Source organism: Pedobacter agri PB92, from assembly GCF_000258495.1.
Lineage (GTDB): Bacteria > Bacteroidota > Bacteroidia > Sphingobacteriales > Sphingobacteriaceae > Pedobacter > Pedobacter agri.
Window position 1 is genome coordinate 1 of sequence record NZ_AJLG01000015.1, and the last position, 42276, is coordinate 42276.

Annotated in this window: 28 protein-coding genes; 23 read left to right on the forward strand and 5 right to left on the reverse strand. The window is 38.4% G+C overall.

Features of this window, described 5'->3' with window-relative positions; genetic code table 11:
• Positions 1-288: 288 nt before the first annotated feature.
• From ON09_RS03780 to ON09_RS03855, 16 genes are all read left to right on the forward strand, one after another.
• On the forward strand, positions 289-855 hold the full coding sequence (locus ON09_RS03780; protein ID WP_010599731.1) for a cytochrome c oxidase subunit 3: 567 nt from the start codon (positions 289-291) through the stop codon (positions 853-855).
• A 31-nt stretch (positions 856-886) separates the two neighbouring features.
• Entirely contained in the window at positions 887-1594 is a 708-nt protein-coding gene (locus tag ON09_RS03785; RefSeq protein WP_010599732.1) for a cytochrome c oxidase subunit 3, read from the forward strand.
• A 24-nt stretch (positions 1595-1618) separates the two neighbouring features.
• Positions 1619-1975 (forward strand): cytochrome C oxidase subunit IV family protein, encoded by a 357-nt coding sequence (locus tag ON09_RS03790; RefSeq protein ID WP_010599733.1) that lies wholly within the window; start codon positions 1619-1621, stop codon positions 1973-1975.
• A complete protein-coding gene (locus tag ON09_RS03795) occupies positions 1975-2670 on the forward strand; it encodes an SCO family protein (protein ID WP_010599734.1) in 696 nt (231 codons plus the stop codon). The genes ON09_RS03790 and ON09_RS03795 overlap by 1 nt, the downstream gene beginning before the upstream one ends.
• 90 nt (positions 2671-2760) lie before the next feature.
• Positions 2761-3300, forward strand: a complete 540-nt coding sequence (locus tag ON09_RS03800; protein ID WP_029204092.1) for a DUF420 domain-containing protein — start codon at positions 2761-2763, stop codon at positions 3298-3300.
• Between the two features lie 106 nt (positions 3301-3406).
• Positions 3407-4009: an RNA polymerase sigma-70 factor gene (locus ON09_RS03805; RefSeq protein ID WP_010599736.1), complete on the forward strand. Its 603-nt coding sequence runs from the start codon at positions 3407-3409 to the stop codon at positions 4007-4009.
• A gap of 118 nt (positions 4010-4127) precedes the next feature.
• Positions 4128-5090, forward strand: coding sequence for a FecR family protein (locus tag ON09_RS03810; RefSeq protein ID WP_010599737.1), 963 nt, complete (start codon positions 4128-4130; stop codon positions 5088-5090).
• A 27-nt stretch (positions 5091-5117) separates the two neighbouring features.
• Complete coding sequence (locus tag ON09_RS03815; protein WP_010599738.1) at positions 5118-8753, forward strand: SusC/RagA family TonB-linked outer membrane protein; 3636 nt, start codon at positions 5118-5120, stop codon at positions 8751-8753.
• 10 nt (positions 8754-8763) lie between these two features.
• Entirely contained in the window at positions 8764-10224 is a 1461-nt protein-coding gene (locus ON09_RS03820; RefSeq protein ID WP_010599739.1) for a RagB/SusD family nutrient uptake outer membrane protein, read from the forward strand.
• A 14-nt stretch (positions 10225-10238) separates the two neighbouring features.
• On the forward strand, positions 10239-11618 hold the full coding sequence (locus ON09_RS24050) for a zinc-binding metallopeptidase (protein WP_157258825.1): 1380 nt from the start codon (positions 10239-10241) through the stop codon (positions 11616-11618).
• Positions 11619-11635: 17 nt separating this feature from the next.
• Complete coding sequence (locus ON09_RS24055; RefSeq protein ID WP_010599741.1) at positions 11636-12958, forward strand: DUF4302 domain-containing protein; 1323 nt, start codon at positions 11636-11638, stop codon at positions 12956-12958.
• A 94-nt stretch (positions 12959-13052) separates the two neighbouring features.
• Positions 13053-13328, forward strand: a complete 276-nt coding sequence (locus tag ON09_RS03835; protein ID WP_238533595.1) for a hypothetical protein — start codon at positions 13053-13055, stop codon at positions 13326-13328.
• A gap of 2 nt (positions 13329-13330) precedes the next feature.
• Positions 13331-13726 carry a hypothetical protein gene (locus ON09_RS03840; RefSeq protein ID WP_010599743.1) on the forward strand — a complete coding sequence of 132 codons (396 nt, stop codon included), beginning with the start codon at positions 13331-13333 and terminating at the stop codon, positions 13724-13726.
• A 21-nt stretch (positions 13727-13747) separates the two neighbouring features.
• The gene (locus ON09_RS03845; RefSeq protein ID WP_010599744.1) at positions 13748-14035 is read left to right on the forward strand and encodes a hypothetical protein; all 288 of its coding nucleotides are present in this window, start codon (positions 13748-13750) and stop codon (positions 14033-14035) included.
• 28 nt (positions 14036-14063) lie between these two features.
• Positions 14064-14726: a DUF2461 domain-containing protein gene (locus ON09_RS03850; protein WP_010599745.1), complete on the forward strand. Its 663-nt coding sequence runs from the start codon at positions 14064-14066 to the stop codon at positions 14724-14726.
• 57 nt (positions 14727-14783) lie between these two features.
• Positions 14784-15623, forward strand: coding sequence for an OmpA/MotB family protein (locus ON09_RS03855; protein ID WP_010599746.1), 840 nt, complete (start codon positions 14784-14786; stop codon positions 15621-15623).
• A gap of 48 nt (positions 15624-15671) precedes the next feature.
• On the opposite strand, the gene ON09_RS03860 is transcribed toward ON09_RS03855, so the two are convergent.
• Both ON09_RS03860 and ON09_RS03865 read right to left on the reverse strand, forming a co-directional pair.
• The gene (locus ON09_RS03860; RefSeq protein WP_029204093.1) at positions 15672-17699 is read right to left on the reverse strand and encodes a tetratricopeptide repeat protein; all 2028 of its coding nucleotides are present in this window, start codon (positions 17697-17699) and stop codon (positions 15672-15674) included.
• Positions 17700-17739: 40 nt separating this feature from the next.
• On the reverse strand, positions 17740-18252 hold the full coding sequence (locus ON09_RS03865; protein WP_029204094.1) for a hypothetical protein: 513 nt from the start codon (positions 18250-18252) through the stop codon (positions 17740-17742).
• Positions 18253-18479: 227 nt separating this feature from the next.
• On the opposite strand from ON09_RS03865, the gene ON09_RS03870 reads away from it, so the two are divergent.
• From ON09_RS03870 to ON09_RS03885, 5 genes are all read left to right on the forward strand, one after another.
• Entirely contained in the window at positions 18480-31160 is a 12681-nt protein-coding gene (locus ON09_RS03870) for an Ig-like domain-containing protein (RefSeq protein ID WP_010599747.1), read from the forward strand.
• Between the two features lie 41 nt (positions 31161-31201).
• Positions 31202-32203 carry a PorP/SprF family type IX secretion system membrane protein gene (locus ON09_RS03875; RefSeq protein WP_039841815.1) on the forward strand — a complete coding sequence of 334 codons (1002 nt, stop codon included), beginning with the start codon at positions 31202-31204 and terminating at the stop codon, positions 32201-32203.
• Between the two features lie 12 nt (positions 32204-32215).
• Positions 32216-33688 carry a PD40 domain-containing protein gene (locus ON09_RS03880; protein ID WP_086003382.1) on the forward strand — a complete coding sequence of 491 codons (1473 nt, stop codon included), beginning with the start codon at positions 32216-32218 and terminating at the stop codon, positions 33686-33688.
• Positions 33651-34217 carry an OmpA family protein gene (locus ON09_RS24995; protein ID WP_086003383.1) on the forward strand — a complete coding sequence of 189 codons (567 nt, stop codon included), beginning with the start codon at positions 33651-33653 and terminating at the stop codon, positions 34215-34217. Before ON09_RS03880 ends, ON09_RS24995 begins: the two co-directional genes overlap by 38 nt.
• 117 nt (positions 34218-34334) lie before the next feature.
• The gene (locus ON09_RS03885; RefSeq protein WP_010599749.1) at positions 34335-37124 is read left to right on the forward strand and encodes a lantibiotic dehydratase; all 2790 of its coding nucleotides are present in this window, start codon (positions 34335-34337) and stop codon (positions 37122-37124) included.
• Here ON09_RS03885 and ON09_RS03890 read toward each other — a convergent pair.
• Positions 37114-38232, reverse strand: coding sequence for a sensor histidine kinase (locus ON09_RS03890; protein ID WP_010599750.1), 1119 nt, complete (start codon positions 38230-38232; stop codon positions 37114-37116). The two genes, ON09_RS03885 and ON09_RS03890, sit on opposite strands and share 11 nt — an antisense overlap.
• Positions 38233-38372: 140 nt before the next feature.
• On the opposite strand from ON09_RS03890, the gene ON09_RS25080 reads away from it, so the two are divergent.
• A complete protein-coding gene (locus ON09_RS25080; RefSeq protein ID WP_157258826.1) occupies positions 38373-38513 on the forward strand; it encodes a hypothetical protein in 141 nt (46 codons plus the stop codon).
• Between the two features lie 324 nt (positions 38514-38837).
• Here the strand turns inward: ON09_RS25080 and ON09_RS03895 are convergent, their stop codons facing one another.
• Positions 38838-39581 (reverse strand): LytR/AlgR family response regulator transcription factor, encoded by a 744-nt coding sequence (locus ON09_RS03895; RefSeq protein WP_010599751.1) that lies wholly within the window; start codon positions 39579-39581, stop codon positions 38838-38840.
• 424 nt (positions 39582-40005) lie between these two features.
• Between ON09_RS03895 and ON09_RS03900 the strand changes: the two genes are divergently transcribed.
• Positions 40006-40494 carry a type I restriction enzyme HsdR N-terminal domain-containing protein gene (locus ON09_RS03900; protein WP_010599752.1) on the forward strand — a complete coding sequence of 163 codons (489 nt, stop codon included), beginning with the start codon at positions 40006-40008 and terminating at the stop codon, positions 40492-40494.
• Between the two features lie 157 nt (positions 40495-40651).
• On the opposite strand, the gene htpG is transcribed toward ON09_RS03900, so the two are convergent.
• Positions 40652-42276 (reverse strand): molecular chaperone HtpG (htpG, locus tag ON09_RS03905; protein WP_010599753.1); only part of this gene is annotated, 1625 nt, incomplete at its 5' end.

Sequence of the window (42276 nt, forward strand, 5' to 3'; positions counted from 1 at the left end):
GTTACCTACTAAAAACGTGATAAAGCAACTGCGTTGATTACTTTCATCAGTACATTAATTTTGATTCCTGTGAGCCTAATGCCTACTATCTATGGTTTCGGAGGCTATTACATTGCAGGTTTATCACTGATAGCTGGGATTATATTTAGCTGGTTGGCTTTAAAACTTTTGTTAAACAGAGAGTTGATTGATGCAAAACGAGTGATGTTTTGCTCGTTTTTTTACATTCCTGCTGTACAGTTGGGATTATTATTAAATTTTATCGCAAAATAATTTATGGTTCTAACAATGGAAAATATCCAAGATACATTTGATCCAAAACCAAGGAAGTTCATCGTTTGGTTATTCGTGGTTTCATCAACCATTATGTTTGGTGGATTTACCAGCTATTATCTGGTTTTTTCGGCATCGAAAGGAAAAGGCCATGGCTTGGTATTACCTGATGCATTTATTTACTCAAGCTTGGTGATTATAGCAAGCAGTATCACGCTTTTCCTGGCTTCGAAAGCATTACGCAAACTGAAGTTTGATATGCAACGAAATCTGCTTTTAATTACTGTAATTTTGGCCATAGCGTTTGGCGTGATGCAGTTTAGTGCATGGGGAAGTATGGTGAATACAGGTGCAACATTAGTGGGTAATAATGCGGCAATATCATTTATTTACGTAGTAAGCTTTATTCACCTATTGCACATTATTGCAGGTGTTTTCTTAATAATCAGCGCCTTAGTAGGTAGCTATAGAAATATTCCGTTAGCGAAAAGCCAGTATCGCATGGAAATCGCATCTATTTTCTGGCATTTTATAGATATATTATGGATATATCTGTATGTTTTTTTACTTTTGAACCGTTAAATTTGTTAACAAACTATTATACTATTTCCAAATGAATTCAGTATCACAATTAGATCAAGTTAAAACCGGACCATGGAATGGTGGTCGTTCTCCGTGGTCGGTAGAATATGGTAAAATCATGATGTGGTTTTTCCTTTTGTCAGATGCTTTTACTTTTTCATCGCTATTGATCTATTATGGCGCTCAGCGTTTTTCAAAATTAACATGGCCAGATCCTGATTTGGTTTTCCAGTCAATTCCTGGTATCATGGATCATGGTGCACCATTGGTTTTCGTGGGTATCATGACTTTCATCTTAATCATGAGTTCGGTTACAATGGTATTAGCCGTAGAAGCCGGACACAGACGTTCGAAGAAAGAAGTAATCTGGTGGATGATTGCCACAATCATTGGTGGTTTTATGTTCTTAGGCTGCCAGGCTTTAGAATGGACACACTTATTCCATGAAGGATTTGGATGGGGAGAAATTCCTTCCGCTGAAGAATTAAAACACTTATTCTCTGGTGATGTATCATTAGTGGCTGCACAACAGTTTTCTAACTTATTTTTTACCATTACAGGTTTCCACGGTTTCCACGTATTCAGTGGTGTGGTAATTAACATCATCATCTTAATCATGACGATTAATGGAACTTTCGAAAAAAGAGGTCACTATTTAATGGTTGAAAAAGTTGGTTTATACTGGCACTTTGTAGATTTAGTGTGGGTGTTTGTATTTACATTCTTCTATTTGGTTTAATTTATCATATCTAAAAATATTATCATGTCAGAACATCATTCACATACAACAGAAGGACACGAGCACGAAGAGCATGCTGGTTTAACCAAAAGTAAAATTTGGCAGGTTTTCGGTATTCTATTGTTGATAACAGTTATCGAATTTATCATTGCTTTGGTGGTTTTACCTAAAGGGTATATGTCACACGGGGTCGGGAACTTCGTTTATATCGCATTAACATTGGTTAAAGCTTTTTATATCGTTGCCTATTTCATGCACTTGAAATACGAAAAGTTAGGTTTACAACTTTCATTAACAGTTTCATTCATTTTCATTATTTACTTTATTGTTTTGATGTTAATTGAAGGCGGTTTCTTAAACCTCCATATGTTAAGCCATTAATGAAAAGAAACCCCATAAAAAAGGTAATAATCCTGGTAAGCATTTTAGCTATACCAGGATTTTTGTTTTTTTACTTATTGCCACAGTTCGCTAAAAACCGGTATAAGAGCTTACCAATCTTTGGCGAGAAAATAGTGGCTTCAACTTTCCATTCGGTAAAAGGAAAAAAAATACCCGATACCATTTATCACCAGATTCCAGATTTTAGGTTAAGCAATCAAAACGGCGATTCAATCAATTGGTTATCCCTTAAAGATAAAATTGTTGTGATGAACCTTTTCTATGCTGATGCCAGCAGTAATAACGTCATTCAGTATATCAAGCAATTATCTGAAGGCTACGAGAAAAAACCATTAGTACGATTTTTAAGCTTATCAGTAAATCCTGATGACAAAAGTAAGGTAGATGGTGTTGCAGCAAAGCTTAATGCCAAACCGGGGAAATGGGATTTGCTTACAGGTGATACCGCATCTACATATCCACTCATTCGAAAAGGTCTGATGCTCGACGTGATTCTGGATGATACAAAAGATAAACCGAACTTTATTTTTGGTAATAAGATTTTGCTGATTGATGTGCAACATCGCATCAGAGGCATTTATGAAATTGATAATCCCGAGGCAAGAGGCAGGCTGGAAGATGAAATTAAGGTATTAATTGCCGAATACCTTCGAACAGTAAAAGACGGCAGGTAATTTAGTTGTAAAGTACAAAGCTGAAAGTTTAAAATAAAACATAAGGTTGAAAGGTAATTGGAGCCAATTGACATAGCGATTAGAATCAGAATGAAATCATCAGTTGAACAAAAATATAATAAATGGATTGTTGTTTTATCCATTGCTATTCCATTGGTTGTCGCATTATTATTTGGCGTTAATTTAAGAAAGCTAGGCTATGACGTTAAACCATTATCTTTTTTACCGCCAATATATGCTGCCATTAACGGAATTACAGCTATTGTGTTGGTTATAGCTGTTTGGGCAATTAAAAACGGTAAACAAAAGTTGCATGAAAACCTCATGAAATTTGCTATTTGCCTCTCTGTTGCTTTCCTGGCCATGTATGTGGCTTATCATATGACATCAGATTCTACTAAGTTTGGCGGAGAGGGTATAATCAAATACGTTTATTACGTAATTTTGATTACGCACATCTGCCTGTCTGTGATTATTATTCCGTTTGTATTGGTTACCTATGTTAGGGCATTGGCGCAACGGTTTGACAAACATAGAAAAATTGCCAGGATCACTTTTCCAATGTGGCTCTACGTTGCTGTAACTGGCGTAATCGTTTATCTGATGATTTCTCCATATTATCACTACTAAACCTGTAAACCTACTGCTTTACAAAAAAGCAAATACTTTCTGTCACTTTTTTGAGCATTAATTTGTATTATTGATTTGATATTAGCAGATCAACGCGTGACAATTAATGGATGTAGCAGAAATAGAAACGGGAAGTGATTTAATTACTTTAATTGAGAAAGGTCAAACCTCGATCTTTACCCGTTTTTATACGTCGTACTTTCAAAAACTGCTATTGGCAAGCGATAAGTATTTAAAGGATGTTTATGCAGCAGAGGAACTTGTACAGGATGTTTTCTTGAAAATATGGGAAAATCCCTATCAATTAGTTGAGGTTAAGTCGCTTAAATCATATCTCTATAGAGCGGTAATAAACGCTTCCATCAATCACCTCAATCGCCAAAAAAATATTGAGCAGCATCATTTAAAACTTGCTTCTACATTAACAGATGAATATTTAACTGAATTAGACGAAGAGAACGAAATTATCGTGTTGCTTAGAATAGAAATCGAAAAACTACCCGCTCAATGCAAAAAAATCTTCAAACTGAATAGGTTTGAAAATTTAAAATACAAGGAAATTGCTCAGCAACTCAATATTTCTGAAAAAACTGTAGAAAATCATATTGGTAATGCATTAAAGATTTTAAGAGAGCGGTTTCTAAAAGATTCACACTTAAATAAACGGGCTAAATCATATTTGATGCTGATAAATACATTTTTATATTAGAATTAGTTGTGCTGAACGGCATTTTCCATAATAATCTTCTTTTTTTTAATTTTTTTTAGGATCGACTAGGGGTTTTGTAAAAGTTATTTGTCTATATGATACAAACCCAAACTAACTAATGCTTAACCAACCTGAATACCTGGACTTAATTGTTCGGTATTTAAACAATCCGCAGGATGAAAAACTTCATGCTGAAATAATTTCTTTTTGCGCTGAATCTAAAAGCAATGAATCCTACTTTAAGGATATCGAACGTGTATGGAAGTTATCTTCGAAGTCTGCCCGTTTAGATCATTTAAAAGAAGAAGAAGCAGTTGCCAGTTTCCAAAAGGCTTTAAAGAGAATTTCAGGTCGCCCGGCAAGTTTTGCTAAATGGATGAGTGCTGTGGCTGCTACAATTTTGCTTGCTGCAACATGTTATTGGTGGTTTGATAAAAGGAACGATGTAGAGTTACTGAGCTTGAAAACGGATAGCAATATCGATTCAGTTAAGCTTGCAGATGGATCAACCGTAATACTGGCTGAAAATACCATCGTAAGTTATCCTAAAGTATTTAGTGGGGCATCGAGAGAAATATTTTTACGCAAGGGAAGGGCTTTCTTTAACGTAACTAAAGATCCTCACCATCCTTTCAGTATCGCCATGGGTGAATCGAAGGTAAGCGTTTTAGGTACTTCCTTTAATATCGACTATTCTCCAGGCAAGATTGATCTTGATGTAAAGACAGGTAAGGTGATATTTTCGCCATATTCTAATGGTGCATCTTCAATTTTAACAGCAGGACAAGCGTTAACGTATAGTATTCAGAAACGGGAGTTTACTACCCGCTTATCGCAAAATGCAGATTCATGGTTAACTCACGAACTGATTTTTGTTGATACGCCACTTGGAGAAGTTTGTAAACAGTTAAGCCATTACTATCATAAAAATATTAAACTCGAAGCCAACCACCAGGTTATCGAAAAATTCAATGCAAAGTTCCAAAATAACAGTTTAGATGAAGTTTTGGACGTGCTAAAAGCCACTTACAATGTAAAAATCAAAGAAACCAAAGATCATATCACCCTAACTACCTTTTAACTAATCAAACAAACAAACAATTAAACTATGGAGAGAAATTTCTACCAAAGAAATGCGGCAATGGGTTTGCGCCGAATGGCACTGCTTCTGTGTGCAATCTTTTGGACGGTTTTAGCCAGTGCTGATGCGCAGCAAGGCAAAGCCAGGCCCGAAAGATTAGACAGCTATTTAAAGAAAATTGAACAAACTTACAGTGTAAGTTTTGTTTATGATGCCGCTGAAATTAACAAAACAATGATTTTAGATGTTCCAACCAAATTAACATCGATCACTGAATCATTAGACCAGTTGAAGCAAAAAAATATTGCTTACAAATTGGTTGGCAAACAGGTTATTCTGAAAGTTCAGGAATCGCCAAAATCTAATCAAAAAGACGTAATCATCAAAGGCCGTGTAAAAGATAAAAAAGATGGCTCGTCAATGCCGGGTGTGAGCGTTCGCGAAAAAGGAGCTTCTAATGCAGTTTCTACCAATGGAAATGGAGAATACCAAATTCGCGTTAAAGATGGCGCAACTTTATCTTTTGCTTCTGTAGGTTACAAAACCATTGAGGTTGCTGTGAATGGCAGAACCACTATCGATGTTTCTATCGAAGAAGATGCTGCTCAACTTAAAGAGGTGAATGTGGTTTCTACAGGTTATCAGGAACTAAACAAGAAATTATTTACGGGTTCGGCAACAGCGTTAAAAGCATCTGATGTAAAGCGTGATGGTATCACGGATGTGAGTCGTATGCTAGAGGGTCGTGTGGCCGGTGTGTCTGTACAAAACGTTTCAGGAACTTTTGGTGCTGCTCCTAAAATCCGTGTTCGTGGAGCTACTTCAATTTCTGGCGATAATAAACCGCTTTGGGTGGTTGATGGAATTATCCTGGAAGATGTGGTGAATATCTCTAACGAACAATTATCGACAGGAGATCCATCTACTTTGGTAGGTTCATCTGTTGCAGGCTTAAACCCTGATGATATCGAAAGTTTCAATATCTTAAAAGATGCTGCTGCAACTGCACAATATGGCGCAAGAGCAATGAATGGTGTGGTAATCATCACGACTAAAAAAGGAAGAAATACTGATGGAAAACCATTAATTTCTTACACAGGAAACTTCTCGAGTTACATGAAACCATCATATAATAATTTCGATATCTTAAATTCAGCTGACCAGATGAATGTTTATATTGAAATGCAAAATAAAGGTTGGTTAAATCATTCAAGCTCATCCAGAAGCGCAAACGGTGGTGTTTTTACGAAGATGTATAATCAAATGTATATCTATGACCCCGCTACCAATAGTTATGCTCTGAGAAATGATGCCCAAAGCCAAAAACAATTTTTACAGCGTTATGCTGATGCCAATACCGATTGGTTTGATGTATTGTTCAAACAATCATTAATGCAGGAGCACTCTCTAAGTGTGGCTACAGGTACGCAAAAATCTAAAATATATGCATCAACCAGTTTCCTTCAGGATAACGGATGGACGGTTGGTGACAACGTAAAAAGATTTACCGGAAACTTTCGTGGTAACTTCGAAATCAGCGATAGGTTGAGTTTTGAGTTAATCACACAAGGTTCAATCCGTGATCAAAAAGCGCCTGGTACCTTAGGCAGAAACGGGAATCCGGTTTATGGAACATACGACCGAGATTTTGATATCAACCCGTTCAGTTATGCTTTAAACACCAGCCGTACCTTAACACCGTATGATGCAAATGGTAACCGTGAATTTTTTAGCCAAAATTATGCACCTTTTAATATCTTAAATGAGCTGGAAAATAATACCTTGGAATTAGGTCTTATCGATTTTAAAGTTCAGGGTGGTTTAAAGTATAAAATCACCAATAACTTAAAGTATTCATTTGATGGTGCATATCGTTTCGCAAAGACGACTCAAGAGCATAAAATCACTGAAAACTCAAACATGGCACAGGCTTACCGTGCTGGTATAAGTCCAGATGATGCAACCATTAGAAGGAGTAATAAATTTTTATATCGCAATCCTGATGATCCCAATGCACTGCCTGTTTCGGTTTTACCTTACGGAGGTTTCTATAAAACTAATGATGATAACATTGTTAACTACTATGTTCGTAACAGTTTAGAATACGATAAAACTTTCAACGAAGATCATCTTTTTAACGTATTCGCTACTCAGGAGATGCGTTATATTAATCGTCAAAACAAAATTTTTGATGGCTATGGATATCAGTATGACAAAGGAGGTGTTCCATTCATAGATCCAAACATCGTTAAACAAAATGTGGAGGGTGGTTTTAACTATTACAGTATGAACTATCGTTATGAGCGTTATTTAAATTACTCTTTAAGAGCAGCTTATTCATATAAAGGAAAATATAGCCTTAATGCGACTGGTCGTTACGATGGATCTAACTTACTGGGTGAATCGCCTACAGCAAGATGGTTACCAACCTGGAATGTATCAGGTGCCTGGAATATTGATACCGAGAATTTCATGCAAAATGAAAGACTTAGAAGCATCATCAGCCGTGCTACTTTAAGAGCAACCTATGGTTTAGTTGCAAGTATGGGTTCGGCAACTAACTCTAGCCTAGTGGTACAAAGTATGGGTACCCGCCGTCCTTATCTTGGAGAAAAAGAGACTAAACTATACATTGCAGGTCTTGAAAACTCTGAGTTAACTTTCGAAAAATTAAACGAGTTAAACATTGGATTAGATTTAGGCTTATTTAAAGAAAGAATGACCTTGACAGTTGATGCTTATAGAAGAAAAAGTTTCGATTTGATTGGTGCATTCAGAACTTCTGGTATCGGTGGTGAAGCCATAAAACAGGCAAACTATGCCGATATGAAATCGGAAGGTATAGAGGCAGCTTTAGGAGCAAAAGTAGTTACTTCCCCAGGTTTCAACTGGTCTACCCAATTAATTTTTGGCTATAACCGCAATGAGATTACCAACTTAAAAAATCAGCCAAATATTTTCGGTTTAATCGGTGCTGATGGTGGACCGCTTGAGGGTTATGCGCAAAGAGGTTTGTTCTCTCTTGATTTTCAAGGCTTAGATCCTTTAAACGGATCGCCAAGATTTATTAATGACGAAGGCATTGTAAGTGGTGATGTTTACCTTCAAAGTGATGTGGTGAAATACCTGAAATATGAAGGACCAATCGATCCGAAATATACAGGTGGTTTCTCTAATACATTTAAATACAAAGATTTCACATTATCTGCATTGGTAACATTTGCTGCTGGAAACAAAGTTCGTTTATCACCAGCTTTTAAAACCAGTTATACCGATTTAGACGCTATGCCAAAGGCCTTCTTAAGCCGTTGGGAACAACAAGGGGATGAATTGTTAACCAATGTGCCATCAATTTTAGATGTTTTGGAAGCACAATCATTCGGTAGTAATTATGCATACAACAATTATAATTATTCTACGGAGCGTGTAGCAGATGGTGGTTTTGTAAGAATGAAACAAATTATTTTAAGCTACAATATCCCAACTAAATTTACGAAGAAGCTTGGTTTAAGCAACTCATCGATTAGTGCTGTGGGTAATAACTTGTTTTTAATTTATTCGGATAAAAAATTAAACGGCCAGGATCCTGAGTTTTTTGGATCTGGTGGGGTGGCCTTGCCAATCCCTCGTCAGTTTACATTATCTTTAAAGGTGGGATTCTAAATATAATATCATGAAAAAAATATATATATCGATAATTGCTTTAGCACTCATATCGACAACTGGTTGCAAAAAGTTCTTAGAGCAGGCGCCAGATCAGAGAACTCAGGTTAATACAGTTGAAAAGGTTGCAGAGTTATTAACCAGTGCGTATCCTGAAGGTAATTACATTGCTTTTACCGAAACTTCATCAGATAACGCTGAGGATAAAGGACCCGGAATTGGTAGTGAGGGTAGAACAATAACCCAACCATTTTACTGGCTAGACAATGATGATGATGGTAATGATACGCCTACTCAATATTGGAATTCTTGTTATGAAGCCATTGCAGCAGCAAATGCAGCTTTGGAAGCAATTGAGGTAAATAATTTGGGAGCAGCAGCATTACCATATAAAGGTGAAGCTTTAGTTGCCAGAGCTTATGCTCACTTCATGTTGGTAACCTTATACTCGAAAGTGTATGATCCTGCAACCAGCAATGATTCTCCAGGAATCCCTTATGTAACAGCACCAGAAAAGATTGTATCTGCTCAATATACACGCGGTACAGTTGCTTCTGTGTATGCAAATATTGAGAAAGACTTATTGGCTGGTCTTCCGCTAATCAAGAACACTTCTTATAAAGTTGCTAAATATCACTTTAATGTAGCTGCAGCAAACGCCTTCGCTGCAAGATTCTTTTTATTCAAAAAAGAGTATGAAAAAGTGATTCAATATGCCAGTGCAGTTTCGCCGGGTAATGCCTTTGCCACTATACTTAGGCCTTGGAATACAAGATATAACACATATACGTTAGATGAGCAGGTAATAAACTTTACGCAGGCGAATGAACCCTCTACATTGTTATTAATTGAAACTGCTTCGTCATGGGCGAGAACAACCTCTCCAAGATATGGTTTTGGTCAGATTCAAAACAATGAAATGTTCTTAGTAAATGTTACTGGAGCACGTTGGGCGTATAAATCTGCTTATTATGGTGTTCCGCATTATACCATGTTAAAGTGGAATGAATATTTTGTTAGAACAAGTCCTAATGCCACTATTGGTTTCCCTTACACTATTGTGCCGGTACTAACTGCTGATGAAGTATTATTAAATAGAGCAGAAGCTTATGCATCATCAGGACAAAATGCTTTAGCGCTTGCTGACTTGAATACTTATTGTAGTACAAGAATCTTAAACTACAACGCTACAACGCATGCTGTAACGCTAGCTAAAATCGCTGCTTTTTACGGTACCACCGATCCTAAAGCGGGTTTAATTGCAACAATTTTAGATTTCAAAAAGAAAGAATTTACACAAGAAGGTTTGCGGTGGTTTGATATTTTAAGGTATAAACTACCTGTTCAACACCGAGTTTTTGCAGTGAACGGTTCCTTTACTACAAATACACTAACTGCAGACGATCCGCGTAAATTATTTCAACTGCCAAATCAAGTTACACTTTCAGGTATTGCTCAAAATCCAAGATAATAAAGATGATTATTATGAAAAAAATATTTAATAAAGGCGTTGTAGCATTAGGTATGCTTACAATCCTGGCATCTTGTAAAAAAGAAGGCACCTTAAATGCCAATCTGGATGCTATTGATCAAAATATTATTACCAATAAAAATGCAACTGATTTATGGTTAGATCAGAATTTTTTAAATCCATATAACATCGAAACCAAGTATCGTTTTGATCGTTTTGAACTTCCATCTGGTAAAAATATTACACCTCCTTTGGTTGGGCAAGTTATTCCGGCCATGGAGATGGTTCGTGATGTCTGGATCAGACCTTTTGAAGCTGCAGGTGGCAGCGATTTTATTAAAAGGATATCGCCAAAACAATTTGTTTTAGCAGGTAGTGCAGAATATAACAGCAATGGAACGATTACCTTAGGAACTGCCGAAGGTGGGCGCAAAATTGTACTTTATGTAATCAACTCATTTGATAAAACAAATCTGGGGTCGGTGAAGCAAATGATTCAGGTGATTCAACACGAGTATACACACATCTTAAACCAGACGGTTGATTTTTCTCCTGAATACCAAACGGTTTCTCGTGGCGGATATGAAGCAAACTGGACACAAAGACCGCTTACAGAAGCATATTCGTTAGGGTTTATTACACAGTATGCCCGGGTATCTCCTGGAGAGGATTTCGCAGAACAATCTTCGAACATGTTAATGATGGGTGGCGTTCAGTATAATGGAATTGTAGCTTCGGTTCCTGCAGATGCACAAATTAAATTGAAGAAAAAAGAACAGTTTGTTGTGGATTACTTCAAAACAGCATTTAATATTGATTTTTATAAGTTGCAAAAAGAGGTGCAATTGGCTCTGTTCAAAGTTTCAGCTCCTGTACTTTCGCGTATGATTGGTTTAGGCGTGGGATATACTACGCTCACTTCAAATCCTTCTACTGACCCAAGTCAGTCTGCAGAATTTTTAGGCTTGTGGAATGCAGCAAGAACTTCAATGACAGCTGGTGGTTTTGTACTAAAAGATTTCAAAATGACTTTTAGAGCATCCAATTTGATGACTTTAAGATATACTTTTACAAATGCTGCCGGTACGACTACTTATTCAGCTGATGCGGATTATACTCTAGCCTTAAATACAACTACTGGTGTAACGACTTTTACGTTAAATGCTACGCAGCCTACGGCAACCGTTCCGGCTGTAGATCCTGTACCTTACTCCAACATGGGCGTCATTAATGCAAGAATGGCTGGCGTGAACAGTTATTTTACTTCGGGCTCATTCAGGGTAAACTGGATTAACCAGATTATACCGGGCGAGATCGGTTTTGTAGGTTCACTAGGTGCTTTTTACAAAACTACTAATGCCAATTCATATTTTTACGGAACAATGGGCCATTAATAAAAGGAGAAATTAACATGAAAAAAATATTTTTATATTCATTATTGTCTCTTGCTTTTTTTGCAGGTTGTAAGAAAGAGGAAGTTTTAATTGATGGACAAAGACCAGAGGAAAGGATTACCGAAGCGGTAACAAAATACACCAATGCTTTAACTGGTAGTACAACAGGCTGGAAAGCTTTTCTATATCCCGATGGTGGTGGCGGCTACTCCTTTTTTCTAAATTTTAACAAAGAAAACAAGGTAAGCATGTATGCCGATTTGGATTATGCTCCCGCTTCGGATATTATGGAAAGTACCTATAGGGTTAAGGCTTTTCAAAACCCAACTTTATCATTTGATACCTACAGTTACATGCACATTCTCGCCGATCCAAATCCTAATACTTTTGGTGGTGTGGCTGGTTGGGGTGTTTATTCTGACTTCGAATTTACGTTTGATAAGCAGGTAGGAGATTCAATTATGCTTACCGGCAAACTCCTTAAAAGCAAGTTGGTTTTAGTGAAAGCAACAGCTGCTGAGAAAGCATCTTACGATGCAAAAGGTCTGTATAATTCTGTTACTACTGCAGTAGACTACACTACATTGAACAAAAATTTATACGCATTGATTGGTGATCAAACAAAAGTTCAGATCAGCATTGATGTTTATAATAAAATATTCAGTTTAATCTGGGATAGCAATGGCGAAGTAAATACGGCTACCACTGGCTTTGCTTTTACGCTTACTGGCATCGTACTAAAAGAGCCATTGTTTTACAAAGGCAAGAAAATAACAGAATTGACATGGGATCCGGTAAAGAAAGTATACTACACCACTATCGACGGACAAAGAGTTGAAGTTGTAGTATCTTCAACACCAATTCTTCCATTGCATTTATTGATGGGGCTAAATTATTCGCGAATTGTGGTTCCGCAAGCAACTACAAGCCCTGGATGGGGGGCAGATTTTATTGCCCAAAGAGCAAGTGCTGCAACCGGCGTGGCAACTTTTAGCGTAGGCGGAAGTAGGTTAACATTAGGTAGCATGACCTACATATTTAACACAAACGCTCAAACCATGACGCTTAATGTGATTACACCGTATGCAGCAACAAGTTTAACACTTACCTACCCGTACACCTATACGAAAACCACAGCTGGAACCTATAAATTTACAATAGGTACTGCTGGTGGAAACGCAGCCGCACTGGCTGGTGTAATGGCACCACTACTTGCTCAACGCATTAACGTAGACGAATTCACTTTGGATTATTTTACAAATCCAACAAATGGTGCAACGCTGGGGCAGTTCAAAAGTGTTCAGCACCCAACATTTACATTTACCGGTACTTTACAATAATTAACAGTCTCTCCTTAAAACCCCGCCTCATCAGCGGGGTTTTTTTTATGACATAATTTTTGCCACACGGCGTTCGTTTAATCTTATATTTGCAATGATGAAAAAGACATTCACTTTTATCTTATTTTCAATCGCTTGCGTATTTTTGTTTTCGGCAAATGTGCAAGCACAATGCGCCATGTGTAGCATCAATGCTGAGCAGGGCGTAAAAAATGGTAATACGGTTTCGGCAGGTTTAAACACCGGCGTTTTGTACCTTTTGGCTATCCCTTACCTAATGGCAATAATTGTTGGTGTGGTTTGGTATAAAAAATTCCGTAAGAAAAATGTGGAATTGAATATGAAAAAAGAGCCGTTCCATTTAAATTAAGAATGTCAGGTAAAACCTCAAAACTTTCGGCAATTATTCATTGCAAATGCCCACATTGCCGTAGGGGAGATATTTTTACAGGCAGTATGTATGGCTGGAACATTCAGCATACCAAAGAAATTTGCAGTTATTGCGGCCAGCGTATAGAAATTGAACCAGGCTATTTTTACGCAGCCATGTACGTCAGTTATGCAATGAATGTGATTGAGATGCTTATAGTAAGTTTTATAACCTATTTGATTTTTGGACCGTTAACTGATGCTACCTTTTGGCATTACCTAATTGCCATCTTTTCTGGCTGTTTTATTTTATACCCATTTAATTATCGTTATTCCAGGATAATCCTGCTTCACGTATTATCGCCTAATATAAAATATAAACCTTATTACGATAAATAGTATCTTTAATCAAAAACTATTATGATTACTCACCATTCATCGTTTACGAAAAATTTATTTTTTGTTACCTTAATAACCTCAATTTATTTTGTACTTGCATTTACAGGTATACTGGCTAAGTTACAAGCGATAACGTTAATCGGTGCGGTTGCAGAATTAATTACCATTCCGCTTATAATTTTATTGGTAATTATTTTCTTATTTTCATTGTATCAGTTATTTACCAAACGCAATCGTATTTCAGGTTATTCAATAGTAACGCTATCGCTATCCTTTAGCATCATCGCTTTAATGTTCATCATTAACTAGCTTCAAAAACTCTATCCATATTTTACGAATGTTAAAAAAAGAAACCCTAAAATTTATTAAAGATGTTGCAGAGAACAACAATCGTGAATGGTTTGCTGAACATAAGGACAAATATGAAGAAGCGAAGCAGGATGTTTTAAATTTAATTTCTGTCATCATTCCTGAACTTGCCAAAGTCGATCCATTAATTTCTGCCGATACAGATCCAAAGAAAAACTTAATGCGCATTTACCGCGATGTTCGTTTTAGCAAGAATAAAGATCCCTACAAAAATAACTTCGGTATTTGGTTTTCAGCTAAAGGTAAGGGCGTGAATGAGCCCGGATATTACCTGCATATTCAGCCTGGCAAAAGTTTTATCGCAGGCGGTTACTGGATGCCGGAAGCTGCGCACTTGAAACTTATCAGGCAAGAGATCGATTATAATATCGATGAATTTAAAGAAATTATATCTGCTAAAGATTTTAAAAAACACTTTACGCTGGGTACCAGCAATGCACTTAAAAATGCACCAAAAGGTTATGATCCCGCCGATCCAAACATTGAATATTTGAAATTGAAAAGTTTTGAAGCCACTACTTCATTAACTGACAATGAATTTTTTGATCCCAAACTCGTTAATAAGTTAATAAGTTCTTTTGGAGCAATACAGCCATTAGTGGCATTTTTACGAAACGCAATCAGTCAGTAATCAAACTCAAATTTATCTGGTTTTGATGCCTGTTGCTAAAATCTTGATACTTAAAATATGAAAAATACCTTTTTAACTTTTGCCATTCTTTTATTTATTTCATCCCTAACATCGTGTGTTGTCTTGTCTCCAAAAAAGTATAAAGCTTTACTTGGAAGCAAAGATTCTTTGTACACTGCATTTAATGAAGGTTTGGTTAAAATTGAGAATCTGGAAAATGAAGTTAAAAAACTGAAGAAAGATACCTCGATGATGGCTGAAGAGTTGAGAGATTTGCAGAACAGCTATAATGAAGTAGATGCCAGCTATAAAAAACTTAAAAATAATTCAACTACAGAAATTACAAAGTTATCAGGCGACTTGGCCGCCCGCGAGAAACGCCTGAAAGAAGTGGAAGAGGTACTGCGCAAACGCGATGAAGCCACCAATTCTTTAAAAGAGAAGTTGCAGCAAGCATTACTTGGTTTTACAAAAAGTGGCTTAACGGTAGAAATTAAAAATGGCAAGGTATACGTTTCCTTAACGGATAAACTGTTATTTCCATCAGGAAGTATCATTATCGATGATAAAGGAAAACAAGCCTTAACACAATTGGCTAACGTACTGAAACAACAGCCTGAAATTAATATCGCTGTAGAAGGTCATACCGATAATCAGAAAATAAATAACCTAGGCCAGATTAAAGACAACTGGGATTTAAGCGTTTTACGGGCTACATCAGTTGTTCGCTATCTAACAGAAAATGAAAAGGTTGAAAGTGTACGGATGACGGCAACCGGTAAAGGGGAATTTCAGCCTTTAGGTTCTAATGCAGGTGCCGATGGAAGAAGTAAAAACCGCAGAATTGAAATTGTACTTTCTCCAAAACTGGATGAACTGTACAACCTGATTAAATAATTAGAACTCACATCATTAATGTCCTGCTGGTTTACACTGCAGGACATTTTATTTTTTATACGATTTTAGCACCTTAAAAGTTTGATCAAATTCAAAGTTATTCAGGTTGGCATATTCAGGTAATGAGATTTTATGCAACGATAAGAAATTAAAGAGTTCTTTAATCGCATTTGAAACCTCTTCCGGCCGGTCGCAATGTTTTAACGAATCTATTTTCAGTAACTGTAAGGCGATCTCGTAAATTTTAAAATCATCCTGGCTTGCCATTTTTAGTCCTGTTTCTGTTTCTGCAACAGCCTGTTCGTAGTTGTGTGTGCAGTTGTAAAAATTTGCTTTGAAAACACTAAAGCTCACAATAATAAAGTTGGTATAGTAAGTATAATCACATTCAATTATCTTTTCTACAAACTCAACAATCCGTTTAGCTTTTTTGTAATAATTAAGCTTCAAGTAAGTTTGTCCGAGCTGAAGCAATAAGAAAGGGGAGAATACTGAGTATCTGACATAAAAAATATTTGGATACCTATTTAAAATCGCCATGATGAAACGGTGGCACTCCGCATAATTTTTCTGTGCAAAAAGAGTAAGCAGCACCATCCTGTACGCTAAAACTTCGGTTGTGGTGATTTGACTATTTTTTAAAGGCTCACTTTTATCAATTTGATGGCAAAGGCTGATGATTTTCTCTTCAAGGGTTTTGCTTTCATTTGGTTTGCCAATCAGGTTATTATGAAAGTATAATATTAAATCATAAGGGTTAATCGGAAATAACTCACTCAATCTTTTGTAATGCCTTTTTAATGATTGCATGGCATTTACCAAAAGCGTTTTGTCGATATCAATCAATGCAATATTGCACTCAATAACCAACAGCATAATTTGCACATCTTCATTGAGCACATTATCTGAAATCGCTTTCACGGTTTCTTTGTACAAAGGGCTCATCGTTCTTCCGTTAGCCAAAATATCAATAAAATCCATATTGATACTTTGTTTATTGAAATTGGAATTCGGCTTACTTATTTCATACTTCGATACACTACAGATAAAATCAAATGAATCGTTTTTCTCCTCATTTGTAAAAGGCAGTTTTAAAATGTTTTTTAATTCTGAAATCTCATTTCTATTGATACAAAACCTGATGGACCAGTTCAGAATGTAATTTCTAATTAAGGTTTTAGGGGTGTAGTTTTCGAGAATGTATTCAAAAAATGCTTTACTCGGTTTATAATTAAATTTTTCAGTGATTTGAATGAACAGAAAATAAGTGTAAATGTCATCGTTAAGGAAGCGAACAACTTCTGTTGGGATGGCTGTGCTTAGGCGTTTCTCCTGAATAAGGATGCCATCATACAATAGTTCTTCATACGCATCAGGATAATCATTGATATAGGTTAAGATAGTTTCTTTGGCTACGCGAAGGCCTTTATTACCTTTTGAGATGTTTTCACTGATTTTTTTTAGCAGAAATATTTTCTCGGTACTTTTTTTGGCCAGAAAGATTTTTTTCTCCAGAAAATAATTGATCTGTTCATAACATAAAAGTGGATCATTTAATTCAAGCGAAAAATTTTCATTCTTTAGCTGAAAATAAACCTGTAGCCAGAAGGGTGACTTTAACTGTTTCAATAACGCGGGGTGAACATCTTCCTGGGTTACATCTTTTTCTTCAAGACGACTAAGTATACCTAATATTTCTTCGGTATTTAATGGCGGAACATTGCTAAGTACATCGATGTCATAAAATAATCCGTTATACCAGTTCTTTGTTAAAAAAGCCGAGCCAGTTATAATAGGCTGTAGATTTACCCAGCTATTGGTTCGAAGGCCAAACACCAGTTTTAAAAAACTATTTTCTTCAATACTATATAGGAAATCAACAAAGATTTTAAAAAAATCAGTTCTGGCCAGAAATGTATCAATTCCATCAACAACTATAACAATTTTTCCTTCTTTTTTATCTGGATGCTTTTTAAAATAACTCACTAAAGCGCTCAGACTTTCAAACTTAAATTCTTTTAGAAACCAATCTTTTAAGGAAAGTCCGTTTTGAATGATGTTATTGATGCTATTCACATTCAGGAGCAAAACAATGTCATTTTTATATAAAGCATGCTCAGAATAAAAAAAAGTGCTCTACCATGTGCGCAATTAGTATAGACTTCCCTTGTCCGGGTTGTGCGCTTATCGTAGTAAACTGGTAACTGTTTTTTAAGAAATAATCGAAATCCGGATAGTAAAAATTCCGGTTGGCAGTATAATTAAACGGAACGCCCGAATTATTTTTTTTAGTAACCAGTGCCAGTTCTGTAATCGACTTAGCCGTTAACTTAATGGTTTGCCAAATGCTTTGTGAAGGTAAAATTTGGTTTTCTTTTTCCTTGCAGAAAGCATTCCAATCGGCATAGCCGATGTATTGCGAGAGACTGTTTAACGTAAAAAGAGAGAATTTGTGCAGCGTATTGGCAAAACCAAAAAACCTTTTTATAGTGGTTTCACTAACGTAGTTTTTTGTTTCCTGGAATACATACTCAGAGATTACCTTACAATGGGCTGGATCAATGTTTCTTAATCCTGATTTTATAAGTACAAACTTCCTGAGTTCAATAAGGAGTTCGTTAGCGTTCATTAATTTATGGGATGACTACGCTAATGTCATCAAATTTTCACAATACCGGAAATGAAATGAGTAACAATTAGCTGTATGAATAAAATGAATGAAAGTACTGGCCAAACAATGAATAGGAATGGATGAAATAGAAGTCTATTCGAAATGTAGATTTGTCATTGTAGTGTTTACCAAATCTCCTTAGTAAATAACTGCGACAACTATAAATCGTCCAAATTACGCCTGACATGATGAAAAATTTTACCTCTCGTTTCCTAAACGGAAAAATCTGCAATTATCTAATTTTTGCACTCATCATTTTATTAACGTTCTTAAATTCCAAATCGTATGCGCAAAATACAATTTATGCAAATAGTGTTAGTGCAAGTTCAAACGTAACCAATCCCACTAATGCCACTAATGCCGATGAAACGAGCTTTGCCCAGGTAAATTCGTACGGAGGACTGTTATTAGGTGGTGGCCGCTTTGAAGGAGAACTGGAGTTAAAGTTTCCATCAAATGTAGCAGCAAACACAACTGCTTACATCAGAATAGATTCTGACCCGGATTTATTGAATGCATTATTGGGCGGTAACTTAGGCGGTTTACTAGCTAACGTTGTAGGCAATGTGGCTTTAGGAAATCACAGTTTTACCGTTGGCGCAAGAAATGCTTCAGGGCAAACAGTGTTGGAGGGTTCGAGTGCCGGGCAGTTTTCGAGCAATAATATTCGTTTGATAAAAGATGCTACAGGCAAATTTTATGTAGCCATCACCCCGAGCCAAATTTACGATCGCATATTTATTCGTGATGCTACCAGTGCGTTATTACTTGGTACATCTAATAATACCAAAGTATATTCTGCCCTTCATTTTTCGGGGAGTGATCCTTGTGCACAAGCTTTTGCAACCAGTTATGAGGGTACAGGCATTTCACTAGATGCTTTAAAACTGGGCAATTCAGGAGGCATTAATACTGAACGGGCCATTGATGCTGATCCTGGTAATTTTTCTCAATTGAGTTTAGGTATTTTGGCAGTTGGTGGCACCGCCAGCCAGGTTTTTTATTTTTCTGGCTTATCTAATCCAACTGATGATGTTAATTTAAGGTTTAAAACAACACCCTCGTTATTAAATCTCGGTTTACTGAATAATATTAGTGTTACTACTTATAACGGAACTCAGGTAGTCGCCACGCAAAATATAAATCCAAATTTATTGAGCCTTGATTTACTTGGCTTACTCAACAACGGATCTATTGTTACCATTCCTTTTTCTCCCGGAGGCGCTTATGATCGGGTTAAAGTTACTCTAAACTCGCTTGTAGGAGTAAATGTATTGCAGGCCATAGATATTTATGGTGTTACGCGTTCTGCCGGAAGACCAACATTTAGCGGTCCGAATGGTAATACTTTCCAGGCATGTTATAACGTGCCTGTAGGTTTAACGGCAACAACAGCAAATACCAATGAACTCCTTTGGTATGAGGCGGCAGAGGGTGGAAATCCACTGGCTACCGTTGCATTTAACGGTGTTTATCAAACGCCTGGTTTAACAGCAAACAAAACGTATTATGTTGCGGCAAGACGATTAACCTGTACAACGGAATCGGCCAGAGTACCAGCGTTAGTGACTGTAAATCCTTTAATCAATTTCAGTGGTGCCACGCTAACCAATGCAACGAGCGGAACCAATTATAACCGGCAAATTGCGCCTGCAACGGGTGGAACCCCGGGTTTTACCTATGCTCTTGCATCTGGTAGTTCATTGCCTGCTGGCCTTACACTATCGTCAACCGGTGATATTGCTGGTAGACCAACTGTGCCAGGTGATTACAATTTTTCTATTGTGGCTACTGATAGCAGGGGATGTAACCTAACCGCAGCATATACAATTACCGTAACAGGCCCTTTAACCCTGGTACCTGGTGCTTTGCCTGATGGAATTACAAATGTTTTATATCCAACACAAACAATTCCTGTTGCGGCTGGAGGCACCGGGCCATATAGCTATGTTGCGACAGATGTTCCTGCAGGTTTAACATTTAATCCAAGCACAAGAGAGATTACAGGAACACCAACAATACCTGGCAATTACATTGTACGGGTAACAGTAACCGATGCAAATGGTAATACGGTTACTTCAAATTATACACTAAAGGTTACTGATCCTTTGGTTTTACCTGCTGCAACTTTAGCAAACGGTACGACCGGACAAGTTTATACACCACAAATTATCCCTTCGGCTACGGGCGGCACCACGCCATATAGCTACTCGGCTACCGGCTTGCCTCCGGGATTAACCTTTACACCTGGTACCAGAACAATAGCAGGAACGCCTACACTGGCAGGTACATATCCTGTTTCGGTTACTGCAACAGATGCTGATGGAAAAACGATTGCTGCCACTTATTCGATAACCGTACTCGATCCATTGACATTACCACCTACAGCGCTCGCAGATGGAAATGAAAAAGTAACTTATCCTACACAAACAATTCTTCCGGCAACAGGAGGTTCAGGCCCATATACTTATGTCGCTTCCAATGTACCTGCCGGATTAACTTTTAATGCCAGCACCCGTGAGATTACAGGTACACCAGCTCAGGCTGGTAACTATTCCATCTTAGTAACGGTAACTGATGGCGGAGGAAGAACAGCCAGCCGTTCATATCCTTTAAAAGTGATCGGTGCGCTTAACTTGCCATCAACTACTTTAGCCGATGGAACGATTGGAGCAACTTATCCAAACAGAACTTTACCAGCAGTAAGTGGCGGAACACAGCCTTATACTTATGTGGCTACGGGTCTTCCTCAGGGAATGACATTTAATCCCGTTACCCGGGAGATTTCAGGTAGGCCAGAAGTTGGGGGTACTTTTGGAATTTCACTTACTGCAACAGATGCAGCAAACAATAATGCCACCACCACCTATACGCTCAATGTAAATGTTACTGCACCAGTTGTGGCGTCAACAACTGTTTGTACAGGCTCTGGCGCAACCCTGGCAGTTAGCAATAATCCACAAAATATTTCGCTTACTTATCGCTTGTACGGTCCAACTGGTGATAGCCCGATACAGACTAATACCACAGGGAATTTTACCACCCCAACTGTAAACGCACAAACTACGTTTTACGTTGATGCCATTTCCGGTACTGCCGTAAGTGCAAAAACGGCTGTTACGGTTTCGGTAAATCCACCGGCAGCATTGCCAACAGTAGCTGCCAGCAATATTGCGATCAATGCTGGTCAAACCGCAACCTTAACCGCAACTTTTGATGCGGGAAATAGCATTGCCTGGTTTGAGGCTGCAACAGGTGGCACACCGGTAAGTAACAGTTCTTCATTTACAACACCACAATTAACAACAACAAAAACTTACTATGCTCAAACCACTAGTGCAGCAGGTTGTGTTAGTGCATCACGGGTACCAGTCACGGTTACAGTTATTCCGTTATCAGGTGCTACTGCATGTAACGCCGCTGGAAGCCAAAGCACAGCCATAAATGGAATTTGTATTTTATGTGGCATCGCCGGGGCCGGTAATTCTACTGATGCTGATCCTAACAATTTTACCAGGTTAACATTAGGTGTAGGCGTTGGTGCTTCAGGAGTGCAACAACTCATTTTTCAGAATCCTGGCGCAGCTACGGATAGCATTCGTTTAAATTTAGGATTACCGGGTGGCCTCGCGGATGTGAACGTATTAAACAATATCACCGTAAGGGTTTTGAACGGAACCACTCAGGTGAAATCAGTTCAGATTAGTGGCGGATTATTATCACTTACTGTATTGGGTGGAGGCAGGTTTGCATATACACTGGCTGCGGGCGGAACTTACGACCGCGTCGAGGTGAGTTTCGGCGGTGTAGTTTCTGCATTAAACAGCTTAGATATTTATGGCGCAACTCAAATTTATCCTAACCCAACTATTATTTCTGGTGCACAATCTATTTGTGCGGGTAGTTCAGCTAAATTATCGGTTACACCGGTTACCGGAACAACCGTTAGCTATTTTGATAGTCCTGTAAGCGCAACGGTATTAAATCCTGATGGTGGAGATTTTACAACACCAGCGCTTTCAGCAACTACAACCTATTACATTCAGGTTAATAAATTAATCAACGGCACTGTTTGTTCAAACCCGACGAGAACTCCGGTAACCATCACCGTAAATCCTGCTATAGTATTTAATGGAACAACATTAAGCAACGCCAGTATTTCATTCCCTTACAGCAAACAATTGCCAGCTGCAACAGGTGGTACACCTGGTTTTACCTATGCGTTAGCCTCAGGTAGTACTTTGCCTGCAGGTTTATCTTTATCAAACACGGGATTGATTACCGGAACGCCGACTGCTACAGGCGATCCAACATTTTCAGTTATCGCAACCGATACGAAAAACTGTTCAACTACTGCAATTTTTACTTTAGCCGTTACTCCAGCATTGGCATTGGCTCCAGGCGCATTGCCAGATGGCGTTACCGGAACTTTATATCCAACGCAAACTATTCCTGCAGCCACAGGTGGCACTGGCCCTATCAGCTATTCTGCTACTGGTGTACCTCCGGGATTAAGTTTCAATCCAACAACCAGAGAAATTTCGGGCACTCCTTCACAGCCTGGAAATTATATAATCCCAATCACTGTTACTGATGCTAATGGGTATTCTATTACTTCAAATTATACTTTAAAAGTTACCGATCCTTTATTGTTGCCGCCTGCTACGCTAGCAAACGGAACAAACGGTCTGGTTTATCCAACACAAACTATTCCTTCTGCAACTGGCGGAACCACACCATACACCTATTCAGCTACAGGCCTGCCAACGGGTTTATCATTTAATCCAGCAACAAGAGAGATTTCGGGTACACCAACACAATCTGGTACTTTCCCTATTCCGGTAACCGTAACTGACTTCACAAATAAAACAGCTACTACAACCTATTCCATCACCATTATCGATCCGCTGGCATTGCCGGCAGCTACTTTAGCCGATGGTACTGAAAAAGTCAATTATCCGGCGCAAACCATTCCATCTGCAACGGGTGGTGTGGGTCCATACACTTATAGCGCAATTAATCTTCCGCCAGGATTAAATTTTGATAATGCTACAAGAGAAATCTCAGGCATACCTACTCAGGCCGGAAATTATGTGGTTACCGTAAATGTATCTGACAGTGAGGGCAGATCAGCAACAGGTAACTATTCGCTGAAAGTGATTGGCGCTTTAAACCTTCCGTCAGCAACATTACCAAACGGAATAGTGGGAACTACTTACCCTACCCAAACCCTTCCTGCGGTTACCGGTGGAACTGGTCCTTATACTTATATAGCGACTAATCTTCCTCCAGGATTAAGCTTCAATACCAACACCAGAGAAATTACAGGTGTACCAACACTAGGTGGTAATTATACAATTTCAGTAACAGCGAGAGATGCCAGTGGCAATGTAGCCACAACCGGTTATAGTATTGCGGTAAACGTTAATGCTCCCGTAGTGGCGAATGCGACCGTATGTTCTGGTTCACCTGCAACCTTAACCGTAAGCAATTTAATTGCCGGTGTTACTTACAATTGGTACGGTGCTACAGGTACAACACCTTTAGCCACCAACAACAATGGCACGTTTATCACTCCGGCAGTAACCAGTGAAACCGTCTTTTATGTAGAAGCCGTTTCTGGAACTGCAGTAAGTCCAAGAACAGCGGTAACAGTTTCTATTAATCCGTCAGCTACCTTGGCAACGGTTACCACCAACAATCAAGTCATTAATCCAAATCAATCTACTACGCTATTGGCAACGGCCGATGCAGGAAATACCATTACTTGGTTTGACGCAGCTACCGGGGGTACACAGGTTGGATCTGGAACATCTTTTACTACACCAGCATTAAGTGCAACCACAACCTATTATGTAGAAACTACAAATGCCAACGGTTGTATCAGTGCAAGCCGCGTTCCGGTAACAGTTACCGTTATTCCTACCGGAAGTGGTACAGCCTGTAATGCGGCCAATAGCCAAACAAGCGGTATCACCGGAATCTGTGTATTATGTGGAATCACAGGAGCAGGGAATTCAACTGACACTAATCCAGATAATTTTACCAGAATTACGTTAGCTGTTGGTGTGGCATCAACAGGATTTCAACAATTAAGGTTTCCAATTTCGGGTACCGCAACCGATAGCGTTCGTTTAGACTTAGCCTTACCAGGCGGTTTATTGGATTTACAGGTATTAAATAACACCACAGTAACAATTTTAAACGGAACAACGGTTGTTAGAACGGTGCAACTGGGTTCATCATTGGTTAACCTTCAACTTTTAAGTGGAAACCGTTTTGCAGCAAGTCTTTTAGGTGGAGCGCCATTTGATCGGGTAGAGATACGTTTCGGCGGTTTGGTTTCTGCGGTAACCAGCTTGGATGTTTACGGGGCAACCATTACTTACCCGGCACCAACTATCACTGCGGGTTCACAAACAATTTGTTCAGGTGCCACCGCGACGTTAACAGCAACTGCCAATGGTGGTACTGCTATTGCCTGGTACGACGCCGCTGGTACTCAATTGGCTACCGGTGCATCATTCACTACTCCGGCCTTAACAGCTACTACTGTTTATTATATTCAAGTATCGAGAGCAACCTGTGCCAATCCGTTAAGGATTCCAGTTACCGTAACTGTTACACCGGCATTAGCAACTCCAACAGTTGCAACCGTTACTGCTAGTTGCGCAGGAAGTCCGGCTACATTAGCTGTTACCAATCCAATTGCCGGAGTAACCTACAATTGGTTTACTACGCAAACTGGCGGAACTCCGGTTTTAACGGGTGCAACGGTAACTACGCCAGCGCTTACGGCTAGTACAACCTATTATGTAGAAGCAGCTCAAAGCACTTGTGTAAGCGCTAGCCGAGCAACGGTATTGGTGCCGGTTAACCAAGCTCCAGCTTTACCTACATTAACTACAAGTTCATCATCTGTAGCCCCAGGGCAAACTGCAATTTTAACCGCTAGTTCATCTGAAGCCAATGTAACCTTCAACTGGTATAACTCGGCTACGGCGACTACGCCAGTTTATGTAGGCCCAACTTATGTAACGCCATCATTAACTGCTACAACCACTTATTATGTGGAAGCTGTTTCTGCAAATGGATGTGCTTCGTTAGGCAGGGCTCAAATTACAGTGACCGTAAATACAGGTGGTTCGCCAAATCCTGTTCCATGTGAGGCAGCAACCGCACAAACCAATGGCGTTGTTGGTTTAGGTGTGCTGGCAGGTGTATTTAATCCAGGTTTAGCGATTGATAACGATACCCAAACAGGGTCATCATTAATTTTACCTGTAGGCGCTTTAGGCGGATCAGTTTTCCAAAGAGCAAGTTTTGGGTCAGTATCCCGCCTAGGCGATACGGTTAGGGTATTGGTATCCTCTCCGGGAAGATTGCTATCATTAAGTGTTTTAGGAAATACTCAAATCACAACTTACCTTGGAACAACCAGCAATGGTGATGCTAGAACGCTAAGTAGTGGTTTGTTAAATGTTCAACTCCTAAGCGGCGATACTCAGGCCTTAATTACTTTTGTACCAGCGACAACGTTCGATGGGGTAGAGGTTAGATTAAACGGTGGCGTTGCAACGGCTTTAAGTTCACTAAACTTTAATTATGCACAACGCATTTTGGTTGCGCCAACTGTTGTTTCTTCAAATGTAACAGCTTGTGAGAATCAAACAACTCAATTGACGGTTAGTAATCCATCATCAAGCTTAACTTACAGATGGTATGATGCAGACGGAACTTATTTAACAGGTAAAGACGGTATTATTTTTACCACACCAGTTTTAACTGGGGATACGAAATTCTTTGTTGCTGCAGTATCTGCATCAGGTTGTGTGAGTTATAGAACGGTGGTGAACGTAACCGTTACTCCAACTCCTGTACAACCAGAGTTATTGGTTCCGAATGTAGAAACCTGTATCAATACTTCAGTTGTATTCCAGATTAAAAATCCAATTGCTGGAACAACTTACAGATGGTATGATAGTGCAAATGTTTATCAGGCAGGTTTTGATGGCCCAACTTTCACGGTATCAAATATTACAACGAACAGTACTTACAGTGTAGAAGCTGTAAATAGCTGTGGTTCTGCATCTGCCAGAACAACAGGAACAATTACTATTGGTAATATTCAAGTTCCTGTAATTACGCCATCTTCGGTTACCATAACCGAAGGATCAGTAGCTTCCTTAACAGCTACTTCAAGTACAGCGGGTGTAACCATTAATTGGTACACTACTGAAACTGGAACTACTCCGGTATTTAGTACAGTTGATTCGAGTACAAGTAATTACATCACGCCTCAATTATCAAGTGCCACAAGCTACTTTGTTGAAGCAATAATCCCTGGTGGATGTGCTTCAGCCAGAGCCCGTGTTGATGTAACAGTTATCCCGGCAGGAACACCTGTACCAACACCATGCGGAGCAGCAACTGCACAAACCAATGGCGTAACTGGTGGTATTTCGATTGGAGCTGGAGTAATTAATCCGAATAATGCTATCGATGGAGATATTACTACAGGCTCTACACTGGTAATACCTGTAGGATTATTAGGATCATCAGTATATCAAAGGTTAAAATTCCCATCTGCATCTAATGTTGGTGATACATTAAGATTAAAAATAACTACTCCTGGTCAGTTGCTGTCATTAGCATTATTGCCAAACGTTTCTGTTACCACTTATTTAAATGGAAACAGCAACGGTGATGTGACTACAGTTTCAAACCCATTGATTAGTTTAAAATTATTAGCAGGGAACAATACCGGTATATTAACCATTATTCCAACCAGTCAATTTGATGAAGTGGAATTGAGATTAAATGCTGGCTTATTGGGCGCATTAACATCAGTTAACTTTGATTATGCACAAAGAACAATTGTTGCACCTGCTTTAACTACAGCTACGGTAAGTGTGTGTCAGGGTTCAGCTGCTACTTTAAGTGTTCAAAATCCTCAACCAGGAATTACCTATAAGTGGTATGCGGGAGGCGTATATCAAGCAGGAAAAGATGGACCAACATTTACAACAGATCCAACTTTAGCGCCAAATACTTATGAATATTTCGTTACTGCCAATGCCAATGGCTGCGAAACAGTGAAGGTTAGGGCAACTGTCATTGTACTTCCTCCGCCTACACCACCGACAGCAACTCCAGGCAATCCGTTAACAACATGTTTGAATACCCCAGTGGAGTTAAGTGTGGTTGCAGTAGCTGGAAATACCTATAACTGGTACGATCAACCTACTGGTGGAAATATGCTGGTAACCAACAACAATAAATTTTTAACCCCGGCAAACTTACCCGTTGGAACTACAAACTACTATGTTGAGTTGGTTAATGCAAACGGCTGTTCAAGCTCTACCAGAACAATGATTTCAATTACGGTGAACGATTCAGCTTTAGCAAGCGATATCACTGTAACGGGTAACACCTCATTGTGTTCGCAGGCAACTACCACCTTAACTGCATCGAGTTCGATAGCAAATGCTGTATTTAACTGGTACAGCGATGCAGCACTTACGCAATTGGTTGCCGCGAACACTGCAACATTTACTACACCGTCCCTTACCGCTGCCACAAAATATTACGTAACGGTTAGTGGAACAGGAAAGTGTGCAAATACGGCAGGGAATGCAAAAGAGGTTAGCATCTTATTCAACCCAATTGCAGTAGCAACTGATATTACTTTAACGGGTCCTACCTCGATCTGTGCTGGTGCACAAGTTTCACTACGTGCACAAGCAAATGGGGTAACTGATCCCGTATTTACGTGGTACAGTGATGCCGGTTTAACCACCATTGTAAATACAACAGATACTTATTCGCCTACTATAACTGCAACAACGACTTACTATGTTACAGTTAAGGGAAGTAACAGATGTGAAAACACAGCCGCAACAGCTAAACCAATAACGATTACTGTTAATCCTTATGCAACTGATTCGGATATTGCTTTAAGTGGAATCACATCAATTTGCAAAGGAGCAAGTACAGTATTGTCAGCATCATCTACTACAGTTACCAATCCAGTATTTACCTGGTATGCTGATGCTTCACTTTCAACAACGCCAATTTATACAGGTACATCATTTAATACCGGTGCGTTGACTACAAGTACAACATTCTACGTAACGGTTAAAGGAGATAACAAATGTGAAAATCAACCGAATACTGCAAAAGCAATTACAGTAACAGTTAATGAATTCGCAACATCTGCAGATTTAACCGTAGCAAATACCCAGGTTTGCTCAGGCTCTTCAGCATTACTAGTAGCCTCAAGCTTAACTGTTACTCAACCGGTATTTACCTGGTATAATGATCCATCGCTAACCAGCGTAGCATTTGTCGGCCCGATTTTTACCGTTAATAATTTAACCGCAACCACAACTTACTACGTAACGGTTAAAGGAAGCAACAGATGTGAAAATTCAGCTGCTGATGCCAAAGCAGTTGTGGTTACCGTTAACCCGTTGGCTACAGCTACTGATATCATAGTGAATGGAGGAACCACTGCCTGTGGCGGAGCTTCAGCTACGTTAACCGCAACTTCTCCGAATGTAATTAATCCAATATTTACCTGGTATAGCGATGCTGCTTTGACCAACATCACCTTTGTTGGCAGTACATTTACTACACCAGCTTTAAATACAACTACTACCTATTACGTAACCGTTAAAGGAGATAATAAATGTGAGAATGCTGCTGGTAATGGCAAAGCAGTGGTAATTACGATCACACCGTCAGCCAATGCAACAGATGTTATGGCTAATGATGTCACGATTTGTGGTGGATCATCGACTGCATTAGTAGCTACCACTACAACGGTTAACGATCCGGTTTTCACCTGGTACAACGATGCTGCTTTAACATCGGTTGCTTTTGTTGGTGCAACATTTAACACACCAACATTAAATGCAACTACCAGATACTATTTAACTATAAAGGGCAGCAACAGGTGCGAAAGTTCAGCATCAGCCGCTAAAGTGGTTACGGTGACAGTGAATGAAGTTGCTACGGCAGCAGATATCATGGTTTCTAGTCCGGCAATCATTTGCGGTTCGGGAACAGCAACAATTAATGCCAGTTCAACTACGGTGACAAATCCGGTGTTCACCTGGTATAACGATGCTTCGTTAACCAGTGTAGCCTTTGTTGGTCCGATCTTTACCACACCGGATTTAATCACAAGCACTACATATTATGTAACCGTAAAAGGAGCTAACAAATGTGAAAACAGCTCTGCCAGTGCTAAAATGGTAACGGTTATCGTTACTCCAAGAGCAGTATCAACTGATGTTGCTGTATCTGGTTCAACTACGATTTGTACAAGTGGCACGACAACACTAACGGCTACAAGCACTACCGTAATCAATCCAGTATTTACCTGGTACAGCAATGCTGCGCTCTCAACAGTAGTATTTACCGGAGCCTCATTTACAACACCTGCATTAACAAGTAATACCACTTATTATGTAACTGTTCGCGGAGATAATAAATGCGAAAATACTGCAGCAAACGCATTGGCGGTAGCTATCACAGTAAGTGCCATTCCAAATAGCCCGGTTGTGGCCACAACAGGAACCAACATTTGTGCTGGCGAGCCTACCACGCTTACCATCACCAATGCCCAAGCAGGTGTAACCTACGAATGGTACACTGCGGCAACAGGTGGCAGCTTATTATTTACGGGAACAACATATACTACACCTGTAATCAATACAACCACAGATTATTATGTTCAAGCAGTAGGTGCAGGAGGTTGTAATAATAATGGCGGCAGGGTTAAGGTTACCGTAACCGTAAATCAAAAACCGAATGTTCCGAGTGTTGCAGCTGCTAACGTAAGTGTATGTATTGGAAGTTCAGCTGTGTTAACTGTTTCAAGTCCTCAGGCAAATATTGTTTACAACTGGTATACCTTACCATCTGGTGGTACAATAGTGGGAACAGGAAACACTTTTATCACACCCGCAATAACTACTAATATTACTTATTATGTTGAAGGAGCTAACGGATCATGTTTATCATCATCAAGAACCTCGGTTAACGTACTTGCTTTACCAGTACCAGTGGCTCCGCCTTCAGTAACGCCGGCAAACGGAATCATTTGCGCTGGCAGCAATACCATACTAACTGTCAATAACCCGGTAGCAGGATTAATTTACAGATGGTATACTACAAGCTCAAACGGAACTTCAATTGGTGAAGGCATTACATTTACTACACCAAACATCAGTGCAACAACAATCTTCTACGTAGAAAGTATTGCAATTGGTGGTTGCGCAAGCCCTACCAGAACTGGAGTTACTGTAACTGTACTTCCTGTATTATCAGCGCCATCAGTAGTTGTTCAGTCTACAACCCCAAATAGTGTAACCTTCGCCTGGGCGGCAGTAAATGGCGCTACAAGTTATGAGGTTTCAAAAGATAATGGATTAACGTGGCAGGCTGCGGTGGGTACAACCTATCTCGCAGTAGGTTTAAAGCCAGATCAGGCGGTTACGATTATCGTAAGAGCTAAAGGTCAGTTAGATTGCCAAACCAGTGCAAACTCAACACCAGTAACAGGCAAGGCAAGCAATCCGCTGGGCAATCAGATATACATTCCGAATGCATTCACACCAAATAACGATGGTAAAAATGATGTTTTCTTAATTTATGGAAATACCATCGCAAGTGCTAAAATGTCTATCTACACGCAATGGGGGCAGTTATTATTCCAATCTGATAATGTAGCAAACGGATGGGATGGAACTTTTAGAGGGGTTAATCAGCCAATTGGTGTGTATGTGTACATGGTAGAAGCGCAGCTTACAGATGGAACAACTGTGGTGAGAAAAGGTACTGTTACCTTATTAAGATAGATATGAGCCGGTTAATTTATAAACAGAAAAAATCAAATTCCATGAAAATATTATCGATTTTAAAAGTGTATGCAGTTGTTGTGGGCTTGATGATTTGCTCAGCCAAATCATTTGCGCAAACAGATCCGCACTTTTCGCAATATTATGCCTATCCGCTTTGGCTTAACCCTGCTTTAACAGGAGTGGTAGATGGCGATTACAGGGCCAGCGTAAATTTTAAACAGCAATGGGGCGCTTTAAACAACTCTTTCCTTACCGGAGGCGCTTCGTTCGATATGGCACCTAAAAAGAATTTCGCTTTTGGTGCAACTGTACTGAATCAAAGGGCAGGTGAATTGGATTTTAATTATCTAACGGCACTGGTATCAGGATCCTATCGGTTAAGATTTGGTTTTGAAGGCTTGCAGATGATTAGCTTTGGCTTGCAGGCCGGAATTATTAACAGAAGTTTCGATTTTTCTCAAGGTCGTTTCGGAAACCAGTTTAATCCCATTTCTGGTTATGATGGAGGCATGATGAGTGGAGAAACTTTCCAGTCGCAATCATCACTTGTTCCAGATGTAAATGCCGGGATCATGTATTTTGACGGGAACCCAAATAAAGGTGTAAATGTTTTCTTAGGTGCAAGTGTTGCTCACCTCACCAGGCCAACTGACCGTTTTTCAGGAACAGATTCCCGTATCCCCATGCGCTTTACCGGTCATGGCGGCGCCAGAATCCGGGCCTCCGAACTATTGGATATTGTGCCGAATGCTTTGGTAATGTATCAGGGAAATACCAATGAAATTTCTTTAGGCGCCTACGCTCAGCTAAATGTAAATCCTTCTTCAAATATTTTGTTTGGCGGTAATTACCGTGTAAAGGATGCGGCAATTGCATTTGTTGGTTTGCAGTTACGTAACATGGTTTTTGGATTGAGTTACGATGTAAATACTTCATCTTTCAGCAGGGCTTCAAACAGTAATGGTGGTTTGGAACTATCAATTTCACTGATTGGTAGAAACGGCATCATTGGTCCAAACTTCTTCTGTCCACGTTTATAATCGATATTCAAAATGAAAAAAATATTACTGTTTTTATTATTGGCACCTTTTGGTTACGCAAATGCACAGTACGTGGTAAATTATAAAAGAGTTGCCGATACTTATTTTGAAAACAAAGATTACTATGCGGCGTCTACATTTTATAAAAAAGCCTTAAAAATTACTGGTGATAGCACCCTTGCAATTCTTCCATACGGCACGGAAAGAAAATCGGCAAAAGATGAAAAGGTGATTGAAGATTATGAAGGTTCTATCTACAATTTGGCAGAATCGAGCCGTTTATACCGGGAGTTTTCTGAAGCAGAAAAGTATTATGCGGTGGCCATTACTTTTACCAACACCCGTTACAGAAAAGCACAATTTTATTACGCGGAATGCTTAAGGGCAAATAAAAAGTTTACGCCTGCTATTGATGCTTTTCAGGTATTCATTAGAAAAAACCCAAATGATCCATTGGTTAAAGAGGCGCAGAAAGAAATTGCTTCCTGCAAATTTGCTTTAGAGGAAATGCGTTTTCCACGAATGGTGCAGGTTAGAAAAATAGCCAGTAACGTAAACGGACTGGGTTCTAATTATGCTCCTGTTAAAGTGGGTAACGATTTTTACTTTACCTCTTCTCGCCCGGTAGCCACTGCAGGCAAAAAAGATATTATGAAAACAGACGCCGGTGAAGTGCAGATTTCTACAAAAGCCAATCCCTTTATCAATAATTTATATACCACCAAAACCGATCTTGGTGTAGCTGATATTTCAGTAAGGATGATGGATCTGAATTTACCAAGAAACGTAGAGACTGCCGCGGCAAGTTTTAGCCCAGATGGCAAGAGGGTTTATTTTACCTATTGGAGAGAAAGAGAAAGATATTCGATTTACACCGCTACAAAGATGGATGATAAATGGTCGGATCCGGTACAGGTAGGTTTAGAAATTAATAGCAAAGATTTTAATTCGAGCCAGCCATTTGTAACTGCCGATGGAAAGTACCTGTTGTTCTCTTCGGACAGAAGCGGCGGATATGGCAAATTTGATTTATGGTATTGTACCATCCGTGAAGACGGTACGCTTGGGCAGGCGGTGAATTTGGGGCCAACTATAAATACTGAAGATGATGAGCGGGCTCCAAACTATAATACAATAACCAAAAAACTTTTATTCAGTACCGATGGGAGAGTAGGTTTAGGCGGAATGGATTTTTTTGAAGCCGAAGGCGATTTAATTACCTGGAGCGAACCGAAAAATCTTGGCTATCCGTTTAACTCATCGAAAGACGATTTGTATTTTACTGCAACAAATGAGCAGGGCACAAGGGGTTATATCAGTTCCGATCGCGAGTCATCATGCTGTTTAGAGGTGTTTGAAGTTAAAAAAGAATCATTTAACATAGGCGGTATCCTCACAGATTGCAAAACGAAATTGCCATTGGCTGGTGCAACAGTTACTTTTTCAAATGCAGAAAGCAATAAAAAAAGTGATCACCGGTGTTGATGGCAAATACCTGTTTAGCGTAGATTCAAAACGGCCAGTTAAATTGCTTTTTGCAAAGGATAACTATTTCTCGATCACCAAAAATTATCCTTATGAGGAATTGGCGAAGGCCGATACCATGATTTACAAAGATTATTGTATCAGTCCGTTCAAATTGGGTATTCCAATTGCTTTAGATAACGTTTACTATGAATTTAACAGCGCTGAGCTTACAGAACCCAGTAAGAAAGTATTGGATTTTTTAATTCCGATTATGGAAGATAATCCGGAAATGGAAATCGAATTGGGTTCTCATACTGATAATATTGGTACCGATGAGTACAACCTGGATTTGTCGAATCAAAGAGCGAAATCATGCGTTGATTATTTGGTGAGTAAAGGAATTTCCGAATCACGCCTGACATCAAAAGGATACGGTGAATCGATGCCAATTGCACCAAATGAGATTGGAAAAGGTAAAAAGAAGAAAGATAATCCGGAAGGAAGGGCAAAAAACAGACGAACAGAATTTAAAGTTACAAAGAAATAAACACTCAAATAAGTCCCGTTGAAAGCCATCTTCAAATGTTGAAGGTGGCTTTTTTAGTTGCAATGAATGTTTGTTTTAAGATTAATCTTTGTAATTTTCGCCTGATAATTGATTTCCATGAAACTTAATATCCATCCCTCTATCATTTTCCGAACGCCTAAATTTTCTTATCAAGCTGATCTTGCTTCCTGTTGGGATGAACTTAAAGAAGCAATTGCGGTATCATCATCCGCTTTTTATGAAACGATAAAGGATGTTCAGGCTGATGATTTAAATAATCTTCCTTCAAAAATAAGTTTCACCATTTGGAAATATTTTAACCGGGCGAAATATCGTTCCACACCTTATGGTACATTCGCCAGTTTCAGCTTTTTAAATCAGGCATTTCAAACAGCGGAAAGCAAAATTATCATCAATGAAGCGCAAGTTGTTCATCGTTTCATCGACTGGCCTTATCGCAATGAACTCCATTTTGATTTTGAGCGTTTACTGGCGGATAATGTTGAATTATTTAGCAATAGCAGCTATTATACTACAAGCGATGGCATCCGCTATATCGCCTGTACCGATGGTGTTTTTGAACTGGCAGAAATCGATCAGCATGATTTGGTTGAACAAATTCTTAATATTTGCAGTGAGCCGATAACGGTAAAAGCATTGTTGGCAAAACTTGATTTGGATGCAAATGCAGAAACAGATGCACTTCGCCTCATCGCAGATATGCATGCCTTACAGCTTATCTTCAGTGATCGGGATCCGAATATTGTAGGGCAGGATTACTTCGAAAGGATCGGGATTGCAGCCACTGCAGATAAACCTCAGTATCTCATCGCAGAGCGAAAAACAATTAGTGGGGGACTAGATGAAAAACTGCTTAAACCTTTGCCTGGCTTGATACAATTATTGAGCAAAATTTTAAAGTCCAATGAGCGAGAGGCATTAACAAGTTTCATCAGAAGGTTCAGGCAAAAGTTTGATCAGCAAGAAATTGCACTCTCTGTAGCGCTAGATCCGGAAATGGGCATTGGTTATGATGAATTGGAACAAGCAGGCGAAGATGATTTTGTAGCGCAGTTTAAGGGTGAGAAAAAAAGTGAGAAAAATAAAAATGATTTAAAGGCGGCGTTAAAAGCTAACCTCTTAGCTGAGCGTTTTAAGGTTGATGAGCCTATTTTCCTGAATCAGTTATCGTTTGATACGAATGAAAGGGAAAGTATCTTGCCAAACTCATTTAGTTTATTAATGTCTTTGACTGATGATTTAATCTGCATTGACCAAATTGGCGGAGCGACTGCAAATGCTTTAACAGGTCGGTTTTCTATCGCTGATGCTGCGGTAGAAGCTTACTGCAAAGAAACTTCGGCAATTGAACAAAACGCAAATCCTGAAGTCATGTTTTTCGATGTGGCATACATGGTTGAAACGAATGTGGATAATATCAATCGTCGGAAACTGATTTACGACCATCAGTTATCCATCCTCAATTTTGATACTTCCCATGCGCCGCTTTCGCTCCGCGATATTTATATCTCTGTGAGAAATAATGAAGTGGTTCTAAGATCCAGGCAATTAAACAAACGGCTAATTCCACGTCTGGCTTCTGCTTATAATTATGCCCGTTCTGATCTCTCTGTATTCAGGTTACTTTGCGATTTGCAACATCAGGGTTTGCAAACCAGCCTTTCACTTCCGCTTGATGGCATTTTTCCTGACTTAGATTTCTACCCTCGCTTTCAGTATTATAATGTTGTTCTGAGCGCTGCAAAATGGCAGGTAAATAAGGGGGATTTTTATCCGGGTAAAACGGCAATAACCGTTGAAAACTGTCGTGTTTTTTTGAAAACACGAGGTGTTTGCAGATTTTTCAAAACCGGTTTGTCCGATCAAACGCTTTGTTTTGATTTAGAAGCTGATGAAGATCTAAATGCCCTGATTCTTTTTATGCAGAAACAAACCAAATTGTATCTGGAAGAAGTGATTTTTCCATCTGTAACTTCGGTGGTAGATCAGCAGCAAAAACCATATCTGGCTCAGTTTATCCTTAATCTTAATCATGATGATCGTATTTATAGAGATGTAGATGATTTAAATGGCCATAAAACAGCGATTCAAAGTACTTTTTTGCCCGGGAAAGAATGGTTGTATTTCGAAATTTTTTGCCATCAGCAACGCTCAGATGAACTTTTAATTGGTGTTGTTCCTGCTTTTTTGGCTGATTTTTCTTCCTCCATCAAATCATGGTTTTTTATTAGGTACAACGAGAATGGTAACCATCTGCGCTTTAGGGTTTTGCTGCATAAGGAAGCGGATGGACAAAAATTAATTTCTGCTTTTGGCGACTATCTCCAGGATTATATTAATAGCGGTTTGGTTTCAGATCTTCAACTGAAAACCTACAAAAGGGAAATTGAGCGTTATGGTGCAGACTTGATCTCGGAAATAGAAGCACATTTTTCGGTCGACAGTGAGTTTGTATTATTGGTATTGCAAGATCAGACTGACGCTTTCACAAAATACAAATGGTGCTCAGCAGTGGTAAATGAACTGAGAGACGGTGGGGTGTTCGATGCGAAAGAGATGATTAAGATTATCAAACTAATGTCTGATTCTTTTAATGCGGAACATCATTTGGAGGCCACTGATTTTAAAAAACTCAATCAACAATATCAGTTGTACCGAACTACTCCTGAGTTAACTGATGATCGCCTATGCGATGAATTTAACGTATTTAAAAATTCATTTATAGCAATATTAAAGAAAACTGAAGGAAGCCGGAGAGTAAAACTGTTTAGCGATTTAATGCACATGCATGTAAACCGCTTATTTAGCAGAGACCAGCGTACAAATGAAATGGTAATGTATTATTTTTTACTAAAAGATATGCAACGTAAAAATGCTATTGGTTAAGATTTAATTTCGCCATTGGGTTTATTACCGGAACGTCTATTTCAGTAATATATCGATTCAGTGGATCTTTATAGTATCTGAAAATATAGTCATCTTTGTAAAAGTTTGCCAATCGCTTATTAATATTGTCAATACCTACATGATGGCTTTCATGCTCCTTTCCTTTCACATCATTCACCATATTTATGGTACTAATGTTTAGGTTATTGTTATTGTAATCTATCTTAATAATTGCAGTTTGCGTAGAGTGCGTAACATTTCCATGTTTGAATATGTTTTCGATCAGCGTTAGCAAAATAAGCGGAGGAAACCGTATGCCAAATAAATCGCCATTTACTTCTAGTTTCAGGTTGAGTGTGTTTGCCGTTCGTAACTGATGCAGGTTAATTAAGTGTTCTATCTGTTCCACTTCTTCACTTAAAGGCACCATTTCTGATGCTTCTGGTCTTTTAAGCGCATATCGCATCATTTCAGCCAGATTCATGATTGCATCAGCAGCCATAGGTGCCTTTTTGCGGGCATCATTATAAATGAAATTTAGGGTGTTAAATAAAAAATGCGGATTGATCTGACTGCGAAGAAAATTATTTTGAGATTGTACCAGATCATTCTCTAAGGCCTGCTTTTCTATCTGTGTAACAAGACTTTGACGTTCAAGAGCCTCTACTTTTTTCCTATCTTCAAACGATTTTATGACATAAACATAACCAGTAGCATAGCCAATGTATAGAATGGCTCTATATACTGCATTTAAAACAAATAGCTGATTTAGTTTTCTTTTAGGAGCACTGGCTATAAGATTCAGATATTCAAAAAAATCAACTAATAAATAACTGAAAACTGTATAAACACAAATAACCAATATTACGAGTAATGATATCTGTATGTTTCTTATTAAACCGTTTTCATGACCCAGGATTTTTTTTAATAAAAAAGCATAAATGTAAAATGCCAGGATATTTGTGAAATAAACAATCACGTAAACCCCTGGCTCTTTGAATTCATATGCAAAACCTAAAATAAATACATCGGCAAGGATGTATAAGCTCCAAATAAGAAGGTGAAATTTGTAATTTCTGTAAAGATTCTGAATAGTAAAATAGGTCATTTTTCGGCGTTATATCTACTTAAATGTTGTTTTGATCCCCTAAAATCGATGTTTTGTGTAAAAAAATGGTTGAGGTTGATTTAACACTGCACCTTTACAGAAATAAATAACAACAAATAATAACTTAAAAATTATATATCATGAAAGCTCAAAACACTACAACTAAAATCGCTAAAAAAACTGTCTTTGTTTACAAAAACGTTAAAGCTAAAACTAACTTCGTTACTAACCCAACTGAAATGGGACATACTCAAGCAACAAGTTTTATTTTTGAATTTTAGTTTGTTATCGTTATATATTATGAAAGCTCAAAACACTACAACTAAAATCGCTAAAAAAACTGTTTTCGTTTACAAAAACGTGAAAGCTAAAACTAACTTCGTTACTAACCCAACTGAAATGGGACACACTCAAGCAACAAGTTTTATTTTTGAATTCTAGTCTTTTATTGTTATATATTATGAAAACTCAAAACACTACTGCTAAAATCGCTAAAAAAACTGTTTTTGTTTACAAAAACGTTAAAGCTAAAACTAACTTCGTTACTAACCCAACTGAAATGGGTCACACTCAAGCAACAAGTTTTATTTTTGAATTCTAGTTTTTTATTGACTTCTGTTAGATTTCAATAAGCTACTTTGTACATAGGCGAAGAAAGCTTCTTTATAGCCTTCGCCAATTTGGATCATTTCATTATTTACCAGGCGGATAATATTTCCATCAACCTTTTTGATCGCAGTTTTAGCCACAATATTCGATTTATTCACCCGGATAAAAGCGTGGTTTTCTAAAGCTTTTTCAATTTCCTTTAACGTAAGGTAGGTGGTATGCGTTTCAGTTTTAGTGATGATCTGTATATAATTTTGAAGCGCTTTGATATAAAGTATTTCATCGATAGCGATGTTAGAAAAAGCGTATTTGTGGTCGCCTTTAATATAAAGTGCCGCCACCTGATCGGCATCTTTTGAAGCAGCCTTGGCATTATTTGCTTCCTTCTTCAAAATTCTGTCAATACCTAATGCAAATTTTGCAAAGGATATAGGTTTGAGCAGGTATTGATCTGATTGCACATCAAAAGCTTGCAGTGCATAGTCAGGATGTGCAGTGGTAAAAACTAAGTATTTAGCTTTCTCCCTGATGTTTTTAGCGAGTTCTAAACCGTTAATTCCAGGCATATCAATATCCATGAAGAGCAGATCGATCTCATCGTCAATACTAATTTCAGTTAAGGCTTGAACTGGACTCGTAAATGTCTTGAACACCGTTAGGCCTGGCATTTCTGCTATATGGTCCGTAAGTACCTCAATCGCATGTTGTTCGTCATCAATAACGACGCATTTTAGATTCATGATATAGTAAATATGATATTGGAATGATTTTAACGCAAGTTAAATAAAAAAATATTTGATTTTGCCTGCCACATTAAAAAAAACTGGGCCTAATTTTCACCGTAAAAAACTTTCCGGTTTCGTGTAATAAACTCACGGGTTCGTGTAAAAAAATAACCTCCTCATTTAATTTTAATAATCTTTATACTGTTTGCCAAAAACAGATAATTAATATGATTTGCCGTAACAGGTAAATAAATTAATTAACCCTTTACATCTGCCTGCCCATGCTTGTGTAGCCTGTAGATAAGTAATTAAAAACAGGCCATACAATACTGGGTTTGGCAAATTTTAAATAAAACACAAATACAGTAAAATATTAAGATTGTAAAACCATTATTGAAATAATACCATTTAAAACATCTAAAATCTATATCACATAATCATGGAACTTAAAGACGAAATCGGCCAGTTTGCTGTTAGAATTAAGAAAATGCTTCCGCAAGTTCAAACTGAAGATTTGACGAGAAACGCATTAGTTATGCCTTTTATTCAGATATTAGGATTTGATCCATCTGAAGTACAATCGGAGGCGGTTTTGGATTTCGGTGTTAAGAAAAGCAAAAAAGTAGATTACACCATTATGAAAGATGGTGAACCTACAATTTTAGTAGAATGTAAACACCATGATGATAACCTGGATATTCATGATTCACGTTTATCTAAGTATTTCCGTAAAACTAAAGCGAAATATGGTTTGCTAACTAACGGACTTGTTTACCGGTTCTACACCGAAAAAATGGTAAAATCTAAGAAAAATCAGGAGCCATTATTTGAGTTTAAACTTACTGATACAAAAGCGGCTACCATTGCGAAGATGATTGAAGAACACAAAGATTATTTCAATGTGGAGCAAAAATCAATTGCCAGCTAAACATATTTATTTTAATCTAAGAGTCCCGAAAATTCTATAGAGATTAAGTCCTAATTCATTAGGGCTTTTTTTATGCAGAAAGAATTTTTGGGTTTAGAACTCAATAAAAAAGGGAGAAATCTTTCGATTCTCCCTTTTCTCATTAATCTTATTAGTCTTAAATCAATTCAACGCTTCTGCTCACAAATGCAGTAAGTTCTGCACCAGTTAACATCCCTTGAGCCAACAAAGCTAAATCTACAGCTTGCTTAGCCAAATTACTTTGCTCTTCGCCTTCTGCTTTTAAAATTTTGCTTACCAGCTTATGATTTCCATTGATCGCTACTTTATAGCTATCAGGCATCTGACCATAAAAGCCCATGCCGCCACCCATTGCTGCCATGTCTTTCATGCGACGCATAAATTCATCCATAGTGATGGTTACCGGAAGTTCATCTGGATTTAAAGCCACAACCTCAACCTGCATACCAGGTTTGGTGATTGCTTTCTCGAAAATGGTGGTTACTTCTTTAACCTGATCTTCACTTAAAACATGTTCGTTAACTTCATCTTTCTCAATTAACTTATCAGCAACGCTAGAATCAACACGTTTAATAGAAGTTTTTTCTAATTTTTGTTCTAGCTGCTGAATGAAATGATTATCAATTGGAGAATCTAAAACTAAAACATCATAGTCTTTTTTATTCGCCGATTGGATAAAGGCATCTTGTTTAGAGGCATCATTTGAATACAAATAAACAACTGTTCCGTTTTTATCTGTTTGTAATGGGGCAACTTTCTCTTTGTACTCGTTTAAAGTATAAAGTTCATTTTTAGTATTGCCAACCAAAGCGAAATCTTTTGCTTTATCGTAAAATTTTTCTTCGCTGATCATTCCGTATTTAACGAATAAGCCAATGTCTTTCCATTTATCTTCGAAAGATTTACGGTCTTTTGCAAAAAGCTCAGCTAATTTATCAGCTACTTTTTTAGTGATATAGTTGTTGATCTTTTTAACGTTGCTGTCGGCTTGTAGGAAACTACGGGATACGTTTAATGGAATATCAGGAGAATCAATTACACCATGCAACAACATTAAAAATTCTGGTACAATATCTTTTACTTCATCAGTAATAAATACCTGGCGAGAATACAATTTAATTTTATTGCGTTGCATTTCGAAGTCGTTTTTCAACTTAGGGAAATACAATACGCCCGTTAAATTAAATGGATAATCAACATTCAAGTGAATCCAGAATAATGGTTCTTCGCTAAAAGGATATAGTTCACGGTAGAACTTTAAATAATCCTCGTCTGACAAATCTGCAGGTGCTTTAGTCCAGATCGGATTGGTGGTGTTGATGATGTTATCAACTTCTACGTCTTTATATTTTTTCTTTCCCTCTTCGTCTTCGCCATCTTCTTCTGATTCTGTTTTGGTACCAAACTTAATTGGAACAGGTAAAAATTTAGCGTATTTATCAAGGATTTCCTGCAATTTCGACTCTTCTAAAAACTCTTCTGAATCTTTATTAACATGAAGAATGATATCAGTACCTCGGGTCGTTTTGGTACCTTCTGTAATCTCGAATTCAGTACTTCCATCACACACCCAACGGGCAGGTTCTGCACCATCCTGGTATGATAGCGTATTAATTTCAACTAAATCGGCAACCATAAAGGCTGAGTAAAAACCCAAACCAAATTTACCGATGATTTCGTTTGCATCTTTCGCATCTTTAAATTTTTCTACAAACTCACTTGCGCCAGAAAATGCAACCTGGTTGATGTAAGTGTGTACGT

Bases quoted from the DNA above. Each gene is read 5' to 3' on its own strand.
- ON09_RS03780 (WP_010599731.1), top strand. From the start codon at position 289: ATGGAAAATATCCAAGATACATTTGATCCAAAACCAAGGAAGTTCATC.
- ON09_RS03785 (WP_010599732.1), top strand. From the start codon at position 887: ATGAATTCAGTATCACAATTAGATCAAGTTAAAACCGGACCATGGAAT.
- ON09_RS03790 (WP_010599733.1), top strand. From the start codon at position 1,619: ATGTCAGAACATCATTCACATACAACAGAAGGACACGAGCACGAAGAG.
- ON09_RS03795 (WP_010599734.1), top strand. From the start codon at position 1,975: ATGAAAAGAAACCCCATAAAAAAGGTAATAATCCTGGTAAGCATTTTA.
- ON09_RS03800 (WP_029204092.1), top strand. From the start codon at position 2,761: ATGAAATCATCAGTTGAACAAAAATATAATAAATGGATTGTTGTTTTA.
- ON09_RS03805 (WP_010599736.1), top strand. From the start codon at position 3,407: ATGGATGTAGCAGAAATAGAAACGGGAAGTGATTTAATTACTTTAATT.
- ON09_RS03810 (WP_010599737.1), top strand. From the start codon at position 4,128: ATGCTTAACCAACCTGAATACCTGGACTTAATTGTTCGGTATTTAAAC.
- ON09_RS03815 (WP_010599738.1), top strand. From the start codon at position 5,118: ATGGAGAGAAATTTCTACCAAAGAAATGCGGCAATGGGTTTGCGCCGA.
- ON09_RS03820 (WP_010599739.1), top strand. From the start codon at position 8,764: ATGAAAAAAATATATATATCGATAATTGCTTTAGCACTCATATCGACA.
- ON09_RS24050 (WP_157258825.1), top strand. From the start codon at position 10,239: ATGAAAAAAATATTTAATAAAGGCGTTGTAGCATTAGGTATGCTTACA.
- ON09_RS24055 (WP_010599741.1), top strand. From the start codon at position 11,636: ATGAAAAAAATATTTTTATATTCATTATTGTCTCTTGCTTTTTTTGCA.
- ON09_RS03835 (WP_238533595.1), top strand. From the start codon at position 13,053: ATGATGAAAAAGACATTCACTTTTATCTTATTTTCAATCGCTTGCGTA.
- ON09_RS03840 (WP_010599743.1), top strand. From the start codon at position 13,331: ATGTCAGGTAAAACCTCAAAACTTTCGGCAATTATTCATTGCAAATGC.
- ON09_RS03845 (WP_010599744.1), top strand. From the start codon at position 13,748: ATGATTACTCACCATTCATCGTTTACGAAAAATTTATTTTTTGTTACC.
- ON09_RS03850 (WP_010599745.1), top strand. From the start codon at position 14,064: ATGTTAAAAAAAGAAACCCTAAAATTTATTAAAGATGTTGCAGAGAAC.
- ON09_RS03855 (WP_010599746.1), top strand. From the start codon at position 14,784: ATGAAAAATACCTTTTTAACTTTTGCCATTCTTTTATTTATTTCATCC.
- ON09_RS03865 (WP_029204094.1), bottom strand. From the start codon at position 18,252: ATGAACGCTAACGAACTCCTTATTGAACTCAGGAAGTTTGTACTTATA.
- ON09_RS03870 (WP_010599747.1), top strand. From the start codon at position 18,480: ATGATGAAAAATTTTACCTCTCGTTTCCTAAACGGAAAAATCTGCAAT.
- ON09_RS03875 (WP_039841815.1), top strand. From the start codon at position 31,202: ATGAAAATATTATCGATTTTAAAAGTGTATGCAGTTGTTGTGGGCTTG.
- ON09_RS03880 (WP_086003382.1), top strand. From the start codon at position 32,216: ATGAAAAAAATATTACTGTTTTTATTATTGGCACCTTTTGGTTACGCA.
- ON09_RS24995 (WP_086003383.1), top strand. From the start codon at position 33,651: ATGCAGAAAGCAATAAAAAAAGTGATCACCGGTGTTGATGGCAAATAC.
- ON09_RS03885 (WP_010599749.1), top strand. From the start codon at position 34,335: ATGAAACTTAATATCCATCCCTCTATCATTTTCCGAACGCCTAAATTT.
- ON09_RS03890 (WP_010599750.1), bottom strand. From the start codon at position 38,232: ATGACCTATTTTACTATTCAGAATCTTTACAGAAATTACAAATTTCAC.
- ON09_RS25080 (WP_157258826.1), top strand. From the start codon at position 38,373: ATGAAAGCTCAAAACACTACAACTAAAATCGCTAAAAAAACTGTCTTT.
- ON09_RS03895 (WP_010599751.1), bottom strand. From the start codon at position 39,581: ATGAATCTAAAATGCGTCGTTATTGATGACGAACAACATGCGATTGAG.
- ON09_RS03900 (WP_010599752.1), top strand. From the start codon at position 40,006: ATGGAACTTAAAGACGAAATCGGCCAGTTTGCTGTTAGAATTAAGAAA.